The organism is Natronococcus pandeyae (genome assembly GCF_008122205.1).
In the GTDB taxonomy this organism is placed as follows: domain Archaea; phylum Halobacteriota; class Halobacteria; order Halobacteriales; family Natrialbaceae; genus Natronococcus; species Natronococcus pandeyae.
Genome location: NZ_PHNJ01000020.1, coordinates 1 through 54,719 on the forward strand (window position 1 = coordinate 1; position 54,719 = coordinate 54,719).

A 54,719-nucleotide genomic window follows, 5' to 3' on the forward strand; every position below is an offset into this window, starting at 1 on the left:
AAGCGACCGACGAGATCGCCGAGTACGTCTGCCGGCCCCACGAGGGGACGATGCGCGGCACGATCGAGATCGAAGAAGACGACGAAGAGGAAGATGACGAGGAGGAGGTGGATGATGAAGAGGAAGAGCCGGACGAGGAAGACGACGAAGAGAACGACGAAGAAGAACCGGACGAAGAGGAAGACGACGAAGAAAACGACGAGTAGGCGAACCGCGCAGCGGTATCGAGAGTCGAACGAGCGATTGGGGGGTCGATACGCGCGGCCGTGCCCTCGGTCGTGCTATTCTGCCCGGACCTTCGGCCGGTCGGCCTCGCCGACGGCCACCGTCGCGACGAGACGCCTCCGCAAGAGCCGTGCGGACGGGTGATCAGGGGTGAGCGTAGTATACGACGAGTTCGTCGTCGCTCGAGTCGTCCGCAACTCCGGATGGGACGTGATCGATTCGTGCGAAGCCGACGCGCACGAACTGGACCATCTCGTCGGTCGCGAGTTCGGCGACGCCGGGTTCGGCGCGTCCGGTGACGTCACCCTCCATCGTCCGCATCCGGACGGGGACGCTCTCGCGGGCCGGGGCCCAGTGGACGACGTCGACGTCGCCCTCGCGAACGACCTCGATATCCTCGCCGGTGTACTGGAGGGTGTCGCGGGTGTACTGGAAACAGCCCAGACCCTTGAGCCAGACACGCTCCTCGCGCTGGGGGAGGTCGTCGGACTCGAGGAGGACGGCGTCGCCGACGGGGATCTTTCGGACGCCGCGGTCCTCGTGGTTGGGGTGCAGTTGCGGGTTCGCCTCGTCCGGCGGACTGCCGCCGAGCGGGACCTCGTTCCCGTCGCGGACGAGGAATCGACGGTCGGTCTCCTCGTCGATCAGTTCGCGGTTGTTGGCGTAGATCGTACTCATCGCGAGGTCGACGTCGCTGGTCGAGGTACCGAGGCCGATCATCGCGTCGACGATCGCCTCGCCGCGGATGCCGCGTCGGCGGAGGCTCTTGAGCGTCGGCGCTCGCGGGTCGTCCCAGCCGTCGAGTTCGCCGTCCTCGATCAGTTCGCTCAGCGTCGAGGTACTCATCTTCACGTCGTAGGCGTCGATCTGGACGTGCCCCCAGTGGACGACCTCGGGGTACTCCCAGCCGAAGTAGTCGTAGAGAAAGCCCTGACGCTTCGCCGAGTCCTGGAGGTCGATCCCCCGGATGATGTGTGTGATACCGATGATGTGGTCGTCGATCGCCGACTGAAAGTCGAGCATCGGCCAGCAGCGGTACTCTTCGGCCTCCTCGCGGGGGTGGGGCGTATCGATCATCCGGAACGCGACCCAGTCTCGGAGTGCGGGGTTCTTGTGCTCGATGTCGGTCTTGATCCGCAACACCATCTCACCGCTGTCGTAGACGCCGCCGATCATGTCCTCGAACTCGCTGAGAACCGTCTCGGCGTCTTTGTCCCGGTGCGGGCAGGCCTCCCCGCTGTTCTTGAGTTCGGAGAACTCCTCGCCGGAGCACGAGCAGGTGTAGGCCCCGCCCATGTCGATCAGCTTCCGGGCGTGGTCGTAGTAGATGTCGAGGCGATCGCTCGCTTTGAACGTCGCGTCGGGCTCGAAGCCGAGGTAGTCCAGGTCCTCGAGGATCGCGTCGTACGCCTCGAGGTCGGGCCGTTTCGTCTCGGGATCGGTGTCGTCGAACCGGACGCAGAACCAGCCATCGTACCGTTGCTTGTAGGTGCCGATGACCGCCGGCATCCGGGCGTGACCGACGTGCCACGGGCCGTTCGGGTTCGGCGCACAGCGCATCCGGATCTCGTCGTGGTCGTCGGCGCGCGGGAGATCCGGCAGGTCGTGTTCGTCCGCCTCGTCCTCCGCTTCGATCTCGGCGAGCTCCTCGGGTGCGAGTTCCTCGAGTCGGGCGCGCTTCTCGTCGTATTCGAGGTCGTTGACCCGACCGATGACGCCGCCGATGAGGCCCGGCACCGCGTCGGCGTGCTCGCGGAACTCGGGGTTATCACCCATTAGCGGCCCCATCACGGCGCCGACGTCGGCGTCGCTCTCGTGTTTCACTGCGTTCAGCAGGGCGTGTTTCTCCGCCTCGCGTTCGACGCGCTCGCGTAGATCGTCGTCCATTACCGTGAGGTATTCGCCGCCGTCTCAAAACCGCAGCGGTGTCAGTCGGCCGCCGACGTCGCTCTCGCCGCAGCCGTCCTCGTTTCGGACCCGCGCCGAGACGATTTCCCTTTCAACTGCGCGATATACGCTCTTTGCGGAGTGCGTAATACTGATGCGCTATGGCCGAACCAACCCGGGGGCTTACCGAACAGTCCGCGCTCGGAATCGTCGCGATGGCGAGTGGGATTCTCGCCGTGTTGCTCGTACTACCGTACCTGCAGTACGTCCTGCTCGCCGTGGTGCTGGCGTACGTACTCGGCCCGCTCCAGACCGCACTCGAGCGGGTTCTAAGTCCGACCGCATCGGCGCTATCGCTCATCGCAGGCTCGTTTCTCGTGCTCGTTCTCCCGGTGATCTACGTCCTCGTCGTCGCGCTCCGACAGGCATCGGAGCTTACGACGATCGTTCAACAGCAGGGGTTGAGTCCGACGGCGATCCAGCAACAGCTCCAGGGCTTCGGCTATCAGATCGACCCTGGCGACGCGCTCGCGGCGTACGAGGCGAACCAGGCCCAGGTCGACAACGGGCTTCACGGCGTGGTTACCGGAACGCTCGAGTTCGTCAGCGGCATCCCCGCAATCGCGTTCGGCCTTACGGTGACGATGTTCGTCCTCTTCGGTCTGCTTCGCGACGGCGATCGCCTGGTCTCCTGGCTCCAGACCGTGGTTCCCATCAGCGACGACGCAAAGACCGAACTGTTCGCCGAACTCGACCGGCTCATGTGGGCGTCGGTTGTCGGGAACGTGATCGTCTCGGCCATCCAGGCGGTACTGCTCGGGATCGGCCTCTGGATACTCGAGGTGCCGGGTGTCGTCTTGCTCACGGTCGTGACGTTCGTGCTCGCGTTGCTTCCGCTGGTCGGCGCGTTCGGGGTCTGGGTTCCGGTCTCGATCTACCTCGTCGCCGTCGGCCGACCGCTGGCGGCCCTGGGACTGGTCGGGTACGGCACGCTCGTCAGCGCCTCGGACATGTACCTCCGGCCGGCCGTTATCGGGAAGAGCGGTGCACTCAGTGCCGCAGTAATCGTCGTCGGTATCTTCGGCGGCGTCGCGATGTTCGGTGCCGTCGGACTGTTCGTCGGGCCCGTAATCCTCGGTGCAGCCAAGATCGCGTTCGATCTCTTCAGCCGGGAGTGGCACGGATCGGCGGCGACGTGAGGTGCGTCGGTACACGAACTGATCCGTGAGAGCCGGTCCCTCTCTCGAGGAGCCGCTTTTTCCCCTCCTGAACGGCCGTCGCAGAACCGGGTGACCGACGGGCTGGAAACGAGAGCGAGGTGATCTGGCTCTCGCTCGACGCTCTCGAGATTCACCTCGAAAACCGACCGTCGCGGGCGGTCAGTAGCCGCGCTCGATCAGGTAGTCCGCGATGTCACACAGCAACTCGCGAGCCTCGTTGTCCGGCAGCACCTCGAGTCGACCTTTCCCCTGGTCGACGAGGTCGCGGGCCGTCTCGTTCGCGTAGGAGATCGATCCGACCGCCTCGAGTTCGGCGACGGCGGCGTCGATCTCGGCCTCCGTCACGGCGTCGACGTCTTCCGTGTCGACCAGGTCTTCGATCTCGAGGCCCTGATCGCGGGCGTGGACCGTGATCAGCGTCTGCTTGTTCTCGACGAGGTCGCTCCCGCGCTGTTTGCCGAGTTCCTCGCTCGGAACGGTCAGATCGAGCACGTCGTCGTGGATCTGAAACGCCCGTCCGATGTCGAGGCCGTAGCCGTACAGCGCGTCGATCGTTTCCTTGTCGGCGCCCTGCAAGATCGCTGGCAGGCACGCCGACGCGGCGTAGAGAACGGCCGTCTTCTGTTCGACCATCTCGAGATACTCCTCGGGAGTGACGTCGTTCCGTTCTTCGAAGTCGACGTCGAGCGACTGCCCCTCGCAGATCTTCGTACACGTCGTCGCGAGGATCTCGAGCGCGTCGACCGTCCGATCCGGCTTCGCGCCCGTCTCGAGCATGATCTCGAACGCCTTCGAGTAGAGCGTGTCGCCGGCCAGAATGGCTGTCTCGAGGTCGTACTCCATGTGGACGGCCGGGACGCCGCGACGGAGGTCGTCGTCGTCCATGATGTCGTCGTGGATCAGCGTGAACGACTGGATGACCTCGACGCTGACGGCGGCGGCCATCGCGTCGATCGTCTCTGGCGCTCGCGGCTGGCCGCTCGCGTCGACCGTCGGGAACTCCCGATACCCCTGCGAGAGTGGGTCGACGTCGGCGAGGGCCTCCGCGGTCGTCAGCAGGACAGTCGGGCGGAGTCGCTTGCCGCCTGCGTCGAGCAGGTATCGCGATGCCTCGTAGAGTCGTTCGGGGCGCTGGATCGGAAGCTCCTCCGGAAGCGCCTCGTTGACTAATTCGCGGCGCTTTCCGACTGCCTCGAGTACCGCCTCCTCACGTGCCTCGGGGCTCGTCATATCACTCGACAAGCTGGATGAGATTACCGTTGCGCGTTACGTGCAGGTCGCGTCCCATCTTGTACCCCTCGCTCTCACAGAGGTCGACGTAGCTGGAGAAGCCCTTCAGGTTCTGGTGTGCAGGGATGATGTTCTGGGGCTGGAGCGCGTCGAGCATCTCGTAGTGGCCCTCCTGGTTCAGGTGGCCCGAAACGTGGATGTCGTCGTAGATGCGGGCGCCCTGCATGCCCAGCAGCTTCTCGGCCTGGTAGCGCTGGCCCTCGTTGGTCGGCTCCGGAATGACTCGCGCAGAGAAGACGACCTTGTCACCGTCGTCGAGTTCGTACGGCGTCTCGCCGCGAGCCATCCGGGTGAGCATCGCGCGCGGTTCGCCCTGGTGGCCCGTCACGACGGGCAGGAAGTTCTCCTTGCCCTCGTTCATGATCCGTTTGAACGTGCGGTCGACGGACTTGCGGTGGCCGAACATCCCCAGATCGGTGGGAAAGTCGACGAAGTCGAGGCGCTCGGCGGTGCCGGAGTACTTCTCCATCGAGCGGCCGAGCAGAACCGGCTGACGGCCGATGTCGTCGGCGAACTCGACGAGACTCTTTACGCGGGCGATGTGTGAGGAGAAAGTGGTGGCGACGATGCCGCCGTCGTAGTCCTCCATGCTGTAGAGGACGTCCCGGAGGTGTTCGCGGGCGACGTTCTCGCTCGGCGTCCGCCCCTTCTTGTTCGCGTTCGTACAGTCCTCGATGTAACAGAGGACGCCGTTGCCCTCACGGCCGATCTCGCGGAATCGCTCCATGTCGATCGGGTCGCCGATGACTGGCGTGTGGTCCATGCGCTTGTCCAGCCCGTAGACGACCGCACCCTCGGGCGTGTGAAGCACCGGGTTGATGGCGTCGATGATCGAGTGGGTGACGTTGACGAACTCGAGTTCGACCTCGCCGGAGTCGCCGATCGACATCGTCTCGCCGGCGTCCATCTTGATCAGGTCGTTCTCGACGCCGAACTTCTGTTCGCCCTCGATCTGCTGTTTGACGAGTTCGATCGTGAACGGCGTCGCGACGACCGGCGCGTTGTACCGGTGGGCCAGCTTCGAGATGGCGCCGATGTGATCCAGGTGACCGTGGGTCGGCACGATGGCCTTCACGTCGCCCTCGAGGTCGGACATGACTCGGTCGTCCGGAATCGCGCCCATGTCGATCAGATCGAGACTGTGCATCCGCTCGGTTTCGACGTTGTCGTGGATGAGAACCTGTGAGAGGTTCAGCCCCATGTCGAAGATAACGACGTCGTCTCCGGCGCGAACGGCAGTCATCTGCCGTCCGACTTCCTCGTAACCGCCAATCGTTGCAATTTCTATTTCCATGATTGCTAGCACTGAAAGCCGCGTTGTGGACTCTCACTGAAACGGTCCGCGGACTCCCGGTTGTGCGGCCCCGGCGTCTTACAGCGCGTCGGCCATCCCGCTATGCGTTCGCGGTGGAGTACACCATCGAACGGGCCACAGCGATGCTGTGGCCCGCGAACGCACTTGCCCGCGGGTTCGTTGATCCTCCCTACACGCTCAGGTGTTAAAAACGCAGTGGGTTGATTTCCCCCCACACGTCGCGAAAGATCGCTCCGATTGGAAACTACACATTTACTCCCTTTATGCCGAAATTATTGCCTGATTTTTAATTTAGACGGAGTAAACAGCACACTCGAGTCCGGAATAACAAGACTTCTTACCCTTCACTGGAAACGGCCAGCTAATGGCGAAGGATCTCGAGCGCGACCTTGGGCTGTTTGCCGTGATCGCGATCAGTATGGGTGCGATGATCGGCAGCGGCATCTTCATTCTACCGGGGATCGCGATGGCCGAGGCGGGCCCCGCAGTTATTCTCGCGTTCGTCATCGCGGCGATTCTGGTCGTCCCCGCCGCACTCAGCATCGCCGAACTGGGGACGGCGATGCCGGAAGCCGGCGGGGACTACGTCTTCATCGAACGGGGACTCGGGCCGTCGTTCGGGACGATTGCGGGCCTCGGGACCTGGCTCATGCTCATGCTGAAGGGGTCGCTAGCGCTGTACGGCGGAATGTTCTACATCAACTTCATCTACGAACTGCCGACCTGGAGTCTCGCGCTTCCCGGAGTCGGAATGGCGCTTCCAATTCCCGGCGTTCGGGCGCTGGGGATCACCTTCGCGCTCGTCCTCATCGCCGTCAACCTGGTCGGGGTCAAACAGACCGGTGGGCTCCAGTTGATCATGGTCATCGTCATGCTCGTGATCCTCTCCGGGTTCGTCGCCGGTTCGATCGTCCAGGTCGAGGGGGCGAACTTCGACGGCTTCTTCGACGAAGGGCTGGACGGCATCCTCACCGCGACCGCGCTCGTGCTGGTCTCCTACGCGGGGGTCACCAAGGTCGCCGCCGTCGCCGAGGAGATCGAGAATCCGGGCCGGAACCTTCCGCTCGGGCTCTTGCTCTCGCTCGTCGTCACGGCATTTCTCTACGCGCTGCTCGTCTTCGTGCTCGTCGGCGTGATGGAGGGCGACCAGTTGGCAGACTCGGAGGAGCCGATGGCGCTCGCGACGGACCTGCTCTTCGGCGGTCTGACGCTCGGCGGCCTCCCCGTCGGATTCCTGGCGGTCGCCACGATCATCCTCGCGGCCCTGCTGGCGCTGGTCAGCACCGCCAACGCGGGGATCCTGACCGCGTCGCGGTATCCGCTCGCGCTCAGCCGGGACGACCTCTTCCTGGACAAGTTCGAGTACATCCATCCGCGGTTCAACACCCCGTTCGTCGCCATCCTCTCGACCGGTGCGATCATCATCTTCATCGTCGCGACCCAGAACGTCGACGAGATCGCGAAGATGGCCGGCGCGTTCCAGATCCTCGTCTACATCCTCGTCTGCGGTGCCCTGATCGCCTTCCGCGAGCGCGACCTCGAGTGGTACGATCCCGACTTCCTGACGCCGGGCTACCCCTGGGTGCAGCTGTTCGGGATCGTCTCGGGGATCTTCATCATCACCCAGATGGATCCCCAGGAGATCGTCGGCTCGGTCGGCCTCGTGATCCTCGGCTTCATCTGGTTCAAGCTCTACGCCGAGAAGCGGGTCGAACGCGAGGGCGTCGCGAAAGGACTCGCCCGCCGGGAGGCCGGCCGGCAGTTCGTCCGCGATACGGAAGAGCAACTCGAGCAGGAGGACCGCTACGAGGTTCTCATCCCGATTCGCCAGGACGTCACCCGCGAACAGGAGGACGCGTTGATCCAGATGGCCGCACCGATCGTCCGCCGCCGGGGCGGGCGCATCCGGGTCGTCAGGTTCGACGAGGTGCCCGATCAGGTGCCCCTCGACACCGCGGCCGAAGAGCTCTCCGAGGCCGAGGTCGAGTTCGAGGAGCGAACCGACGAACTCGTCCGCTATCTCGAGGTTCCCGTCGAGGTCGGCGAGATCGTCAGCCACGACACGCGCCACGCGGTCGTCAACTTCGCCGAGCGCACCGGTTCGGACCTCGTGTTGGCTCGACAGGAGGCGACGAGCCGACTCGGGACCCTGTTCGGACGGGACACCGACTGGATCATGGAGCACGCGCCCTGTGACGTCGTCTTCGTCCAGCACGAACAGCGCGGAAACGTCGACGAGATCGCCGTCGTCACCGACCGCAGTCCGTTCAACGACCCGCTCAAGGTCGAACTCGCGGACGCGATGGCGGATACCCTCGGCGCGTCCGTCCGGTTCCTCTTCGCCGTCTCCGAAGACGCGCCCGACGAACTGCTCGAGACGATCGAGGAGTACCACGACGATCTCGACGACCTCTGTACCGTCCCCGTCGAGTCGACGATCGTCCGCACGAACGACGAGATCGAGGATCTCTCGCGGGAACTCGAGTCGTCCGATCTGGTCATGCTGAGCACGGTCACGCACCGTCGGCTGCCCGACCTGGTCATCGAGCAGCGCTCCGATCGACTCGCCGCGGCGATCGAACAGCCCGTGTTGCTGGTCCACTCGAAGGAGACGCGTCGGGGGTCGTTCCTGCGGCCGATCCTCGACCGCCTGCTGTTCGACTGACGAATCTCGCGTCGCAGCGACTCACCACAGCGCTCACGTTCGGTTCTCGAGTTGTCCGTCGCTCCCGATCGAAACGCCACGTCTGTCGAAATTCGCTCCGAACGGCTCGGTTAAAGAGCACGTACTGCTGCTAGCGATTAGCCGGTCGCGTTCCGTCCCAACAAGCAAGAGAACGAGTACAGGGCCGCAACTACGCTCGGGCAGCGTTCTCAGTGGGTTCGTTCAGTCCGCTGGCTCCACGTTGTCCAGAATATCCGAATCCTCGTTCATGATACGAAGGTCAGCGTCCTCGCACGTACAACACTCTCCCGTTCCGCTTCCGATCGGCCGTATCTCTCCGTCAGGATCGACACGCACTGCGGTAGCAGCCCCGCACTGTTCACAGATTGCTGCTGCCCGCGTCGTGTCACTTTCGTTGGCCATTCCAACTATATGTGTTGTAACAATCCGAGTTAAAACCCTCCCCCGGACAAATCAAGGCTTACCGCTCTACCTGACAGTCGTTTGTGCGTCCGAGCAGTACGCTCCCTGAACCGGTCGTCGGGTACGGTCCGTTCTTCAGAGAGAGCGTTCCGCGACTACTCGATCGTCGATCCCGGCTCCGTCCCATCGAGGAACGATGCGAGCCCGTCGAGTCCGAAGATCGACGCGTCGGCCTCGAGTGCGAGCAGCGCCTGTACCTTCGCGGCCATTCCGCCGGTGACGTCGGTCGCCTCGCTCTCGCCGAGGACGTCCTCGACGGCCTCGTAGGACTCGATACGATCGATAACCCCGTCGTCGTCGAGAACTCCGGGGACGGTCGAACAGAGACCGATCCGGTCGGCCTCGAGCGACGTCGCCAGTTCGACGACGAGTTCGTCGCCGCTGACGATGGTCGCACCTTGACCCGCGTGGCCGATCACGTCGCCGTGGAGGACGGGGACGAACCCCTCCTCGAGCAGCGTCGTGACCTGTCCGGTCGGCAGTTGTAGCTCTCCCTCCTCGTCGCGGTGGCCTGCGGAGAACGGATGCACCGGGACTGCCGGCACCTCGCGCTCGAGCAATCGCGAGAGCACGAACGCGTTCAGCGTCTTCATCGCCCCGTGGATGTCGTGGATCGCCGTCGGGTCGTGGGTCCCCGCCGTCGTGCTGACGCCGTGCTCGCTCGCGTTGTAGTGACCGAAGCTGCCGCCGCCGTGGACGACGACGAGGCCGTCCGCGAGCGACTCCGAGGGGGTCTCGAGCGCGGCAGCGACGGCGTCGGCTGCCCGGTCGAGGGCGTCGCCGTCGAGCGTCTCCGCGCGTTCCTTGTCCGTGATGACGCTCCCGCCGAGTTTCAGGACGATCATTCGATCCGCCTCACCCCCTCTTCGGCGAGTTCAGCGCGGAAGGTCTCCTCACAGCCGGGCGTGTACGAGAGTGCGGTCTCGGTCTCGTCGGAGGGGTCGAGCGCGACGATACAGCCGCCCCCGCCGGCGCCGGTCAACTTCGCGCCGTAGGCGCCAGCGTCTCGCGCCGCCCAGACCATCGAGTCGAGCGAACGCGAGGAGACGCCGAGCGCAGAGAGCAGCCCGTGGTTGAAGTTCATCAGTCGGCCGAGTTCCTCGAAATCGCCCGCTGCGAGCGCATCCTCGCCGTTCCTGACGACGTCGCCGATCGCCTCGACGGTGTCGCTCGCGAACGTGTACTCCTCGCGAAGGCTCCGGACGCCGGAGACCAGTTCGCCCGTATCGCCGGCGCCGCCGTCGAATCCGATCACCAGCGGGAGGTCGGGTGCCTCGGTCGATCTGCAGTCGTCGCCCTCGACCCTGACCGCGCCGCCGGTGGCCGAGCAGAACGTGTCCGCGCGGGAGGCCTGACCGTCCTGGACCTCGTACTCCGTCTGGAACGCGCGCTCTGCGATCTCGGTCGGCTCGAGCGTGACGCCGAGTTCGCGGGTCGCGGCGTCGATGGCGGCGACGACCACCGCCGCCGAGGAGCCGAGGCCGGCGCCCAGCGGAATGTCGCTCTCGATCGTCACGTCGAAGCCGGCGTCCTCGCCGGTCACGTCGCGAACCTGCTCGATCGCACCGTCGACGTACCCCATCGCCGCCGAGACAAGCGATTCGGAGACGTCGACGTCCGGCTGCTGGTCCGCGCCGCCGCCGTACTCGACCGTGAACCCGTCCAGACTGAGATCCTCGGCGTGGACGCGAAGCTTCTCGTCGTCCCGTCGCTGTACACCGACGCGGGCCCGCCGTTCGATCGCACACGGCACCGCGGGTTCGCCGTAGACAACCGCGTGCTCCCCGAAGAGATACACCTTTCCGGGAGCGCTCGAGCGTGTCATGGCCAACCGTTCGAACGATCGGGAGTAAAACCTGTCTGTGTCGCCCCACCGGCTTTGGAACCTCGACTCTCGTCACAACCCACGGTGAGGTCGACACTGTGGCCGGGACGACGACGCAACTCGAGGGAAAAATTCGCTCACTCGGGCCGACACGACGGAGATCCAACTCCGGCCGATCGTCAGAAGACGAGGAAGGTAATCAGGCGGTAGACGATTCCGAGCGCGAAGATCGTTATCAGGCCGGCCGCCGACAGGAAGACGGGCAACGGCATCTTTTGTTCCTCGAACTCGAATACTCGGTCGAGCATACTGTTCCGTTCGTCCTCAGCGACCTAATTCTATCGCTCCGGCAGCGGTCGCTCGACCGTGCGTGAAACGCGGATGAAAACGGTGATACTCGAACGCGCGGGTTAGACCATGCTCTCGAAGTCCTCGAGCGAGTAGGACGGCTCGGCGCCGCGGCGGTCGAGGACTTCGTTGGCGAGCAGCCAGTAGACGACCGAGAGGGCCTTGCGACCCTTGTTGTTCGTCGGGACGACGAGGTCGACGTTGCTGACCTGGTTGTTCGAGTCACACATTGCGATGACTGGGATCCCGACCGTGATGGCCTCCTTGACGGCCTGGGCGTCGCCGATCGGGTCAGTGACGACGACTACGTCGGGTTCGATGTAGCCGTCGTACTTGGGGTTGGTCAGCGTACCGGGGATGAAGCGGCCGGTGCGGGCGCGAGCGCCCACGGCCTCGGCGAACTTCTCGGCCGGGAACCGACCGTACTGGCGGCTCGAGGTGACCAGGATCTGCTCCGGGTCGTAGTTCGCGAGGAAGTTCGCGGCCGTCCGAATGCGGTTGTCCGTCTTCGAGACGTCGAGGACGTACAGCCCGTCGGTTCGGACGCGGTGGATGAACCGCTCCATGTCCTTGGTCTTCTGCTGGGTGCCGATGTGGACACCGGCGCCGAGGTAGTCCTCGACGGGGATCAGCAGGTCCGCTTCCTCGTCGGACATTACGTCGTCGTCGAGGGTGGGCCCCTCGTCTTCTGCTTCGGCCTCGGCCTCGAGTTCGGCCTCGGCGTCCTGTTCCTCCGCAGGCTCGACGTCCTCGTTGGGTTCGGCGGCGGGGCCGGGCCCTTCGCCCGGCTCCTCGTCGATCTCCTCGTCAGCGGCGTCGAGCCCTTCCTGGGTTGCGTCGTTGTCTGTCATGTCGCGTCGTCTGCGATTCTGATGAGCTCGTTGAGCTTGGCGGTTCGCTCGCCGCCGACGGCGCCCGTCTTGATGAAGGGTGCGTCGGTCGCGACGGCGAGGTGTGCGATCGTCGTGTCCTCGGTCTCGCCCGAGCGGTGGGAGATGACCGATTCGTAGCCGTTTGCGGTCGCGAGTTCGATCGCGTCGAAGGCGTCGGTCAGCGTCCCGATCTGGTTCGGCTTGATCAGGATGCTGTTTGCCGCACCGCGGTCGATGCCCTCGGTCAGACGGTCGGTGTTCGTGACGAACAGGTCGTCACCACAGACGAGCGTCTGATCGCCAACCTCGTCGGTGAGGTCGGCGAACGCGTCGTAATCGTTCTCGTCGAGCGGATCCTCGACGTAGACCAGATCGTACTCGTCGACCAGTTCGGCGATGTACGCGATCTGCTCGTCGGTGTCGCGGCTGACGCCGGCGGACTCGTACTCGTAGGTTCCCGACTCGGCGTCGTACATCTCTGCGGCCGCGACGTCGAGACCGAAACCGATGTTGAAACCGACCTCGTCTTCGACCTGCGAGACGGCCTCGTCGACGATCTCGAAGGCCTCCTCGTCGTCGACCGACGGCGCCCACGCGCCCTCGTCGCCCTTCCCGGACGGGAGGTCGCGCTCCTCGAGCAGGTCCGCAACGGCGCCGTGGACGGCGGCGTTGGCGAAGACGGCGTCCTCGACGCTCGGTGCGCCGACGGGTGCGGAGAGGAACTCCTGGATATCCGTCGCGTCGGCGGCGTGTTCGCCGCCGCCGACGACGTTGCCGAGCGGAGTCGGGAAGTTCTCGCCGCGGAACGCGCCCCCGAGGTGCTGGAACAGCGGCGCGCCGAGCACGTCGGCACCCGCTTTCGCAGCGGCCATCGAGATCGCGACCGCGCTGTTGGCACCGATCTCGGAGAAGTCGTCGGTGCCGTCCGCGGCGCGCAGGATCGTATCGATCTCACGCTGGTTTCCGGCGTAGGCTTCGCCGACGAGGCGCGGAACGGCGTGTTCGCGGGCCGCCGCGATCGCCTCGTCAGCGGGGAGTTCGATCGCTTCGTACTCGCCCGTACTCGCCCCGCTCGGTGCTGCAGCGCGTCCGAATCCGCCGCTTTCGGTTACGACGTCCGCCTCGACCGTCGGATTTCCGCGGGAGTCGAGAATTCGTCGGAGCCGGATCTCTGTAATAAGCGTCATTAGTTGGTTCCTCGTTTGACGGTGAACGGCAACACACCGGCATCGTACTCCTCCGCGGCGATCAGGATGGGCTCGGTCTGGTCAGTCTCGACCAGCACCGGCGCCCCGTAGGAGACCTGCAACGCTCGCGCGCCGAGGATACGTGCTTTCTCGTATCGGTTGTGGCGTTCCTGTTGCATGGACATCACTGATAGGGGGAGACCACGTCGACGAGATCGGTGTGACTGACGAGCATGCGTCGACAGCAGTAGCGATCGACGCCGAGTTCGTCGAGCACTGCTTCCGGATCCTCGTCGCCCTCGTTGGATCGTTCGTCGAACTCCTCCCAGTGTTCGCCGACGACGTTGCCACAGGTGAAACACCGGACCGGTACCATCATGATTGAATCACCTTAGCGGTAGGACTTCTGGTAGCGCGCCCGAGCGCCCGGGCCGCCCCACTTCTTCGGTTCGGACTGGCGAACGTCGTTGACCAGCAGCGAGCGATCGAACTCCATGTAGGCGTCGCGGAGTTCGGCGTCGTTCGTGTGCTGGACGATTCCGCGCGCGATGGCGGTGCGGACGGCATCCGACTGACCGCTGATGCCGCCACCCTCGACGCGGACGTCGATATCCATCTCGCTGCGGAGTTCGTCGCCAGCGATGCGGAACGGCTCGAGCATCTTGAGACGCGACATCTCGGGCTCGACCAGTTCGACCGGCTTCGAGTTGATTCGGACGCGGCCCTCGCCCTCGCTAACGGTTGCGCGGGCGACGGCGGTCTTTTTCTTGCCACTCGTGTTCGTTACCATGTGACGTTAGCACCTAACTGTTCGCTGACCTCGTGCAGGTGCACGAAGCGAATGTTCGAGAGTCGATCCAGGGACGTGTCCTCGAGGACTTCGGCCTCGCGGTCGTCGTCGTCCTCGTAGGGGTTGCCGACGTAGACGCGGACGCTGTCGAGCGCCTCGCGGCCACGCTGCTTCTTGTACGGCAGCATCCCGCGAACGGACCGCTTGAAGATCGTGTCCGGTCGGCGGGGGTAGTACGGTCCGTTGTCGGAGCCGAGCTGCAGCCGCTTCTCGTAGGTTCCGAAGATGTCGTCCCTGTCGCCGGTGATGACTGCGTCTTCGGCGTTGACGATCGCGACGCGCTCGCCGTCGAGGGCGCGCTGTGCGGCCTGACTGGCGACGCGGCCGAGAATACAGTCAGCGGCGTCGACGACGACGTCGGCGTCGAATTCTACGATACTCATCGAATCACCCGTACGTCGGATCCGTCTGGGTTCTCTTCGAGCACTTGCTCGAGCGGTACTGTGTCGCCAACCTGGTCGATCTTCGTCTCTGCGGACGACGAGAAGTTGACGGCGGCGACGGTGACATTCTTCTGTAGTGCGCCGGATCCCAGCACCTTGCCGGGAACGACGACGGTCTCTTCTTCACGTGCGTATCGCTCGATGCGGCCCAGGTTCACCTCAGCGTGGGTGCGACGGGGCTTCTCGAGTCGATCCGCAACGTCTCGCCAAACGTCGGCGTCCGTCTCGCGGGACGTCGACTTCAGCTCGGCGATGAGATCGTTGAGCCTCGGGTTCGTTTTGCTACTCATTGATATCCTCCAAGTACTGCAAAATCGGCGAGGCGTGGAATCGTCTCGCCGATCGTTGAATCGGTCTGATAGAAGTGATGCAGGGAGCAGGATTTGAACCTGCGGACTCCTACGAGACAGCGCCCTGAACGCTGCGCCGTTGGCCTGACTTGGCTATCCCTGCTCGCACTTCTGTCTACCCGTCGCCCCTTCAAACCCCTTTCGATTCCAACTGCCGAAGCCTCGCCAGTCTCGTTGTACACGGCGCTGGCGACGGCGGCTTCGGCGACATGGGATCGGGGGCGTCGGTTCATGTTAGTTTATAGCTGTACTGCGTCTTCGAGCTCGGTCGCACGCGCCTCGATCGTGTCGGCGGCTCGCGTGACCAGTTCCTCGATCGTGAACGAGCCGTCGGTCTCCACGTGGAAGACGAAGGCGTTCGGAACGTCCTCGAGCCGGACCTCTTTGCCCGGATAGCGCTTCGAGAGGTCGTGGTCGAACTCGGTCGTCGACACGAGTTCGCCGTCCTCCTCGATCACGCCACGGACGATCTGGGACTCCTGCTCTTCGAACTCCGGCAGGTCGTCGACGACCTCCACGCGCTGGAGGTGTCGGTAGCCGACCCCGACGCCGCCCTGATGTTTCGCGTGGTTCTTTCCGCGCTCGATCACGGCGTCCGCCTCGGCCTCGAGGCGCTGTCCGTCCTTGAGGTCGATGATCGGGACGTTCTCGTCCGCAGGCTGGACGAGTTCGTCGTTCGAGACGAGATCGCCGGAGTATGCGGTGTCTGGTCCTTCGACGTCGATCGAGAGCGTAACGGTATCGTCCTCGACGAACTCGCCTTCGGGAGGCGTCGTCAGCGGGACGAGCCCGAGCCGGAGTGCGATCTGCTCGTCGAACATAACCGACGAGTTCTCGATGAACCGGACGGTATCGATCGCCATCGTCGGCACGTCGGCGACCATCGCGCGACGGATGCCGTTGGCGAACGCGGGCGTCACCCCACGGACGAGGAACCGCGCCTCGCGATCCTCGCGTTCGACGAACTCGACGTCGTACTCTTCACTCATGGGTCAGTAGCCGCCCTTCCCTTTCGGTGCGCGCGATCCGTCGTGCGGGATCGGCGTGACGTCTTCGATGCGACCGATCTCGATGCCCGAGCGGGCGAGCGCGCGGATCGTCGCCTGTGCGCCGGGTCCGGGGGACTTCTGAAGGTTGCCGCCGGGGCCACGCACGCGAACGTGCAGACCCGTGATGCCGGCAGCCTTGACCTCCTCGGCGACGGACTCGGCCATCTGCATGGCCGCGTACGGCGACGCCTCGTCGCGGTTCTGCTTGACCGCCGTCCCACCGGAGGACTTGGCGATCGTCTCCGCGCCCGTGAGGTCGGTCACGGTCATGACCGTGTTGTTGAACGATGCGTGCACGTGGGCGACTCCCCACTTATCGTCGTCCTGACTCATGTTATTGACCCTCCGCTCGCTCCGGGTGGAGCTCGTCTGCAAGTGGACTGTTCTCCTCGAAGTCGACGAGATCCTCCTCGTCGACGTCGACGACGTACGACGGAATACAGTGTCGCTGGCCGTCGACGATGATGTGCCCGTGCGTAATGAACTGCCGAGCCTGCTGGGTCGTGTTGGCGAGCCCCTTGCGGTAGACGACCGTCTGGAGACGGCGCTCGAGGACGTCCTCGACCTCGAGGCTGAGGACGTCGCCGAGTTCGTCCGCTTCGTCGAGAATGCCGACGCGCTTGAGTCGCCCGAGGAACTCCTCGGAGCGACGAATGACGATCTCGTCGTCCTGGGGCTGGCCGAGCAGGTCACGGGCCTCGCGCCGGTAGGAGCGAAGCTCGGACTGTGCTCGCCAGAGCTCTTCTTTGTTACTGAGGCCGTAGCGATCGAGCAGCGAGTGCTCGTTCGAGATGCGCTCTCCCTGGTAGGGGTGGTTCGGCGTCTCGTACTGTTTGGTGTCAGTTCCGAGCGGCATTATTCGTCATCCTCCTCGGCGGCAGCTTCCTCTGCCTGTTCTTCGCGGATCTCTTCGACGTTGACTCCGATGGTGCCCTCGGTACGACCCGTGGACTTGGTTCGCTGACCGCGAACCTTCTGGCCGCGCTTGTGGCGCGATCCCTTGTAGGAGTCGATCATCTTCATCCGGTTGATATCGTGCTGCCGGGTCAACTGGAGATCGTTCCCGATCTCGTGAGTCGTCTCGCCGGAGTAGAAGTCGTGCTGGCGGTTGTTGAGCCAGTCCGGGACTTCGTCAGCGTAGCTCTCTACGACTTCGACGACCTCGTCGATGACGTCGTCGTCGAGTCGGCCGAACGTCGCCGTTCGGTCGACGCCCGCTTCGTTGGCGATGATTCGGGCGGTCCGTCGACCGATCCCGTTCATCTCCGAGAGCGAGCGCTCGACGGACTTCGTCCCGTCGAGGTCGGTTTGACCGATGCGGACGAAGTACTGAAGGTCTTCGTCCTCTTGTTCTTGAGGTTCTTCCTCGCTCATGTGTTGTGTATGTGTGTCTGGTGTTCGCGCGTTGCAAAGACGACCGGCTGAAGTGCCGGTCGAGTGAAACCGACGTCGTGGCGGGGATTCGAACCCCGGAGGCTTGACGCCACATGGTTAGCAACCATGCGCCTTGGGCCGCTTGGCTACCACGACACCGTTATCTATCATCGCCCGTCCGGACTCGGGGACTGCGTCCCCTGCACGTATTGCATACAAACCTATCGCCGATGGGTACTTAAGGGCAACGAATGGCAACGGCGACCGCCCTCCGTGAGAGAGCCGTCGGCGTCCCGTTAGAAGCGAAGGACCCCCGCTTATTACCATCGCGTTCGTACCGACCGTAACGAGTGTCACGAAAGGAACCTTTCGTCCGACTCGTCGCCGCCGTCGCGGCAATCGTCGCGATTGCGCTGGCAGCAGCGACCGTCCGCTCTCCGCTCGAGACCAGCGGCTCCGGCGGGGCCGGCGGTGGCGACGGCGACGGCTCCGGTGCCGGCCAGCCGCCGCCCGCGGATCCCCCGGTGAGCGGCGAGATCCCGCCCTTCCTCGAGTACCTCGTCTACGTCGTGGTCGCCCTCCTCGCGGTCGTCGTCGTCTGGTATCTCCTCGCGAACCGGCGGGAGGCGGTGAAACTGATCGCGATCGGATTACTCGTCGCCCTCGTCACCGTCGTCCTGGCGTACGGAATCATGAACGCGAGCGATCTCTTGCTCTCTTCGAACGCCACTCCTCAGGAACCGGCCAACGAGTCACCCGGACTCCCCGGCGACGGTGGCGAACCGGGAAGCGGTGACGACGGCAGTTCGATGCCGACCAGTCCGTTGCTCGTCGTCCTGGCGCTGCTCGCCGCCGTCTTCGTCGGCGGGGTGTTGCTCTCCCGCGATTCCGGTGGGACCGACGAGCTATCCGAACCGAACGCCGTCGCGCCGACGGCGGAGGATGCAGACGCCGCTGCGGTCGGCTCCGCCGCCGGCCGCGCGGCCGACCGAATCGACGAGGGGACCGCCGTCGACAACGAGGTGTACCGTGCCTGGCGGGAAATGACGACCCTGCTCGAGGTCGAGCGTCCCGAGTCGAGTACGCCGCGCGAGTTCGCCGACGCGGCCGTCGACGCCGGACTCGAGCGCGATCACGTCGAGGAACTCACCCGGCTGTTCGAGGACGTCAGGTACGGCGACGTCGAAACCACGGCAGCGATGGAAGAACGTGCGGTCTCGGTCCTTCGCCGGATCGAGACCGAGTACGCTCGAGACGAATCGGAGTCGGCCGATACCGGAGACGACCGCACGCTCACCGACGGCGGTGGTTCGACGTGAACGTCCGCCCGACGCTGCTCGTGTTGGGACTGGCCGCGTTCGCCGGCGGCGTCGCGGCCCTGTTCGGCGTGCTCGAGATCGCCCTCTCCCAATCGATCGCTGTCATCGTCGGTCTGCTCGCGGTCGTGATCGGGATCAGGTCGCTGCTCAACCGCGGTGACGCGAACCGCACACCGACGCCGGATCCCGAGCGCCGAACCGCCGTTCCCGTTCCCGGCGAGACGCTGGCCGAAGCGATCGGCGCGTTTCGAACGGCCAAGACCAGCTATACGCCCACCAGCCGACGAACGACCGACGGACTGCGGGCGGCAGCGATCGCCGCCCTCACCCGCTTCGACGGCCGCACGGAGGACGAAGCTGCCCAGCAACTCGAGGACGGCACCTGGACCGACGATCCGGTGGCGGCCGCGTTCCTCTCCACCTCACTCGATCCTCCATCGCGATCGGTTCGCGACCGACTGGCGGCCATCACCGGGCGCAAGAGCCGTTTCTACACCCAGGTTCGACACGCAGTCGCCGCTATCGCCGTGATCGGGTACGAGAGCGGCGACGCCGCAGCGCGGTCCCTGCCGCGGTACGATCGAACTGACGACGAACGCGCCGACACCGATCGTGCGGCGCGAACCACCACGAAGGCCGTCGATGGGATCAGTCGCACGCGGGAGCGCTCGACCGACTACTGGTACGGTATCGGCGTCGTCGCGCTGTTCGCCGTCGGTATCGGCGTCGTCTCCGAATCCCCCGCCGTCGTGCTCGCCGGCGTCGTCGGCGTCGGTTACGCCGCCTTCGCCCGCGCGCTCGAACCACCCGAACTCGAGCTATCGGTCGACCGCCAGTTGAGCGACGCCGAACCGGTGCCCGGCGACGATATCGACGTCACCGTGACGATCACCAACGAGCGCGACGCGTTCGTTCCCGACCTCCGGTTCGTCGACGGCGTCCCCTCTGGACTGGCGGTCACCGACGGCTCGAGCCGCCTCGGCACCGCGTTGCGCCCCGGCGAGTCGGTTACGCTCGAGTACACGGCCGCCGTCCGGCGCGGCAGTCACGAGTTCGATCCCGCCCTCGCGGTCGTCCGCGACCTCTCGCGGTCGACGGAGCGCGAGTATCTGGTCGGCAGCGAGACGACGGTCGTCTGCGAACCGGAACTGCGACCGGTCGCGGCGCCCGTCCCGCTCCGGGCGACGGCGGCCTCGTTCTCGGGCCGACTCGAGACGGCCGAGGGAGGGGCGGGAACGACCTTCCACTCCGTCCGGGAGTATCGCAAGAGCGATCCGCTCTCCCGGGTCGACTGGAACCGCCACGCCAAGACCGGCGACCTCGCGACGCTCGAGTTCCACGAGGAACGAGCGGCACGCGTCGTCGTGCTCGTCGACGCACGGAAGGCGGCCCACCTCGCTCCGGAACCCGACGCGACCAACGCCGTCGATCGATCGGTTACCGCTGCGGGGCGGATCGCCGCCTCGCTGCTCGCAGAGGGCGACACCGTCGGCCTCGCCGGACTCGGTCCGGTCGACCGGGACGGCGGTACCGAAGCGGGCAGGGAGTCGTGTTGGCTCGCGCCCGCATCGGGCCGCCACCACGAGGTTCAGTTCGCGGAGTTGCTCGCGACGCATCCGCAGTTCTCGGCGGTACCACCGGCCGACGAGGGGCGGTGGCTCTGGCAACTGCGAACGATCAGGCGGCGGCTCTCCGCAGAGACCCAGATCGTCTTCCTCACGCCGCTCTGTGACTACGTGTCGGCGGACGTCGCTCGCCGACTCGACGCCCACGGCCACCCGGTCACCGTCGTCAGTCCGGATCCGACGGCCGACGAGACGGTCGGCGAACGGCTGGCCCGCGTCGCCCGCCGCGTTCGACGATTCGACCTGCAGCGCGCGGGAATCCCGGTCGTCGACTGGCCCGCCGACGAGTCGATCGACGAGGTGTTTGCTCGCCACTCCGCGGGTGGTCGCCGATGACCGAAATCACCCGCCGGCCGACGGCCCGCTCGAGCGTCGTCGCGGCTGGGGCCGCGCTCGTCGCCGTCTTCGCCGCCGGAACCGGCGGGACCAGCGCACTCGCGTTCGCCGCGTTCGGTCTCGTCGTCTTCGCCGTCGGTCTGGGTATCGGCCACGGCCGGGCGGTCGACGCCGGCGCACTCGTGCTCTTCTTCGGGGTCGTCGTCGGCGGACTCGAGACGACTACGGTCGAACCGACCGTCGTCGGAACGATCGCGACGGTAGTCGCCTGGGACGTCGCCCACGGCGCCATCGACCTCGGCGATCAGCTCGGTCGGGAGGCCGAGACGGGTCGGCTCGAGGCGGTACAGGTCGTCTCGAGTCTCCTCGTCGGCCTGCTGTCGGGGACGGCCGGCTACGCGGTCTACGTCGTCGGCGGCGAGGGACAGCCGATCGGTGCGGTGGTGTTGCTGGTGGTCGCGGCGGTGCTCATCGTCGTCGGATTCGGCAGCCGAAACGCCGGAAAGTCGGCTCGGCGGCGGCGAAACCGGACGCGAAGCCCCTGAAACGATCGCTTCCCGTTCCGCTTCGGTCGAGACGACCGATCTGACTCGAATTTTCGCCACGGCCTCGACGTTCGATCGTTGTCGGATCGCTCACAGTTACAAAAAACTCATGGTAATCGGCACTGGACTCGAGCATCGTGCCCTCCAGACGCGCCGTCGTCTCGCTACTCGCCGCCGGACTCGCGGGGTGTACCGCGCTCCGCGCCGATCCCGACCCCGAACCGCCCGGTTCGACGTCGTATGCGTGGCCGTCGGTCAACGCGACGCCGGCAAACACGCGGACCGTGCCGGACGGAACGATCCGAAATCCCGGGTCCGACTCGCCGATAGAATACGGGGTGGACGCGATCGACATCGCCGGCTCGTACGCCAGAGCACCGGTCGTCGACGACGGGAAGACCGTTCTGGTCGCTCCCGCTGAGGAAGACGACGCCTGCGTCGTGACCTGTCTCGACACCGGGGAGGAGCAGGGCTGGCCTGCGGTCCGCTGGCAGCGGCGACTCGAGCGAGAATTTCCGGACGGCGCACCGGCGATCGCGGACGACCGCGTCGTCCTCACCGTCAGCGACGAGACGGGCGTCTCCGCGGGCGGCGACGGACTGCTGGCGGCGCTGTCGATGGCCGACGGCGAACTCGAGTGGTCCCGTCCGCTCGAGCGCGGATCAGGGTTTACGCCGACGGTCGCCGACGGCACCGTCTACCTGCGGACCACGAACGGGATCGTCGCGGTCGACGCGGCGACCGGCGAGGAGGAGTGGAGCGACGCGCTGCCGACGCTGGAACACCCTCACCAGCGTCACACGCACACCGAACAGTTGGCTCCGGCCGTCGACTCGAATCGGGTGTACGTTCCCGGCGAGGACGAACTCGTGGTCTACGACCGAGACGGGGATCGGCAGTGGAACGTCTCGCTCGCCCCTCCCGTCGGTGCGCCCGCAGTCGCCGACGGAACGGTGTACTGCTGCGCCGGGGGCGAGTTACGCGCGCTCGAGGCGGCCGACGGCAGCCGGCGATGGACCGAATCGGACGTGGTGTCGATCGCACCGGCGGTCGCCGAGGACGCGGTCGTCGTCGTGGGACCACGGCGTGGGAAAGCCGGGGGGACGGTACGTGCCCTCGAGCCGGAGACGGGGACGAAAACGTGGGACGCGGACGTCCACTTTCAGGGATGGGGGGGCTTCGCCCCGTTGATCGTCGGTGAAACCGTCGTCGTCAACGCCAATCGACGGATGGTCGGGCTGGCGACCGATACCGGCGCCACGCGCTGGGAAACGGAGAAGGACGATTCGCGGTGGCACCTCGCGGCGGCGGACGGCCGCGTGTACAACTACGGGGACGATAGCGACGGCGACTCGAGTCGCACCTACCGGTTACAGGTGTTCGGGGAGCGAGGTAACTCGTGAGAAGTGGGTGGGTGTTTCAGACCTCGGCGTACTCCTCGATGTACTTGTCGTTGACCTCCCACTCGCCCGCGTCGTTCTTGACCATGTACTCGCCGTAGTAGGGAACCCGGTTCGCGACGACCTCGCGGAACGCCTCGCGGATCTCGTCTTTGGTCATCTCGCCCATCGGCCGGAGGTCGTCGTTGCGGTTGAGACAGCCTTTCAGGAAGCCCTGGTGGGTGACCCGAACGCGGTGGCAGTTCGCACAGAAGGTGGGGTTCTCGACGGGGTCGACGATTTCGACCATCCCCCGTCCGTCGCCGTCGTCGCTACTGACCCAGTACCGTTTCCGGTCGTGCATCTCGCGGCGTTCGACCTCGTCGGCCTGTTCGGCGAGCCAGTCGTGGACCCGCTGGATGTCGATGTTCCACTCGGGCTTGCCCGTGAGTTCGGGCATGTACTCGATCAGCTGGAGCTGCAGTCCCTCGTTTTCCGCGACGTGGTCGACCATCTCCGGGACGTAGCCGGCCGTGTGCTCGAAGACGACCATGTTGAGTTTGACCGGATCCAGGCCCGCCTCGAGCGCGGCGTCGACGCCCTCGAGCACCTTCTCGTACGCGCCGCTTTTGGTCACGGCGGCGAAGTCCTCTGGATCGAGCGCGTCTTGGGAGACGTTGACCCGCTCTAAGCCGGCGTCGACGAGGTCCTCGGCCCGGCCGGGGAGGAACGTGCCGTTCGTCGTGAGTGAGACCTCCATCTGGTCGGGCGTGCGTTCGATGATCTCCTCCAAGTCCTGTCGGAGCATGGGTTCGCCGCCGGTGAACTTGACCGAGTCGACGTCGAACTCGGCGGCGACCTCGAGGAATCGAACGACCTCGTCGGCAGTCATCTCGTCGTCCTGTGGATCCATCGGACCGCGAGTGTCTCCGAGTCCCTCGTTGTGGCAGTAGATGCAGTCGAAGTTGCACCGATCGGTGAGCGAGACCCGAACCCCCGTCACCTCGCGCCCGAACTCGTCGGTGAGCATACTCACCCTTTGCAGGCGAAACTGCTTAAATACGCTGGAGGATTCGAGGCGATGTAACTAGTTTTGGTTTCGCAATCGGCGGATCGGAGTCGTCCCGTGCGGTTGTCACATCGGCACTGCCCGTCCGGGAGTACGAGCGCCGCGTCGGAGTGGGGATGGGACGGAGTGACGGTGAGGGGTGTATGACTCTTGGGGACGGAGGTTGTGAGCACTGCTATGAGTACTATCGCCGAACTCACCGTTCCCGCCGAGGAGTTCGCACTGGGGCAGACGCTCGATGTCACGACCGGTCTCGTCGTCGAGATCGAGCGTGTCGTCGCTTACGATCCCGACCGCATCATGCCCTACGTCTGGTTTCTCGCCGACGAGGCGACGCTCGCGGAGGCCGACGACGCGCTTGCAACGGACTCGACGGTCGTAGAGGCCGAACTCCTCTCCGATCTCGGTGACGAGCGCCTGTATGCGGTGGACTGGACCGACGACGTCACCGACGTTCTCGGGCTGCTGACCGGAGAACATTCGACGGTGCTCGAGGCCACGGTCGAGAACGCGCAGTGGCGTTTTCGGGTGCTCTTCCCGGAGCGGGACGTGCTGTCCCGGACCTACGAGTTTGCGACCGACCAAGGAGTGTCGATCGACCTCCAGAAGATCCACCGACTCGACGAGACCCGTCACAGCCGATTCGACCTGACCGACGCCCAGCACGAGACGCTGGTCGCGGCGCTGGATCGCGGCTACTACGATATCCCGCGAACGATCGACATGGAGGAACTGTCGGACGAACTCGAAATCTCACATCAGGCGCTGTCCGAGCGGTTGCGACGGGCTCATCGATCCCTCGTCGAAGAGGCGGTCGGCGTCGACGACTCCGAGGACGACGACTGAACGTATCGTCGGCCGTCTCCGGCAGAACACCTACCACCATCGATGTCGAAGCCCTGCTATGGATCAGGAGATGCTCGCCGACCAGCGTCGCCTCGTCGAACTCGTCGAAGCCGAGGGCTGGGACGTCACCGACCTCGAGATCTCGGCCTACGACAGCCCGTGGGCCGACGAAGACGATCCGGAGGCAACCGTGACGATCACCGCCCGGAAACCGTACGAGAGCGACGATGGGGACGAGGGAGACGATCGCGAAGACGGCGACAACCCGTTCCGAGTGAACTGAGCGCTATCCTTTGATGTTGCAGACGGGGAACGTCCGCGCGACTTTGTCACCGATGCCCAGTTCGTCGGAGACGCGGACGACCTCGTCGACGTCCTTGTAGACGCCTGGTGCCTCCTCGGCGACCGTCGCGCCCGACTGGGCCTTCACGTAGATCTGCTGTTGGTCCTCGAGTTCCTGCTGGACGTCGCCGCCCCAGTACTCGTTTTTCGCCTGCGTGCGGCTCATCAGCCGCCCCGCCCCGTGGGCGGTCGAGCCGAAGGTGAGATCCATCGAGTTCTCGCCGCCGCGCAGCACGTAGCTCCCCGCGCCCATGCTGCCGGGAATGATCACTGGTTGGCCGACGTCCCGATAGGCCTTCGGCACCTCGGGGTGGCCCGCCGGGAACGCCCGCGTCGCGCCCTTCCGGTGGACGTAGAGTTCGCGTTCTGCTCCGTTCACGGTGTGCATCTCTTTTTTGGCGATGTTGTGTGCCACGTCGTACAGGAGATCCATCTCCATCGACTCCCAGGAGCGGTCGAAGACGCGCTCGAACACCTTCCGGGTGCGGTGCATGATCAGCTGGCGGTTGACCCACGCGAAGTTGATCGCCGCGTTCATCGCACCGTAGTAGTCCTCGGCGAGCTGGGATCCCGCAGGTGCCGCGGCCAGTTCTTTGTCCGGGAGCCGGTCCAGCAGCCCCTTGTGCTGTTGCTCGATCTTGCGCAGGTAGTCGTTGCAGGTCTGGTGGCCCAGTCCGCGGGAGCCACAGTGGATCAGGACGACGATCTGGTCCTCTTCGAGCCCGAACGCGGCGCCCACCTCGTCGTCGAAGACGTCCGTGACGCGCTGGACCTCGAGGAAGTGGTTCCCCGAGCCCAGCGAGCCGATCTGGTTCTTCCCGCGGTCTTTGGCTTTCTGACTCACCTTGTCGGGGTCCGCGCCCTCGCGCATCCCCTCGTCCTCGCAGTGGAGCAGGTCCTCCTCGACGGCGTGACCGTGCTCGAGCGCCCAGTCGACCCCTCGAGCCAGAATCTCGTCGACGGTGTCGACGCCGGCCTCAACGATGCCGCCGCCGCCGAGTCCCGAGGGGACGTTGGCGAACAGCGAGTCGACGAGTTCCTCCTCGTGACCCTGCACCTCGTCGTAGGTGAGGTTCGTCCGCATCATCCGGACGCCGCAGTTGATGTCGTAGCCGACCGCACCCGGCGAAATACAGCCGTCTTCGGCGTCGAGTGCGCCGACGCCGCCGACCGGGAAGCCGTAGCCCTGGTGGCCGTCGGGCATACAGATGGCGTGGTTCGTGATCCCCGGCAGGTGGGTGGTGTTCTTGATCTGTTCGATCGTCTTGTCCTCGGAAATCTCCTCGAGTAGCGCCTCGCTGGCGAGGATTCGGGCGGGGACGCGCATCCCCTCCTCCTGGGGGATCTCCCAGACGTACTCGCGAACGCGCTCGAGCGTGACGCCGTCTGCGTCGAAGGTGGTCATACGTGAACGTCGGTCCGCGACGCTCAAAGAACGTTCGCCTCTCTCGGACGGCGAGGGGAGGGCACACGTCACACGACCGAACGTTACTGTCAGCTTCCCGCTCTTCCCGTCCAGTTTCAGCCGGTAGCACCGGTGCAGTTCACTTCGACGCCGTCAGCCGTCCGTCGAGACCGAGCGGTCCGCTGCCGGTGATCAACAGCACTGAGGCCATCCCGAAGAGCCCGACGTGAGCGAGAACCGGGTCGTCGGGGAGCGCAAAGAGCGTGAGCGTGAACATCGCGATCGCCGTCGCGGCCGTCGCGCGGGTGAACAGGCCGACGATCAGCGCCACACCCAGCGCGATCTCCGCCAGTCCCGCACCCAGCACCCACAGCTCCGGCGTGACGGGGGCGACGGCGGCCAGATCGTACTGATCGACCACCGCGAGCGCGATACCCGGCCGCAGGATCTTCTGGGTCAGGCCGAGATAGACGAACGTGACGCCGAGTCCGAGGCGGGTTACCGTCGGCAGATACCGCTCGTGGGCCGCGTTCCAGTCCTGAAAACGGCGCGCGTAGTCGTAGACGACGTCGAACCGCCCGTAGAGGGTTCCGGGCGTGCCGGCCATCCGCTGGAGCACGTGATCGGCGCTCGGCTTGCCGCTGCCCACGAGTGCGATCGCGAGCAGGCCGCCCACGAACTCGAGTTGCAACAGGAGCGTCGGCCAGATCAGGACCCCGACGAGATACGTTCCGAGGGTCAGGAGGGCGACGATCCGGGTTCCGAGCCCGAACAGCAACAGAAAGCCGAGTCCGACCTGCAGGAGACGAAGATCGACCTCGAGGGCGGGACTGATGAAGTAGCCGCCGAACCCGGCTCCGATCAACGGAATGCCAAACGAGATCCGCAACAGCCACGGCACGTACTCGGTGTACTCACCCATCGCGTCCCTGAAGGCCGCGACGTCTCGAGGAACGGGGCGGATTCGGCGGTAGGCCGCTACGGCGACGAGAGCGGCCAATCCGCCCGCGAACAGCGGTCCAACGACCAGCGGATCGGTCAGCGCGTCCGCGAGAAACTCGCTAACCGAAACGTCGTACTCGTCGTCGACGACGTACTCCTCGTGGGCGGTCACAGAGCCGACGCCGGCACCGGCCAGAAAGAGAACCGAGAGGGTGACGGAGAGAACGATTTCGAGCGGTCGCGAGCGGCGAGCGAACGTCATCATCTAGTCCCAGACGAATGCGACGGAAAAGCGCACGCCTTCCCGGCCCCGCGGACCGAGGCGGTTGCACTCGTCGTTCAGACGTCGAAGACGACGTAGGACTCCCAGCCCTCGTCGGTCTGCTCGAGTCGCATCTCCGAGTAGGTGACGGCCTTTACCTCGCGGGCGTCGACCTCGTCCAGCGGGACCTCGCGGGCGCTGGCCTCGAGCCGCCACCCCTCTGATCCGAGTTCGTCGATCGTCTCGACGCGGTGGTCGACGGGCAACGCCTCCCGAACGTCCCGCAGGTAGATCAGTTCGTCCAGAAAGTCGAACAGCAGGGCCTCGCGGCTCTCCGCCGTGACCGAGACGGTGAACCGATCGCCGACGTCGACCGGGACGTCATCACACGACGCGGCTGCGAGCCCGTCGGCCACCGCCGCGAAGACCGCCTCGAGCGTGTCGCCGGTCGCCGCGACCGCAACGTCGGCGGTGTGGTCCCGAAGTTCGTATTCCATGCGTGTTCGTTCTCGAGCCTGCGACGTATGTTCGTCGCTTCCGGCGCGCGGGGAGTCCGGCGGGCGGACACTCGCTCCGGAGCCGCGCGACGCCTCACGTTCGGTCGATCCGTCGGTGCGCTCTTCCCGTCGGAACGGCGGTGCTCCCGGTGGAATTATATTGGCGACGCTGTTACAGTGTGGTAGTGAGCGTCAACATCGACAGTCGCGTCGTCACCCCGGGGAGTGACGATCACGTCGACGAAGCCTGGCAGCTCAAGGAAGCGATAAACCGCCAGGAGGGGGTTCTCAAACAGCGGTACGACTTCTTCACCAGTGCGTACCGCCGCTCGACGGTCTACTGCTATCTGCAGGAGGACGAACTCGTGGGGTTCGCGGCCGTTCGACGGGACGGCTACATTCTCTTTCTCGCGGTCTCTCCGGACTGTCGAGGGCGGGGCCTCGGGAAACGGCTCGTCGCCCGCGTCGCGGACGAACACGATACGATCACCTGCCACGCCCGGACGAGCAACGAGAACGCGCTACAGTTTTACGAACACCTCGGCTTCGAGATCAAGCGCCGGATCGACAACTACTACGAGGACGGCGGCGACGCCTACTACCTGAAACTGGGTTCGGACGCCGGTCTCGCCGACCGAATCTCCGAACTCATGCGGCGCTGACCCGCGGCGTTCGCTCACCTGTACCGCGGTTCTCTCGCCGGCTCGATACTTCTCGCCGCCACTTCAATACAATTATACCTGACCCACGACGAGTACGCGAAGCGTATGGAAGAGCGAACGCGGGCCTACCTTCGCGGCCGATTTCGTGATCACTACCGGCGGACAGAGATCACGCCGCCGCCCGAGGCCAACGAGCGAGAGTGGGGGTTCATTCCCTGGACTGAGGGACCAGGGACGACGATGGTCCGGCACCGTTCGCTGCTCGAGTTAGGCGATCTCTCGGAGTTTCTCGTCCGGAAGCGGCCGCGCCACGTCTACTTCTCCGCCGGGCGCTACCGCGACCCGGGCGCGAGTTCGATGAGCGAGAAGGAGTGGCGCTCGTCGGATCTGGTCTTCGACCTGGACGCCGATCATCTGCCGCGAGTCACGCTCGGCGAGGACTCCTACGGCGAGATGCTCTCGAAGTGTAAGGCCGCCCTCTTCCGCCTCCTCGACTTTCTCGAGGACGACTTCGGCTTCGAGGACCTGGAGATCGTCTTCTCCGGGGGGCGGGGCTACCACGTTCACGTTCGCGACGAGAGCGTGCTCCACCTCGACCGGGAGCACCGCCGCGAAATCGTCGACTACGTCCGCGGGATCGGCCTCGAGTTCGAGGAGTTGATCGAGACCGAGACCGTCGCGGGGCTCGGCCGGAAGACGCCGACGGAACGGCGGCGCCTCCGGACCGAGGGTGGATGGGGTGGGCGGACCCACGATCACTTCATGACGTTCGTCGACGAGTTGCTCGAACTCGAGGAGGATGCGGCCCTGGAACGGCTCCAGTCGTTCGACGGCATCGGCGAGGGGAAGGCGACGGCGACGCTGAACGCCGCCCGCAACAACCGCGAACAGCTCGAGGCGGGCAACGTCACCGTCCACACCGCGGTCTCTCAGTTGGCCGAGCGCTTCGCCCAGCAGGCTGTCGAACGGGACAACGCGCCGATCGACGAGCCGGTAACGACCGACACGAACCGACTCATCCGTCTACCGGGAAGCCTCCACGGCGGCAGCGGACTGAAGACGGTTCGCCTCGAGCGCGACGAGATCGACGACTTCGAACCGCTGGTCGACGCCGTCCCGGAGACGTTCACGGGCCACGAGATCACCGTCGACGTCAGCGACGGCGGCGAGGTCGAACTCGGAGGAGATAGCTTTACGGTCTCGGAGGGTGACCAGTCACTCCCGGAGTACGTTGCCGTGTTTCTCATGGCGCGCGGGAGAGCTGAAAAGGAGAAAGAATGAATTTAGACGAGTTACGCTCGGTCCAGAGCAAGGAGCGCCAGAAAGACAGCCTCCAGAATCTGCGACCCTCGTTCTATCAGGAGGTCGGCGAGTACATCGCCGAACTCGAGGACGAGCGCGAGCGCGTCGCCGAACAGGTCGACGATCCGTTCTCCTCGCCCGAGATCAGCCGACTCACCGACGAGATCGAGACTGCCAAGGACGTCGTCGAGGCGATCTACGAGCGGCGAATGGGCAAACTCGTCAAACAGGCCAGCCTCGCGGCGGCCGGAATGGCGGCCGACGACGACGGTCTCACCGCCGAAGAGGCGGATCTCTTCGACGACCTCGTCGACCGCATCCAGTCGAACAAGAGCCGCGTCCTCGACGTGCTCGAGGGGGTCGACGTCGAACCTGGCTCCGGCGCCGACGCCGGTGCCGGTACGGGAGAAACGGACTCGAGCGCAGTCGACACCGCCGCCGGTCCGACTGACGCGCCGACGGATCCGGCTCGAACGGACGACGGTCCGCCGACGCCGCCACCGGAGCCGGCGACAGACATCGACCCGACCGAGATCGATCCGGTCGACGACGATCAGCGGACCCCGGACGACTCGGGTGGCGTCACCCCCGCCGACGTCATGGGCGGAGACGCGCCGACGGTCGACGAGACCGGTTCCGGCTCCGACGACGAATCCGAACCGGATGGGTCGTCTTCGGCGTCGTCTGGCGACCCCGGCAGCGAGTCGCTCGAGCGCGGAGGTGCGAGCGACGGGTCCGATACGGGTGCGGGATCCGAACCTGACGACCGCACCACCGCGACCGCCGACGCTGGCGATGCCGACGCCGTCGACCGAGTGACGGTTCGGATCACCCGAGACGTCGGCTCGATCCTCGGCGTCGACGACCGCGAGTACACGCTGTCGTCCGACGACGTCGTCACCCTCCCCGAACAGAACGCGTCGCCGCTGGTCGAACGCGACGCCGCAGAACCGCTCGAGTAGGTTTCTACGGTTCCTCGTGCCGGATCACCGTCGGATAACACCGGCTAATCAGAAGCTATACAGGAGCTCTCTCGAAGCCACTACTATGCTCGACACCGGTGACGATGCACCCGAGTTTGCACTGCCCAACCAGCACGGAGAGACCGTCCGTCGCTCCGATTTCGAGGGCGAACGACTCGTCGTGTACTTCTATCCGCGAGCCAACACCGAGGGCTGTACGACCGAAGCCCTCGAGTTCGAGGCCGCCCGGTCCCGCTTCGACGAACTGGACGCGAGCGTCGTCGGGATCAGCGACGACCCCGTCGACGACCTCGAGTCGTTCGCCGACGAACACGACCTCGAGTTCGATCTGCTGTCCGATCCGGATGGTGAGGTCGCGACGCTCTACGAGTCCTACGGCGAGAAGCAGATGTTCGGCAACACGTTCGACGGCGTCTTCCGGAACACGTACCTCGTCGGACCGGACGGCTCGATCGAAGCCGTCTACGAGGGCGTCTCGCCTGGGGACCACGCTGAGGACGTACTCGCGGCTCTCGACGACGCGGAGTAACGACGTAGAGAGCGACGCTGGCTGCGGAACCTGCCGTCTGGGACGAACACGGGTTTATCTCCGGTGGATGCCAGCGTGTCCCATGAGCGTACTCGGAGAGTTTACGATCCATCCTGCGGACTTTGCGCTCCACCACGCGCTGTCAGCCGTGCCGGAGACGGTCGTCGAGATCGAGCGTCTCGTCGCCACGACGGAAGAACGGGTCATGCCCTACTTCTGGGCGGTCGGCGGCGATCAGGACCGATTCGAGGCGGCGCTCGCCGACGATCCGACCGTCACACAGACAGCACGGATCGACCGGATCGACGGTGCGGTTCTCTATCGGGCGGAGTGGACGTCGAATATCGAGACGATCGTCTACGCCTACGTCGAGATGGGTGCGACCATCCTCGAGGCGACGGGAAACAACGAGTCCTGGGAGATCGAGATGCGTTTCGACGACGAGGACAAGGTCACGAAGTTCCACAAGTACTGTCAGGAAAACGAGGTGTCCTTCGAACTCGACAGGCTACACGAGCAGGCACAGCCGATGGCGAGTTCCCAGTACGGGCTGACGCCGAAGCAACGAGAGACCCTGGTGACGGCGTACGAAGCGGGATTCTTCGACGTCCCGCAGCAAATCACCATGACGGAGTTGGCGGATCAACTCGGGATCACCCAGCAAGCGCTCTCGAAGCGACTCCATCACGCGCACAAGAACCTCGTCGGAAACGTCCTCACGATCGGTCAGGTCGGGGAGGGGGACGACGCCAGTACGTAGCGTGCATACTTAACGGAGCGATGTATACAACCCACTCGCTCTTTTTTTCGAACACAGTATGGTATCCCGTATGGTCGAGGAGCAGCAACGTCCGGTGAACACCGACGTCCCGTTCGAGGTGCTCGCAAACGAACATCGGCGACACGTGATCCGTTCCCTCTGCGAGCACGAAACGCCGATCTCGATCGCCGAGCTCGCACGTGAGGTCGCCGTCCGGAAATACGAGGCCAACAGCCCGGAGATTCCCGACGAGGAGATGAAGCGAGCCCGCGTGTTGCTGCACCACTCCCACCTCCCGAAACTCGCCGACGCGGGCCTCGTCACCTACGATCCGGAGCGGAACCTCGTGGACACGGCAGCCTCGACCGACCTGGAGTCGGTGCTCGAGCTGTATCCGATCTGAACAGTGTCGGTTCGTGACCCGCTATCGAATACCGCTGCAGACGGTGAAGAGATCGTTCAGAGAAATTATAGTGATAATTTACTTACAGCAGGACGGAGTATTCCGTTCTATGGATCTTCGGCGGCTGTGGAACGATCTGACGACCCTGCTCGAGGGAGACGAGATGACCGGGCGACAAGCAGCCATCATCGTCGGGGTCTGGCTGGTTCTCACTGCCGTTTTCGGCATTATCGTCTTTCTCGTCGTGTTCGTGATGATGGGGTTCTAGTACCGGCGTGAGCGTCGGGCAGCGTCCAGTTTCGGCTTCGCTCACGGAATGGTCGGCAAAAAACGAGAACGGAATCGTTCGGTACGCCGCGATACCGGCGTCAAAACGCCAGTTACTGGAAGGTCCGACCGACCTGTTCCTCGCCCTCGGGTTCGGCGGTCTGGAACTCCTCTTCGATCTCCTCGTAACGCTCGCGGGTCTCGGGCGTCACGCTCGGCTGGACCTCGTCGAGCGCGCGCTCGAAGTGCTCCCGACTGATGCGGACGTTTTCGATCGTGTCGGGCATGTCGTCGGGATCCACGGAGTTGATGAACTCGCGGCTGGCGGCCATCGAGGCCTCGCGGGTGACGGCCTCGATGTCGGCGCCGACGTAGCCCTCCGTTTCAGCGGCGAGCCACTCGAGGTCGACCGCGTCGGCCAGCGGCTTGTCGCGGGTGTGGACCTCGAAGATCCGCTTGCGGCCCTCCTCGTCGGGGACGGGCACGTGGACGTGGCGGTCGAGCCGTCCCGGACGGAGCAGGGCGCTGTCGATCAGGTCCGGCCGGTTGGTCGTGGCGATCACGACGACGTCCTCGAGTTCCTCGAGGCCGTCGAGTTCCGTCAGCAGCTGGCTGACCACGCGTTCGCCGACGCCGGAGTCACCCTGGCGCTGGCCGCGTTCGCCCGCGATCGAGTCGATCTCGTCGAAGAAGATCACGGTCGGGGCGTTCGAGCGGGCCTTCTCGAAGACCTCGCGGACGCCCTTCTCGGACTCGCCGACGTACTTGTTCAGCAGTTCGGGCCCCTTGATCGAGATGAAGTTCGACTGGGACTCATTGGCGACGGCCTTCGCGAGCAACGTCTTTCCGGTCCCGGGTGGGCCGAACATCAGGACGCCCTTGGCGGCCTCCATGTCCATAGCCTCGAACACCTCGGGGTAATCCAGTGGCCACTGGATCGTCTCGCGGAGCCGTTCCTTGGTGTCGCCGAGTCCGCCGACGTCCTCCCACGTGATGTCGGGAACCTCGACGAACACCTCTCGAAGCGCCGAGGGCTGGATGCCCTTCATCGCTTCCTTGATATCGCTCTCGGTGACCTCGAGCGACTCGAGGACGTCCGCGTCGATCTCTTCGGACTCGAGGTCGAGGTCGGGTCGGATGCGCCGGAGCGCGTTCATCGCGCCCTCGCGGGCGAGGCTCTCGAGGTCGGCGCCGACGAAGCCGTGGGTGTTCTCGGCGTACTGATCCAGGTCGATCCCCTCGGCGAGGGGCATCCCACGGGTGTGGACCTGCAGGATCTCCTTGCGACCCTTCTTGTCCGGAACGCCGATCTCGATCTCGCGGTCGAACCGACCGCCACGGCGGAGCGCGGGGTCGATCGCGTCGACGCGGTTCGTTGCGGCGATGACGGTGACGCGACCGCGCTCCTCGAGGCCGTCCATCAGCGAGAGCAGTTGCGCGACGACCCGACGCTCGACGTCGCCGCCGGCCTCTTCGCGCTTGGCGGCAATGGAGTCGAGTTCGTCGATGAAGATGATCGCGGGTGCGTTCTCCTCGGCCTCTTCGAAGACCTCGCGGAGTTGCTCCTCGCTCTCACCGTAGTACTTCGACATGATCTCGGGACCGGAGATCGTCTCGAAGTGGGCGTCGATCTCGTTTGCGACGGCCTTGGCCATCAGCGTCTTCCCGGTGCCCGGCGGGCCGTGCAGGAGCACGCCCTTCGGCGGCTCGATGCCCAGTTGCTGGAACAGCTCGGGGTGGCGCATCGGCAGCTCGATCATCTCGCGGACCTGGTCGAGTTCGTCGTCCAGACCGCCGATGTCCTCGTAGGTGATGTTCGGAACGCCCTCGGGCGACGTGTCGCCGCTGGAGCTGACCTGCTCTGCGGGTGTCTCGGAGATCTCGATGTTCGTCGAGTCCGTGATGACGACGGTGCCGGACGGGTTGGTGCTCGCGATCTTCAGCGGCACCGACTGTCCGGAGCTCGCCATCGGACCGAACGACAGCGAGAACGGGACCGTTTGTCCCCCGGTGACGGCCTGGCCGGAAAGCTTGTCGCGGACGAGCGGTCCGATGTCGCCACGGATCCGCAGGTTCTGCGGGAGCGCCACCGTCACCGAGTTGGCGGGCTTGACGTCCGCGGGTTCGATCGTCACGTTGTCGTCGATACCGACGTCGGCCTCCTGTCGGAGGCGGCCGTCGATCCGAACGATCCCGCGACCCTCGTCTTCGGGATAGCCGGGCCAGACGCGCGCGACGGCCTGGCTGTCGTCCTTGCCCTCGATGACGATGTAGTCCCCGTTCTCGAGGTCGAGTTCGCGCATCGAGACGCGGTCGATCGCGGCGAGTCCACGTCCGGCGTCCTTCTGTTTCAGGGGTTTGACGGTGAGTTTCATTGGTTGCCCTCCAGTTCGACAGTGAGGACCCCGTTTCTGATAAACGTGTGCGCGTCAGCTGCGCCCTCCGGGAGATCGAACTCGTACTGCTGGTCGTCGATGATGACGATAACCGTTCCGTCGGCGAGATCGGTGGTCGCGTCCGCGTTCACCGACCCGAAGTCGACGGCCAACACCGACTCGTCTTCGTAGTCGTAGCGACGGGCGATCTGCCCGTCCGACTGCGTAAATTGTTCGAGTGTCATTTTGGAACTAACTCAAGGTAAGCCCTATTCATATATAAATATTTCGCTCGTATACCCGGGTACGGCTTCGGGGTGACGTCGAAAGAGATTGTTCGTGGTCCACAGTATGGTGTCTCCACACGGGACGTGCCAGGCACCGCTCTTCGTCGGGAGCTATCGGCCGATCACCGGAAACGTGTGCTGCCGGCGATCTCGTGTCGCGTCTCGAGCCTTTATACTGGCGCCCCGCGTGGGACTAGGATATGGAAACGGTTCGCCACCACGGCCGCGAGACGGCCTACGAGATCGCAGACCGCGGGGGTTCGGGTCCGGGACTCTGCTGCGTTCACGGCAGCGGCGGCTCGCGGGACGTCTGGAAGTCACAGCACCGACTCGCCGACCGGCACCCGGTCGTCGCCCTCGACCTCAGCGGTCACGGCGACTCCGAGGACGTCGACGCGGATCCGGGGTACGGAACACTATCGGCCTACGCGGACGATCTCGTCGCCGTCGTCGAGGACACCGATAGTCGAGTGCTGGTCGGCAACTCGCTGGGTGGCGCCGTCGTCATGCACGTCCTGCTCGAGCGGGACGTCGATCTGGACGCGGCGGTTCTGACGGGAACCGGCGCTCGACTGGGCGTGCTCGAGGATCTCCTCGACTGGCTCGAGGAGGACTTCGATCGGGCCGTCGAGTTTCTCCACGGCCAGGATCGGCTCTTTCACGATCCGGATCCCGAACTTCGGGAGCACTCGCGCGACCAGATGTACGCGTGCGGGCAGGACGTCACCCGTCGGGATTTCCTGACCTGCCACGCCTTCGACATCCGCAATCAGGTCTCGCGGATCGCCGTTCCGACGCTCGTGGTCTACGGCAAACACGACCAGTTGACGCCGCCGTGGTTCCACGAGTACCTCGCCGACGAGATCGAGGAGAGCGAACTCGCCGAGATCGAAGACGCGGCACACATGACGATGCTCGAGCAACCGGCGGCGTTCAACGACCACGTTGCGACGTTTCTCGACGGTCTCGAGCAGTAGGCGTAGAACTGGCTTCGGTTCACTCCACTACTTTCGACGGGCGTCCAGCAGCGCGGAAGGTACGGCCGATAAGGCGCCAAGGCCAATAAGGCGCCAACTAGCGAAAGAAATCTATGATCTCTCCCCGTTCTTATCAAAAGGGAACTATGAAATACAGCGGATAAGTTTGGGGACGTGTCACATTCATTCGTCAATGAGTGTTGCCGCGTCTTCAGGTGTCGGTATTATGCTCCTCTCCGGCGAGAGATACTGTATGGGTGACGACAGCCCATCATTCCAATCAGATAGCTTTAATGTCCACAGACGCAGCCTCCTGGCGCTCGGTGCGGCGACGGCAGTCGGAACCGGCCTCGGAACGACCACCGTCGCCGCGTCGAATCTCGACGTTCAGGAGGACGAGCCCGCTGAAGCGGGGATATTTCTCGCGGCGTTGACCGGCGATCAGCAGCCCGAGTCGGTCGAGACCGACGCGACCGGCGGTGCGGTGTTCAGCCTAAGCGAGGACGGCGCCGAACTCGAGTACGCCCTGCTCGTCAACGGGATCGAGGACGCGGACCAGGCGCACATCCATCTCGGGGGAGCGCGCGAGGACGGCCCCGTGGCCGCGTGGCTGTATCCAGATCCCGGGGCCGACGAACCCGAACTGCAGGACGGCCGATTCGACGGCGTTCTCGCGACGGACACGATTGCCGACGAGCACGTCACCGACGCCGTCGAAGGAGAGACCATCGACGCGCTCGTCGAGGAGATCACGGACGGAAACGCGTACGTCAACGTCCACACGGAGGAACATCCCGACGGCGAGATCAGGGGGCAGCTCGTCTCGGTCGAAGACGCGGCCGCCGCACTGCTGGAGGGCGAACCGGCGATCGCCGACATCCCAGACGACGATCCAGACGAGGACGACCGCGACGACGAGCCCGATGACGAGGAGGTAATCCAGTTCGTCGACTGCCACACGGTTCGTATCGTCGGAGATTTCCCGGAGGTGGTGATCTACCCCCTCGAACTCATGGAACCGGGTGACCAACCCGGCGAACCCGACCAGTATCTCGTCGGCGCGATGGGGTCGTTCCCGGTCGGTCCGGTCGACGGAGAGCGGGTTATCGACATGCGAGAAGAGATCGGCCAGCGAGTCGTCATTTCCGCTGTCGACGTGTTAGACGACGAGTTCTCGGTGGGCGAAGCCGTCCACGAGCGAATTCATCCCGACAGGGACGAGTGCATCGAACAGCTGTTCGTCGATGCCGGAGTCGAACCGCCGGACGACCCGTTCGGCGAAGTGCCCGCCGCAGATCCGGACGACGACGTTCCGGACGACGAAGAGAACGACGAGGTACCGGCCGACGATCCGGAAGACGGCCCTGACACAGAGGAGGGCGCAGCCGACGGAGAACCCATCGAGAACGGCGAAGACGAGACCTGAGCCGACCAGCGCGGCCGAAGAACGGGTTCGATGTCGTCCTCGAGTCTCAGTACAGTTCGTCGAGGTCGCTCTCTTCGTGGCTGTGTTCTGCCGCAGGGAACTCGCCGGATTCGACCGCCGCGACGTACTGCTCGATGGCGGATTCCATCTCCTCGCGGACGTTCCCGAACTGTTTCGAGAAGGAGGGAGACCATCCGCTGAGGCCGACGGCGTCGTCGACGACCAGCACCTGGCCGTCGCAGTTCGGTCCGGCACCGATCCCGATCGTCGGGATATCGAGCGTTTCCGTGATCTCGGCCGCCAGGTTCGCGGGGACGTGCTCCAGAACGAGCGAGAACGCACCGGCCTCCTCGTGGGCGACGGCGAGCTCGAGGATGCGCTCTGCGGCCTCCTGGTCGGTCCCCTGGCGCGGATACCCGCCGTATCGGTTGACGTGCTGGGGCGTCAGCCCGAGGTGGGCCATCACCGGAATGCCGAGTTGGACCATCGTCTCCGTCAGCTCGACGGTGTGGGATCCGCACTCGAGTTTGACCGCGTGGGCGCCGCTCTCCTTGATCATCCGACCGGCGTTCTCGAGACTATCCGCCTCGTCGACGCCGAAGGAGAGAAACGGCATGTCGGCGACGATCAGCGCCTCCTCGGTCGCCCGCGAGACCGCCCCGACGTGTCTCGCCACGTCGTCGACCGTGACCGGTAGCGTCGTCTCGTAGCCGAGCGAGGTGTTCCCGACGCTGTCTCCGACGAGGATCACGTCGACGTCGGCCTCGTCGACGATCTCGGCCGTCGGCGAGTCGTACGCTGTCAGCATCGTGATCGGTTTCTCTCCGGCCTTCGCCCTGAGCTCCCGTACCGTTGGCATATCCCCTCGTTCGTCTCCCACGGGTAAACGTCATCGTTTGTCATCGCCGTGGCGGCGAGCCACAGTTGTGACGCCTCGATCACCGCCCCACTCGCTACGATCGTGACTCGGAGCTCGACGGCGGACTCAGCCTGTAAGAGTTAAGAGGAACGGGTTAGCACCTTCAGACGTGCCAGAACCCGTCGAAACGACCTCACCCGACGGCGTCGACTACGGGTGGGTGATGCAGGTCACCTTCGTCGTCACGATCGTCGTCGGCGCGCCGGTCGTCGCGTTCCTGTCGATCGGCGTCGACTTGCCGACCTGGAGCGCACGAGCCGAGTTCGCCGTCCGCGTCGGTGCCGTCATCTGGATGATCGTCGCGCTCTCGGTGTTCGCGTACGCGAAACGCAACCAAGAATAGCGTCGTCCGACCGGACTCCTCGCGATGGCGTCGTCCGGTTCACACGCCCGACGGACCGGAGCCGACGTACTCGAAGTCGACTCCGGCCCGATCCGCCGTCCGTTCGTCTCGAGCGGAGTCGCCGACGAACAGCGCCGTCTCCGGTTCCGCGTCGAGTCCGCGGACGGCCTCGAGCAGCGGTTCCGGATCCGGTTTCTGCGTCGCGACGGTGTCGCGGCCGACGACCGCCTCGACGGCGCCGTCGAGTCCGTGTTCCTCGAGCGCGATGCGACAGGCCGCCTCGCAGTTGAGCGAGCAGACCCCGACCGGTACCGACCGGTCGAGCAACTCGTCGGCGTGGGTCAGCCGGTGAGACGTTCGCGCCCCCTCGCGTTCGTGTTCGGCGATCGCCGACTCGACGTCGGTGGAGAGGCCGACCTCGGGCGCGGCCTCGAGCATGTCCCAGAGGCCGTCGCTGGGCGGAGTCACGCCCGCGTCGTCGTAGACGGTCCAGACGTCGGTCGAGACGGCCGCCCAATCGACGTCGAGGGCGGCGAGCGTCCCGTCGAGGTCGTAGACGATGGCGTCGTATTCGGTCACGGTCGTCGATACGGCCGGAAACGGAATAGCGACTTCGGTCCTCGAGCGGCGGCCTGGAGCCAGCCGCGGTGGACATCGGGTGCCCCTCGAAGCGGTGCTCTATCGTAACAACTGAAACGGTTTGTACACCGATCGCATCGCTGCGGTGCGATCGGGTGTGCACTGAGTTCAGCGACTACTATCGAATTCGATACCAAATACTGCCACCTAAATCGCTGTTATCTCGGTATCCTCGTGCGAACGACTCGATTCGGATCAAAAATATTAAATTAGTATACTTTCACAGATGCTGATGTAATGGTGGATATTTCGAGACGAGAATTCGTCCGCAACGGAGGGGGGAGCATGCTGGCAATCGGGATGGCGGGACTGGCTGGGTGTACTAGCAGTCTCCCGGGAATGAACGACGACGGGACCGGAAGCGACGAGGTCGAGAGCTGGCTCGTCGAGCCGACGCTCGCCGACCTCTTCGACGACGATCGACTGACGGAACAGTACGAAGCTGTCGACGATATCGAGCTCCGCGACCGCGAGTTCGAGTACACCGATGCCGAGGCGGTGTTCGACAACGAGGAGGAGCTGGTCGTCTACTGGCCGCTCGAGGACGAAACGGGAGTGCGCGACAGAACCGGTGTCCCCGCGATCGACCTCGACTGGCAACTCGACCAGCGGGTAACCTGGGAGTTCTCGGCCGAAAACGAGAGGGCTGGCGGCGCCGAACGGACCGGAACCGCTTCGACAGACCTCCAGATTAGCGTTCTCACTGGTTCGTTCGATCCCGACGAGATCGAGACGACGCTCGAAAACTGGGCCGACGACCGGTTCGAAGAGCAGACGGAAGACGAAGATGGGGACGAGGACGAAGACGGGTTCTCGAGTGAGGGCGACCGCAACGGATACGAGCTCTATGAAGCCGGCGAGTACGGATTCGCCGTCGGTACCGATCACGTCGTCGAGATCCAGACGGACCCGGTCGTCGAGACGATGGCTGCCCTCGAGGCAGTGCTGAACGGACACGAACGCGGTACGGACCGCTGGACCGACGACGAAGGGGTCCAGGACCTGCTGGATCAGGCCGGCGTCGGCCACCTCTCGGAGGCTGAGCTTCACGAAGCGCGCAACCGCGAGAACCTCGTCGCCGGTCGAGTCGAACAGCGGTTCGGCGTCGAAACCGCCGACGCCGACGAGCTGCTGGAACACCGTGTCGAGCAACGGTTCGGTGTCGCGACCACCGACACCGACGAACTGCTGGAGCAGCACGTCCAGGATCAGTACGGGGTCGACGACCCCGACGAGCTGTCCGAACGGGAACGCGATCGGCTCCGCGAGACCATCGAGCGCGAGTTCGCGTCGCTCGAAGAGGAGGTCGACCGGTCCCTCGAGTCGATCGAGGAGAGCATCGACGTCGAAGAGTGGGAAGACGGGCTCGAAGGATCGATTCGTTCGCTCGAGATCGACGGCGAGACGACCGAGTTGACTACTGCGTTCCTCTACGAGTCCGAAAGCGCCGCGGACGTCGATAGCCTCCACGAATACGTCGGTTCCAATCGTGACGTCAGCGATCGATGGGGAACTCTCAACGACTACGAGGTCGACGCGTCCGGCCGGGTTCTCGTCGTCAGTGGAACCATCAGAACGCGATCGCTCCTGTTCTGATCGGCGGACCGCGGAAATCGACGCTCTCTCTTCGGGACTCGTACTCGAACGGCCAGCGACGGCTGCCATCGAGCGCGGCGGTGGGCGCGAGTCGGAACTCGTGTCGACGCCGGACGGCGTCGCGCGCGGCTACTCGAGCAGGTGTCGCGCGATCACCTTCTTCTGGATCTCGGTGGTCCCCTCGTAGATCTCGGTGATCTTGGCGTCGCGGTAGAGCCGCTCGACCTCGCCCTCGGTGACGTAGCCGTAGCCGCCGTGGATCTGGACGGCCTCGTTCGTGACGTGCATGGCGGTGTCGCTGGCGAAGTACTTCGCCATGCTCGCGGCGAGCGCGGCGTCGCCCGTCGCGCGCTGGCGGGCGGCGTCTCGCGTCAGGAGGCGGGACGCTCTGGTCCGGGTGGCCATCTCGGCGAGTTTGTGCCGGATCGTCTGGAAGTCGCCGATCGGCTGGTCGAACTGCTCGCGCTCCTGACTGTACTCGAGTGCCTCGTCGAGCGCACACTGCGCGAGGCCGACCGACTGGGCGGCGATGGCGATCCGGCCGCCGGTGAGGATATGGAACGCGGCCGAGAGTCCGCGGCCCTCCTCGGTCAGCCGGTTCTCGGCTGGGATCCGGACGTCGTCGAACGTGAGACTCGTCGTATCGCTCGCGCGGAGCCCGAGCTTGTCCTCCTTCTCGCCGACGGTGAGCCCGTCGACGTCGGCTGGCACGAGGAACTGGGTCACCGTCGAGGGGTCGTCTCGATCGGTCTTCGCGAACAGGACGTAGACACCGGCTCGCTTCCCGTTCGTGATCCACTGCTTCTCGCCGTTGATGACGTACTCGTCTCCATCCGTTCTGGCCTCGGTCGACATCTCCGCCGGGTTCGAGCCGGCGTGTGGCTCCGAGAGCGCGAACGCGCCGACCGGCCGCCCCTCGGCCATGTCGGGGAGCCACTGCTCTTTCAGGTCCTCGCTACCGAACTCGGCGAGACACGACGTGGCGAGCGAGTGGACCGAGAGGGCCGTCGCGACGGCGAGCATCCCGTAGGCGACCTCCTCGTTGACGATGGCCGCCGTGACCGGATCGGCGTCGTAGCCGCCGTACTCCTCGGGAACTGTCAAACTCGTCAGATCGAGTTCCGCGAGACCGTCCCAGACGTCCTCCGGGAACGCCTGGGTTTCGTCGGCCTCGAGCGCGGTCGGTCGAATCTCCTCGCGTGCGAACTCTCGGACGACGTCTCGGACCGCCGCCTGTTCCTCGGTGAGTTCCATAGGAGGCCATTCGAGCGCGGTGGCAAAAATCACCACCACATGCGTCGGCCGCTGTTCGTGCCGTAACGACGGCCGGAACCTGCGTTCCCTAGTTGATACGCATCTCGTCGACCGGTCCGCCGCCCTCGAGTTGCTCGCTCGCGAGCACGCGGTTCGCGCGACGGAGTCGCTCGGACAGCGCCTGGTGGGAGATTTCGAGTTCTCGCGCCAGTTCCTCGAGCGAGATTTCGCGGGGAACGTCGTAGTACCCATGTCGGTAGGCCTCGGCGATCGCCTCCTGCTGTGGGTCGGTCAGCGTCGCCGTCATCTCGAGGTTGCCGTCCTGATCGGCCTCGACCATCCGCCTGACGTCGACTCGAGCGTCGGACTCCTCGATGTCGTCGACAGCGACCGAGAGCCCCTCACGGTGGGGAAACAACAGCCGGAGCGTCCACTGACTGTCGTTCAGCCCCACCTCGAGAACCGTGCCATCGTTCGCGTGGATCGCATTACACACCGATCCAGCTTCCTCGGCATACTGAATCCGGTACAGCCACTCGTCGTCTTCGGGTTGCTCGAGAAGTTCGTCGAACTCCTCGACGGTTCGATCCGCCGCGAGCGCCTCCTCGATGGCGTCTCGATCGGCACCCGAGAACCAGACGAGCGGCGCCGTTCGCGTCGAGTCCTCGACGACGACGCTCTCGACGCGCAACTCGAGGTCGGGAAGCGACCGGACCGTCTCTCCGAGCGCGAAGTCGTCGGGGGACAGCGTGACCTCTGCGATCGTCGTCACGGTGGACTCACCTGGGTTAGCGCGCTCGAGTCCGGTTGCTGATCGATACTGTCGTCGAAAATGTACTGGGACTCGATACCTGTCATAGTGCCACCGATCCGGCCGTCGTTGTCACACGTTTCGTGCGTGGTGTTGACGGGGCGCTCGGATCGTGTTGGACGGAGAGAACGCTCGGATACGGTTGATGAGCAGGCCTATATATTCCAGTGATTTAAGAGAGGATCGAGTCGCGACTAGCCGAGTCTCGCCAGCCGATTGAGGGCGTACACCGTCTGTAACACGTCCACGCTCCGTCCGCGGTCGAAGACAAGTTCGTCGGTCTCGAGGACGTGCTCCAGGGTGTCCTGTGAGGCGTGTTCCGGGGCGGCCGCGATCCCGGCGTCGTTCTCGTCGACCCACTGCATCACGCGTCGGTCGCTCTTCGAGTCGCCCATCACGAGCGCGAACGGATCGTCCACGCCGAGCACCTCCAGCGCGCGCTCGACGCCGACCACTTTGTTCAGTTCGAGGCTCCCGATCTCGGCGGCGTCGGCCTCGTAGTAGGCGACGTCGATGCGCTCGAGAACGTCCGCGAGCACGTCGGGGACGCGGTCGGCGTCGAGGTCGGGGTAGGCGCCGCTCTCCTCCAGGACGGTGCGAATCTCGGGGTCCTGGGCGGCGTAGAACGCGCGCGTCCAGTCGACGACGGTCTCACCGTTCGCGTCGTACTCGACGGCATCACCGACGGCGTCCGCGAGGAGGTCGATCTGGTAGACCAGCGCCTCGTCGATGATCTCTCTGGCGTCGGCCGAGCCAGTCTCGTAGTTGGGCTTCATCGTGATGTTGAACTCGTTGCCCTGCAGGTGACAGCCGCGTCGGAGCGAGTCGGGCGCCTCCGGGAGGATCCGCGTTCGAACGTCGTCGAAGACGTCGCGGATCTCGTCGTCCAGTTCCTCGTAGAGCAACTGCTTCGTCTCCGCACCGTGGCCCGGCGTGAACACGCCGGTGCCCGCCTCGTAGACGATCGAAAGCTCCCCCGAGTGGACGATCTCGCTGCCCAGTCCCTGGATGGCGAACCCCTTGACGTTCTCCAGGGTTTGCCCGGTGCAGATCACGATCGGCACGCCGGCCTCGTGAAACTCCGTCAGGATGTGCAGCGTATCCCGGGGAATCTCGTTGTCGGTCCCGCCGGCGGAGCGCAGCGTCTCGTCGACGTCCAGTACGAGCACGTTCACCGGACGACCGTACTTGGCCTCGAGATCCAGCGCGGTGAAGGCCTGGTCGCGGGTCGCCCGCGAGGCAACTTCCGCGAACGTCTCGCCGGCGGCGAACGACGACCGAATCTCGTCCTTTCGGTCCTCGAGTTCCTCGTTCGCCTCCTGCCAGTGCTCGAGGGCGACCCGCGAGTCGATCGCGGGAAAGACGTCGACGAACTCCTGGTACTCCCGCAGCGTCTTCGTATCGTACTCGTCGTAGAGCTGATAGACGAGGTCGTACCGTTCCATACCAAATATACGGGTGAGGCAGGGGATAACGATTGTCGATACTGACAGTTTTTCGAGGGGGTCTATCCGTCGGGGGCGATCCGGGATCGGAAGACGAAGCCGTCCGGACAGAAATCGAACGAAGCGCTGACGAACCGGTCTCGGCGACGTCGCCGGGATCCCGACGGCGGAAGGAGACGTGCCGCGTCTCGATCTCGGCTGACTCGAGACTCTCGACGGACGCTCGTTCACCCTGGGCGATTCCCGCCGCTCGAGTCCCGAGGGGTAGCCGGTAGACCTCCGACGGAGACGGCGCCGAGAGACTCGCCTCGTCCCGGGGAACCGTAATCGAACGCGCGAGGCGGATAGCGGCGTGCGAAACGGTGCAATTCGACCTTTCGACCCAACGAGGCGTTCCGAACGTCACGTCTCCCGCCCGTTTGTTACCGATTTCGAGGCGACGTTCGTCAACTGCGACACGACTATAAAAACGGCGTGCAAACTTCGAGGTATGAAAAACGTTGACGATCTCATCGAGAGTGCCGCCGAACTCGCAGACCAGGGGCTCTCGAAGGGTGAAATCGCGGACGAACTGAACGTGTCTCGAGAGACCGCCAGCTGGCTGGTCGAGCGCAGCGGCGTGACGGCCGAGCCGACGAGCCAGACGAGTGAGACGGCGACCGGTGCCGGCGGCCCGCAGGACATCCACGTCGACTGGTCCGCAGTCGGCCGCGACAGCAAACGCATGGGGGCGATCGCCGAGGCGATGGCCGACCTGCTCGCTAAACACGGCGAGGACGTCGATCTGACGGTCGGCATCGAGAAGGCGGGCGGCCCCATCGCCACGCTCATCGCGCGGGAACTCGAGACCGATCTCTCGACGTACACGCCGGCCAAACACCAGTGGGAGGAAGGTGACATCGAGGACCTCGGCGGAACGTTCTCGCGTAACTTCGCCGGAATCCGCAATCGCGAGTGTTACATCGTCGACGACACCATCACCAGCGGCACGACGATGCGTGAAACGATCAAGGCGATCCGCGCGCAGGGAGGCGAGCCACTCGCATGTGTCGTCCTGGCGGACAAACAGGGTCTCGAGGAACTCGAGGGCGTCCCCGTTTACTCGCTGTTGCAGGTCATCAGCGTCGGCAAAGAAGACTAAGCAGATCACCCGATTCGAGCCTCGAATCCCTCACTCGAGGGGACCTTGGTTTCGTTTCCGATCGAATCGAGAGGGTAATTGCAGGTTTTCCTCCAGCAAGCGGACCGTCGAAATCGTTCGATCGATGATTGCCCCTCACGGACGTTACATCTCGAGGTGGCAATGACTCTTCTCGAGTGATACAGTTCGTTTCGCTCGAAATCGAGTAGTACGTAACTGTACTTTGTTTCCGCGACAATGGCAATAGGCAGTGCATTCTCTTTGTGTTCGGCGTCCCCCAACGTAGTGCTGAGTGATAAACTATGGATGACTACGTCACACGCCGACGAATGCTTGCACTGAGCGGTGCGGTTAGCGCTGCCGTGCTCGCAGGATGTAACGGAGATCCCGAAGAGGAAGAGGATCCGGAGGAAGAGCCGGAAGAGGATCCAGAAGAAGAGGATCCTGAAGAGGAAGATCCAGAAGAAGAAGAAGAAGAGGATCCTGAAGAGGAGGACCCTGAAGAGGAAGAGGACGATCCGATGGAGGACGACGAAGAAGAGGAAGAGGACGACCCGATGGATGACGACGAAGAAGAGGAAGACGAAGAAGACGACGATCCGATGGACGACGACGAGGAAGAGGAGGACGAATAATCCATTTCGACCACCTCGAGCACCCATCCAGACGGGTCGACATTTCTTCGCGGTCGACAGTCGGGTCTACCGAACAGCGATCGGCCTGGAGAGCGTCGCGTTTCTCGGTCCGAGGCTGGCCTCGAGACTCGTCAGGGAGTACGGCCACTGTCTGCAGGCCCGCGACGAAATCACGCCGCTTCCGCTCTGACCGACGAGAGTGTTATCGAAGTCGTCGGCAGAGGCGATACCGACGATGCGAACGCAGACGGGATCGGCGGCCAGTAGCTGCGCCGATTTCGATCCATCGCCGGTTGCTGCGGCTCGGCGGGCGACGCGGCTGCGATAAAAGAGGACGTGACGGAGTTAGCCGTGGATCCCCATCGCTTCGATCTGTTCCTGGTACCGGTTTCGGATCGTAACTTCGGTCACCTGCGCGACGTCTGCGACCTCTCGCTGAGTCTTTTTCTCGTTACACAGCAGGGATGCGGCGTAGATCGCAGCCGCGGCGTAGCCGGTCGGTGACTTACCCGACAGCAGTCCTTCCTCGGCCGTTTTCTCGATGATTTCGTTGGCCTTGGTCTGGACCTCTTCGGACAACTCGAGTTCAGAACAGAAGCGCGGGACGTATTTTTTCGGGTCGACGGGGCGCATCTCGAGGCCGAGTTCCTGCGAGATGTACCGATACGTGCGACCGATCTCCTTTCGTTCGACGCGTGAGACTTCCGAGATTTCTTCTAAGCTGCGCGGAATGCCTTCCTTCCGACAGGCAGCGTACAGTGCGGACGTGGCGACGCCCTCGATCGAGCGTCCACGGATGAGGTCCTCTTTGAGCGCGCGTCGATAGATGACCGACGCGACCTCACGAACCGACCGCGGCACACCCAGTGCCGAGGCCATCCGGTCGATTTCGGAGAGCGCGAACTGCAGGTTGCGCTCGCCAGCGTCCTTCGTTCGGATTCGCTCCTGCCACTTGCGCAGTCGGTGCATCTGACTGCGCTTTTTCGAGGAAATCGAACGACCGTAGGCGTCCTTGTCCTTCCAGTCGATCGTGGTCGTCAGCCCCTTGTCGTGCATCGTCTGAGTCGTCGGCGCACCGACGCGGGACTTCTCCTGACGTTCCTGGTGATTGAACGCCCGCCACTCTGGACCAGGATCAATTTTCTCCTCCTCCACGACGAGCCCACAGTCTTCACAGATGAGCTCACCCCTGTCGGAGTCTTTCACGAGGTTATCCGATTCACACTCGGGGCAGGCACGTACCCCCTCCTGATCCTCGGTCTCGTCCGTCTCACGCATTCGCTCCCGCTGGCGGGTGGACCGTGTCATCGCGCTTTTATAGTAGTACTACTATGGTATATAAGTTCTGGGTTTTCGTTTTCGACCACTGATCCGTATTTGCCGAAAAAGGCACTCACAGGCGTTCAAGCGGGGGGTTTACGCATAGAAACCGGAAAACATTTATTCGGTTCTGATCGACCACAGGCACGAATGCCGGTCATCGAGTGTGACGTCGACGTAGCCCGCGACCGTCTCGAGGAAGTAGGCGTGACCGTCGAACCCGGAAACACCGATCACGAGCGCTGGCGAGCCACTCGCGACGATGCGACGGCGGTGGCCTACGACGACAAGGTCGTGATCCAGGGCGAAAATCCGCGAAAACTCGAGGCGCTGCTCCGCGACGGCGGCGGTCGGGCGCACGTCTACTTCGACGGGGCGTGCCGCGGCAATCCTGGCCCCGCGGCTATCGGCTGGCTGATCGTCACCGGCGACGGTATCGTCGCCGAGGGGAACGAACGGATCGGTCGCGCGACGAACAACCAGGCGGAGTACGCCGCGCTGATCACGGCCCTCGAGGCGGCCCGCGAGTACGGCTACGACGAGGTACACGCCCGTGGCGACTCCGAACTCATCGTCAAACAGGTCCGAGGCGAGTACGACACGAACAACCCAGAACTGCGCGAAAAGCGGGTGACCGCGCTCGAACTGCTCTCTTCGTTCGACGAGTGGACGCTCGAGCACGTCCCGCGCGAGGTCAACAACCGGGCGGACGGACTCGCGAACGAGGCCCTGGACCAGGGGTAAGCGACGCGGCTGATCCGACATCGGCAAGCGAAAAAGCCCGCAGTGCGAAGCGTTCCTATGAGCGATCGATTCGCAGGCGACCACGGCGGTGAGGACGACGTCACCGACCCGGCGGACGACGCCGACGAACCGGAGGCTACCGGAAACGAACTCCCCGACGAGGTCGTGGACGAAGCCGAACGTCGGACCCGCCTCGCACGCACCGCGACCGACGAGAACGAGCGCGCCGTCCACCTCGACCGACGTAGTCAACTGCTCGAGGAGTACGAGTTCACCGCTCGCGTTCGGGAGGACGACGACGCGACCCTCGTGCTCCACCCGGCGGAGTGGAACGCGGACGGCGTCATCAGGACGGATCGCATCGAGGACATCTCGCGCGCGGTCGAAATCCCGCTCGAGGGGGCCGAAGATCCCGACGACTGGAACGCAGTAGACGAGCACAACCGCGAACTCGCCGCCGAGGTCAGAGCAGCCCACGGCGACGTCCACGGCGACAACGCGCTCGCGCTCGCGGACTTCTTCGGGAATCACTACGCGAAGCCGATCGAATCCGCGACGGCCGCGGAGCTCGAGGAGTTCTGTCGTGACTACTTCGTACGGAACGCGTGGCCATCGGCAAAACAACGGGACGTGATCGAGGAATCGATCCGTCTCGTTTTCCAGACGGCTGCGGAACCGGTGCCCGAATTTCGGAAACAGCCGTCGTAGCGATTCAGTAGCTCTCGTCGACGATCTCGCTGATCTCGTCCGCGCGGTCGTCGCCGGTAACGACCTTCGAGAGCGTCCACTGGATCCCGTCGAGAACGGCCTCGTAGCCCTCGTCGGTCAGGGAGTACTGGTTGGTTCGTTTGTCGAGTTCGCTCTTCTCGACCAGTCCGAGCTCGACGAGTTCGTCGAGGTTCGGGTAGAGTCGGCCGTGGTTGACCTCCGTCCCGTAGTACTCCTCGAGTTCCCGCTTGATCGCCAGGCCGTACATCGGCTCCTTGGCGAGGATGGTGAGGATGTTGTTCTGGAACGCGGTAAGTTCGCGTGCGATACTCTGGTCGCCGGTGATTGATTGTGCCTCTGACATAGCTGCGCAAATGTCACCAAACTATTTAAGACTTGTCAACTATTCGTTCGAATCGACCGGTCAGCTGTCGTCTAACCGACCGTGTCGACACAGATACAGCGGCGTATCTGGACCAGTCTCTGCCGGCTGGCCGCCAGCCGTCACCTGTGATCTCCAACACGATTACGAAAGTACTTTTTGATCCACCGTGGAGTTTCGGGTACATGGTCAATCTCTGGGAAGACCTCGAAACAGGACCGAATGCACCCGAAGAAATCTATGCTGTCGTCGAGTGTCTCAAAGGCGAGCGTAACAAGTACGAGTACGACAAGGACGTTCCCGGCGTCGTTCTCGATCGCGTACTCCACTCGAACGTTCACTACCCTTCGGATTACGGCTTCATCCCGCAGTCGTACTACGACGACGAGGATCCCTTCGACGTGCTCGTCCTCGTCGAGGACCAGACGTTCCCCGGCTGCGTCATCGAGGCTCGTCCCGTCGCACTCATGAAGATGGACGACGACGGCGAGCAGGACGACAAGGTCATCGCCGTTCCGAGCGAGGATCCGCGCTACGATCACATCGAGGACCTCGAGGACATTCCCCAGCAGCAACTCGACGAGATCGACGAGTTCTTCACAACCTACAAGAACTTAGAGGAGGGCAAGGAAGTCGAGACGCTGGGCTGGGAGGACAGGCAGGCCGCCTACGACGCGATCGAGCACGCACAGGATCTCTACGAAGAGCACTTCGAATAGCGAGGCATCGCCTCTTCTCTCGGTATTGGTTCCCTCGGATTCACCAGAGTTATCTTCGCCCCGAGGACGCATGCATTATGAGCATGGGTAATTTTATTGAGTGGGCTGCCGTAGTGACGTCCGTCATGGCAGCAACCAACCCGTCCCCACGAGAGTCCGTGTCGGCCGACGAGCCGGCCGACTCCGGTACCGGAATGGCCCATCTGACGGTCGTTCCGACGAACTTCGACTCCGACCGACGGACGACGGACGATCCGAACGCGTAATCTCCTTACTGGCGGTAGCTGTTCGTTGCCCACACTCTGGTAGTCGCTGTGAGAACTCCGGGAGACGTCGCCACCCGTTCTCGAAAACAGTGTCTCGAAACGAACCTTCTTGTATGCGGTCGGACTACGGGCCCTTATGGGTCTGTTCGACCGGCTACGGGGCGACGGCAACCCCCGAGTCGCGTTTATCGGAGTCGACGGCGTGCCGTACAGTCTCCTCTCAGAGAACGAGGATCTGTTCCCCAACTTCGCCTCACTTGCAGCGGACGGGACGGCCAGCGAAATCTCGAGTATCGTCCCGCCCGAGTCGAGCGCGTGCTGGCCGTCACTGACGACCGGCGTCAATCCCGGTGAGACGGGCGTTTACGGTTTCCAGGACCGGGAAGTCGGGACCTACGACACCTACGTTCCGATGGGTCGCGAGGTCCAGGCCGATCGGGTCTGGGACCACGTCCAGAACGAGGGTCTCAAGGCGACGGTGATGAACGTGCCCGTGACGTTCCCACCGCAGCGCAACGTCCAGCGGATGGTCTCCGGCTTTCTCTCTCCAGATCTCGAGAAGGCCGCCCATCCCGACGACGTTCGTGACTATCTCGAGACGCTCGACTACCGGATCGACGTCAACCCGAAACTCGGCCACGAGGAGAACAAGGAGGCGTTCATCGAGGACGCTCACGAGACGATCGACGCCCGCTTCGAGGCGTTCGAACACTACATCGAGGAGGACGACTGGGATCTCTTCTTCGGCGTCTTCATGACGACCGACCGGGTCAATCACTTCCTCTTTAAGGACTACGAGCGCGACGGCCAGTACCACGACGAGTTTATCGAGTTCTATCAGAAGGTCGACAACTACATCGGTCGCCTCCGCGAGGCGGTTCCCGACGACGTCACCCTCATCGTCGCCTCCGACCACGGCTTTACCAGCCTCGACTACGAGGTCCACTTCAACGAGTGGCTCCAGGAGGAGGGCTGGCTTTCCTTCGGCACGGACGAACCCGAGGAACTGAGCGACATCGCCGACGAAACGAAAGCGTACTCGTTCATCCCCGGCCGCTTCTACATCAACCTCGAGGGCCGCGAGCCCCGCGGCTCGGTCCCCGAGGAGGAGTACGACGAGGTCCGGGACGAACTCAAGGCCGATCTCGAGGCGCTCGAGGGGCCCGACGGGAAGAAGGTCGTCGACCGCGTCGTCGAGAAGGAACAGGCGTTCCGCGGCGACCACGACGACATCGCGCCGGATCTGGTCGCGATTCCGAACAACGGCTTCGACCTCAAGTCCGGGTTCAAAGCGGACTCCGAGGTGTTCACGACCGGGCCACGCAACGGGATGCACAGCTTCGACGACACGTCGCTGTACATCGACGATCCCGACGCCTCGATCGGCGACGCCGACCTCTTCGACATCACGCCGACGATCCTCGACCTGCTCGACGTCGAGTACAGCCGCGGCGATTTCGACGGCGCGAGTCTAGTCTAGCGCCCTACGGCATTTCGTCCCGTCCGACGTCTTCGCAGTTCCCGTTCGTATTCTCTCGCACACTCGCGGTTTCTTTTCCTGACGATAGGAGTTGCGGTAACCATCTGCCATGGCAGTAATTATTTTTATCGGCGGATAATACAGTCTTACCGGAGTTCAATCAATGAGAAGACGAACATTCATCAAGTCGACAGGTGCGTCGGCGGCGATCCTCGGTCTCGCCGGAATCGGCAGCGCGGACGACGATCATTACCGACCGCGCGGGCCGTGGCCGCCGAACGAGAACGCGATCAACTACGAGTCGTACCTCGACAACGAGGAACTGGCCGACCGGCTCCACGGGATCGACCAGCGGAGCGACCGCGTCGAACTTCGGGAGATCGGCCAATCGGCCGGCCGAAACGATCCGATCTGGGAGGTAACCCTCGGCGACGGCGACGAGAACGTCCACATGATCAACGGGATCCACGGCGACGAGCCGGCCGGCGTCGAGGCCACCCTTCGGGTTCTCGAGCGACTCGCGGAGGGCTCCTCGCCGGAGGTCGAGGCGATCCTCGACACCCTCTCGCTGACGATCGTTCCGGACGCGAACCCCGACGGGAACGAGTTCCGGGGCGACAGCGGGGTCGAAGACGAGGGGGACCGCATCCAGCGTCGCGTCAACACGACCGAGTGGGAAGAGGGTGACTCCCTTCGGCGACCTCAGTACTTCTACGAGTTCCTCGACGTCGGTGGCTACGATCTCAACCGCGACTTCAGCGTCGTCACCGACTTCACGCCGGTCGAGGACGAACGCGAGGAGTTGTGGCGCGAGTCGGACGATCTCTGGTTTTACGATCTGCCGACCGACGAGATTCCGCTCGAGCCGACGATCGACGATCCGCCGGAAGTCATCGAGAACCACGGCCTGCGGATCAACCCCGAAACCCGCGCGGTAACGGAGTCGTACCTCGAGGCCGACCCCGACTGGGCGCTGACCCATCATCACCAGGGCGGGGTCGTCGACCCCGACTCCACGGACGAGTCGGGACCGGACTGGCAGACGATGATGAGCGTGATGGCGCCGCAGGGGCCGGCCTACGCCGACATCTCCGACGACATCGAGGAGGGTGGCGGCAACATTTTCATGAGCGAGGACGCACAGAAGCGCTCCCTCCAGCTCGGGATCCTGGCAAAGGACGCGATGCAGGCCCGCGGCGGCGGTCGACTCGACAAGATCAACCGCTTCCCGTACGGGCCGCTCTGGGGCTCCTACGAGGAGGCGCTCCCCCCTCAGACCGACGCCGCGGCGCTGCTCTACGAGGTCGCCCACCAGAGCGAGGATCGCGGTCAGATGGCGGTCGGCACGACGATCAACGTGACCGTCAAGGTCTACATGGAGACCTTCCGACGCATCGCCGACGGTTCGATCGACGAAATCGACGAGACGCGGTACTTCGACGAGATGTCCGTGGCGTCGCCTCCCCTCGAGAACCCCCACGGACGATAACTCTCGCGTCGGTCACTCTCGCTCGCCCTCCGTTTTTCCCTGATGGCGACCCTCGGCCTGCCCCAGGCCGGGGATGGCGACCTCTCGTTCGACACGGCTCATCAGCACCGTCGCCGTCAGCACGATCGCGAGATAGACGATCGCAATAGAGGCGTAGATCGCGGTGTGTTCGAACGTTCGCGAGGCGATCCGGGACGCCCGGTAGTAGAGCTCCGGCACCGTGATGAACGCCGCCAGCGACGAGTACTTGATCAGGTAGACGAGTTCGTTCGTCCAGGCGGGGATGGCGTACCGGAGCGTCTGCGGCATCACGACGAACCGGAGTCCCTCGAGCTGGGAGAGCCCGACCGACCGCGCGGCGGTGAGCTGGCCGCGGTCGACGCTCTCGAGTGCGCCGCGGATGTACTCTGCCTGGTAGGCGGAGCTGTTGATCGTAAACCCCACGACCGCGATGATGAACGCCTGGTCGGGAATCGGCCCCTGGCCGATCGTTTCGACGCCGTGGAGCCAGACGGCGAACGGGAGCCCGAAGTAGAGCACGAATAGCTGGGCGAGCAGCGGCGTCCCCCTGATGAGTTCGATGTATCCCAGCGCGAGCCACCGGAACGGGCCGCCGTAGACCCGGACGAGACTCAGCGGGACGGCGATGAGCAACCCGAGAACGATGCTCACGACGGTCAGGACGATCGTGTACCACGCACCGACTGCCAGCACGGGCGCAATGTCGACCGCCACGCCGACGGCGCCGACGACCGATCCGACCCAGTCGACGACGCCCGCGAACGGGCCGTAGGCGTCGGCCGACGCCGCAAGTCGCTCGGCGGTCGTCTCGAACGGCTCGGCCTCGAGGAAGTGTACTCCGGCACCGGGCCCGATCCCGATGCGAGCGAGCACCCAGTCGTTGATC

Annotated in this window: 58 protein-coding genes, 2 tRNA genes and 1 pseudogene (1 of these 61 running past the window's edge); 28 read left to right on the forward strand and 33 right to left on the reverse strand. The window is 64.5% G+C overall.

Annotated elements, in window-relative coordinates; translation table 11 throughout:
* Nucleotides 1-206, forward strand: a pseudogene (locus CV102_RS26265) (copper-binding protein); the annotation flags it as partial.
* A gap of 163 nt (nt 207-369) precedes the next feature.
* Here the strand turns inward: CV102_RS26265 and CV102_RS23085 are convergent.
* On the reverse strand, nt 370-2,112 hold the full coding sequence (locus tag CV102_RS23085) for a glutamate--tRNA ligase (RefSeq protein WP_148860371.1): 1,743 nt from the start codon (nt 2,110-2,112) through the stop codon (nt 370-372).
* Between the two features lie 161 nt (nt 2,113-2,273).
* Here CV102_RS23085 and CV102_RS23090 point away from each other — a divergent pair, with 161 nt between their 5' ends.
* A complete protein-coding gene (locus CV102_RS23090) occupies nt 2,274-3,311 on the forward strand; it encodes an AI-2E family transporter (RefSeq protein WP_148860372.1) in 1,038 nt (345 codons plus the stop codon).
* A 180-nt stretch (nt 3,312-3,491) separates the two neighbouring features.
* Here the strand turns inward: CV102_RS23090 and idsA3 are convergent, their stop codons facing one another.
* Together idsA3 and CV102_RS23100 are read right to left on the reverse strand one after the other, a co-directional pair.
* Entirely contained in the window at nt 3,492-4,562 is a 1,071-nt protein-coding gene (idsA3, locus tag CV102_RS23095) for a geranylfarnesyl diphosphate synthase (protein WP_148860373.1), read from the reverse strand.
* A 1-nt stretch (nt 4,563) separates the two neighbouring features.
* On the reverse strand, nt 4,564-5,916 hold the full coding sequence (locus tag CV102_RS23100) for a ribonuclease J (RefSeq protein WP_148860374.1): 1,353 nt from the start codon (nt 5,914-5,916) through the stop codon (nt 4,564-4,566).
* Nucleotides 5,917-6,301: 385 nt separating this feature from the next.
* On the opposite strand from CV102_RS23100, the gene CV102_RS23105 reads away from it, so the two are divergent.
* On the forward strand, nt 6,302-8,602 hold the full coding sequence (locus CV102_RS23105; protein ID WP_148860375.1) for an amino acid permease: 2,301 nt from the start codon (nt 6,302-6,304) through the stop codon (nt 8,600-8,602).
* 578 nt (nt 8,603-9,180) lie between these two features.
* Here the strand turns inward: CV102_RS23105 and CV102_RS23115 are convergent.
* The 16 genes from CV102_RS23115 to CV102_RS23185 all read right to left on the reverse strand — a co-directional run bounded on the left by CV102_RS23115 (nt 9,181) and on the right by CV102_RS23185 (nt 17,539).
* Nucleotides 9,181-9,930 carry an isopentenyl phosphate kinase gene (locus CV102_RS23115; RefSeq protein ID WP_148860377.1) on the reverse strand — a complete coding sequence of 250 codons (750 nt, stop codon included), beginning with the start codon at nt 9,928-9,930 and terminating at the stop codon, nt 9,181-9,183.
* A complete protein-coding gene (gene mvk / locus CV102_RS23120; protein WP_148860378.1) occupies nt 9,927-10,910 on the reverse strand; it encodes a mevalonate kinase in 984 nt (327 codons plus the stop codon). The genes CV102_RS23115 and mvk overlap by 4 nt, the downstream gene beginning before the upstream one ends.
* Nucleotides 10,911-11,089: 179 nt before the next feature.
* Complete coding sequence (locus tag CV102_RS27100; RefSeq protein ID WP_267903142.1) at nt 11,090-11,218, reverse strand: hypothetical protein; 129 nt, start codon at nt 11,216-11,218, stop codon at nt 11,090-11,092.
* A gap of 102 nt (nt 11,219-11,320) precedes the next feature.
* Nucleotides 11,321-12,109, reverse strand: a complete 789-nt coding sequence (gene rpsB / locus CV102_RS23125; RefSeq protein WP_148860379.1) for a 30S ribosomal protein S2 — start codon at nt 12,107-12,109, stop codon at nt 11,321-11,323.
* Nucleotides 12,106-13,317, reverse strand: coding sequence for a phosphopyruvate hydratase (gene eno / locus CV102_RS23130; RefSeq protein WP_148860380.1), 1,212 nt, complete (start codon nt 13,315-13,317; stop codon nt 12,106-12,108). Before eno ends, rpsB begins: the two co-directional genes overlap by 4 nt.
* Nucleotides 13,317-13,496, reverse strand: coding sequence for a DNA-directed RNA polymerase subunit K (locus CV102_RS23135; protein WP_148860456.1), 180 nt, complete (start codon nt 13,494-13,496; stop codon nt 13,317-13,319). Before CV102_RS23135 ends, eno begins: the two co-directional genes overlap by 1 nt.
* 5 nt (nt 13,497-13,501) lie before the next feature.
* Nucleotides 13,502-13,696 carry a DNA-directed RNA polymerase subunit N gene (locus CV102_RS23140; RefSeq protein ID WP_148860381.1) on the reverse strand — a complete coding sequence of 65 codons (195 nt, stop codon included), beginning with the start codon at nt 13,694-13,696 and terminating at the stop codon, nt 13,502-13,504.
* A 12-nt stretch (nt 13,697-13,708) separates the two neighbouring features.
* Nucleotides 13,709-14,107, reverse strand: a complete 399-nt coding sequence (locus CV102_RS23145; protein ID WP_148860382.1) for a 30S ribosomal protein S9 — start codon at nt 14,105-14,107, stop codon at nt 13,709-13,711.
* Entirely contained in the window at nt 14,101-14,550 is a 450-nt protein-coding gene (locus CV102_RS23150; protein WP_148860383.1) for a 50S ribosomal protein L13, read from the reverse strand. The genes CV102_RS23145 and CV102_RS23150 overlap by 7 nt, the downstream gene beginning before the upstream one ends.
* Nucleotides 14,547-14,900 carry a 50S ribosomal protein L18e gene (locus CV102_RS23155; RefSeq protein WP_148860384.1) on the reverse strand — a complete coding sequence of 118 codons (354 nt, stop codon included), beginning with the start codon at nt 14,898-14,900 and terminating at the stop codon, nt 14,547-14,549. Before CV102_RS23155 ends, CV102_RS23150 begins: the two co-directional genes overlap by 4 nt.
* Nucleotides 14,901-14,978: 78 nt before the next feature.
* A tRNA-Leu gene (locus CV102_RS23160) sits at nt 14,979-15,063 on the reverse strand.
* A gap of 136 nt (nt 15,064-15,199) precedes the next feature.
* Complete coding sequence (locus CV102_RS23165; RefSeq protein ID WP_148860385.1) at nt 15,200-15,949, reverse strand: DNA-directed RNA polymerase subunit D; 750 nt, start codon at nt 15,947-15,949, stop codon at nt 15,200-15,202.
* A gap of 3 nt (nt 15,950-15,952) precedes the next feature.
* Nucleotides 15,953-16,342 carry a 30S ribosomal protein S11 gene (locus CV102_RS23170; RefSeq protein WP_148860386.1) on the reverse strand — a complete coding sequence of 130 codons (390 nt, stop codon included), beginning with the start codon at nt 16,340-16,342 and terminating at the stop codon, nt 15,953-15,955.
* A gap of 1 nt (nt 16,343) precedes the next feature.
* Complete coding sequence (locus CV102_RS23175; protein WP_148860387.1) at nt 16,344-16,865, reverse strand: 30S ribosomal protein S4; 522 nt, start codon at nt 16,863-16,865, stop codon at nt 16,344-16,346.
* A complete protein-coding gene (locus tag CV102_RS23180) occupies nt 16,865-17,383 on the reverse strand; it encodes a 30S ribosomal protein S13 (protein ID WP_148860388.1) in 519 nt (172 codons plus the stop codon). Before CV102_RS23180 ends, CV102_RS23175 begins: the two co-directional genes overlap by 1 nt.
* Before the next feature lie 73 nt (nt 17,384-17,456).
* A tRNA-Ser gene (locus CV102_RS23185) sits at nt 17,457-17,539 on the reverse strand.
* Between the two features lie 194 nt (nt 17,540-17,733).
* Between CV102_RS23185 and CV102_RS23190 the strand changes: the two genes are divergently transcribed.
* From CV102_RS23190 to CV102_RS23205, 4 genes are all read left to right on the forward strand, one after another.
* A complete protein-coding gene (locus tag CV102_RS23190) occupies nt 17,734-18,702 on the forward strand; it encodes a DUF4129 domain-containing protein (protein ID WP_148860389.1) in 969 nt (322 codons plus the stop codon).
* Complete coding sequence (locus tag CV102_RS23195; protein WP_148860390.1) at nt 18,699-20,663, forward strand: DUF58 domain-containing protein; 1,965 nt, start codon at nt 18,699-18,701, stop codon at nt 20,661-20,663. The genes CV102_RS23190 and CV102_RS23195 overlap by 4 nt, the downstream gene beginning before the upstream one ends.
* Nucleotides 20,660-21,208 (forward strand): DUF7519 family protein, encoded by a 549-nt coding sequence (locus CV102_RS23200; protein ID WP_148860391.1) that lies wholly within the window; start codon nt 20,660-20,662, stop codon nt 21,206-21,208. The genes CV102_RS23195 and CV102_RS23200 overlap by 4 nt, the downstream gene beginning before the upstream one ends.
* A 137-nt stretch (nt 21,209-21,345) precedes the next feature.
* Entirely contained in the window at nt 21,346-22,611 is a 1,266-nt protein-coding gene (locus CV102_RS23205) for an outer membrane protein assembly factor BamB family protein (protein ID WP_187433091.1), read from the forward strand.
* A 16-nt stretch (nt 22,612-22,627) separates the two neighbouring features.
* Here the strand turns inward: CV102_RS23205 and moaA are convergent, their stop codons facing one another.
* A complete protein-coding gene (gene moaA / locus CV102_RS23210; protein WP_148860393.1) occupies nt 22,628-23,617 on the reverse strand; it encodes a GTP 3',8-cyclase MoaA in 990 nt (329 codons plus the stop codon).
* Between the two features lie 216 nt (nt 23,618-23,833).
* Here moaA and CV102_RS23215 point away from each other — a divergent pair, with 216 nt between their 5' ends.
* The gene (locus CV102_RS23215) at nt 23,834-24,502 is read left to right on the forward strand and encodes a helix-turn-helix domain-containing protein (RefSeq protein ID WP_148860394.1); all 669 of its coding nucleotides are present in this window, start codon (nt 23,834-23,836) and stop codon (nt 24,500-24,502) included.
* 58 nt (nt 24,503-24,560) lie between these two features.
* A complete protein-coding gene (locus tag CV102_RS23220) occupies nt 24,561-24,785 on the forward strand; it encodes a hypothetical protein (protein WP_148860395.1) in 225 nt (74 codons plus the stop codon).
* Between the two features lie 3 nt (nt 24,786-24,788).
* Here the strand turns inward: CV102_RS23220 and CV102_RS23225 are convergent, their stop codons facing one another.
* The 3 genes from CV102_RS23225 to CV102_RS23235 form a co-directional block, all read right to left on the reverse strand.
* Nucleotides 24,789-26,249 carry an RtcB family protein gene (locus CV102_RS23225; RefSeq protein WP_148860396.1) on the reverse strand — a complete coding sequence of 487 codons (1,461 nt, stop codon included), beginning with the start codon at nt 26,247-26,249 and terminating at the stop codon, nt 24,789-24,791.
* Between the two features lie 139 nt (nt 26,250-26,388).
* The gene (locus CV102_RS23230) at nt 26,389-27,453 is read right to left on the reverse strand and encodes a DoxX family protein (protein ID WP_148860397.1); all 1,065 of its coding nucleotides are present in this window, start codon (nt 27,451-27,453) and stop codon (nt 26,389-26,391) included.
* Between the two features lie 77 nt (nt 27,454-27,530).
* A complete protein-coding gene (locus CV102_RS23235) occupies nt 27,531-27,950 on the reverse strand; it encodes an archease (RefSeq protein ID WP_148860398.1) in 420 nt (139 codons plus the stop codon).
* 185 nt (nt 27,951-28,135) lie between these two features.
* Between CV102_RS23235 and CV102_RS23240 the strand changes: the two genes are divergently transcribed.
* From CV102_RS23240 to CV102_RS26270, 7 genes are all read left to right on the forward strand, one after another.
* On the forward strand, nt 28,136-28,612 hold the full coding sequence (locus tag CV102_RS23240) for a GNAT family N-acetyltransferase (RefSeq protein ID WP_148860399.1): 477 nt from the start codon (nt 28,136-28,138) through the stop codon (nt 28,610-28,612).
* 105 nt (nt 28,613-28,717) lie between these two features.
* Nucleotides 28,718-29,893, forward strand: a complete 1,176-nt coding sequence (gene priS, locus CV102_RS23245; RefSeq protein WP_148860400.1) for a DNA primase small subunit PriS — start codon at nt 28,718-28,720, stop codon at nt 29,891-29,893.
* Nucleotides 29,890-30,876, forward strand: coding sequence for a DNA replication complex subunit Gins51 (locus tag CV102_RS23250; protein ID WP_148860401.1), 987 nt, complete (start codon nt 29,890-29,892; stop codon nt 30,874-30,876). Before priS ends, CV102_RS23250 begins: the two co-directional genes overlap by 4 nt.
* Nucleotides 30,877-30,961: 85 nt before the next feature.
* On the forward strand, nt 30,962-31,426 hold the full coding sequence (bcp, locus tag CV102_RS23255; protein WP_148860402.1) for a thioredoxin-dependent thiol peroxidase: 465 nt from the start codon (nt 30,962-30,964) through the stop codon (nt 31,424-31,426).
* An 82-nt stretch (nt 31,427-31,508) separates the two neighbouring features.
* Nucleotides 31,509-32,186: a helix-turn-helix domain-containing protein gene (locus CV102_RS23260; RefSeq protein WP_148860403.1), complete on the forward strand. Its 678-nt coding sequence runs from the start codon at nt 31,509-31,511 to the stop codon at nt 32,184-32,186.
* A gap of 70 nt (nt 32,187-32,256) precedes the next feature.
* A complete protein-coding gene (locus CV102_RS23265) occupies nt 32,257-32,589 on the forward strand; it encodes a DUF7344 domain-containing protein (protein WP_148860404.1) in 333 nt (110 codons plus the stop codon).
* Between the two features lie 109 nt (nt 32,590-32,698).
* A complete protein-coding gene (locus CV102_RS26270; RefSeq protein ID WP_187433092.1) occupies nt 32,699-32,857 on the forward strand; it encodes a hypothetical protein in 159 nt (52 codons plus the stop codon).
* Between the two features lie 112 nt (nt 32,858-32,969).
* Here CV102_RS26270 and CV102_RS23270 read toward each other — a convergent pair whose 3' ends face one another.
* Nucleotides 32,970-35,231 (reverse strand): CDC48 family AAA ATPase, encoded by a 2,262-nt coding sequence (locus tag CV102_RS23270; RefSeq protein ID WP_148860405.1) that lies wholly within the window; start codon nt 35,229-35,231, stop codon nt 32,970-32,972.
* Complete coding sequence (locus tag CV102_RS23275) at nt 35,228-35,476, reverse strand: DUF7127 family protein (RefSeq protein ID WP_148860406.1); 249 nt, start codon at nt 35,474-35,476, stop codon at nt 35,228-35,230. The genes CV102_RS23270 and CV102_RS23275 overlap by 4 nt, the downstream gene beginning before the upstream one ends.
* Before the next feature lie 242 nt (nt 35,477-35,718).
* Between CV102_RS23275 and CV102_RS23280 the strand changes: the two genes are divergently transcribed.
* Complete coding sequence (locus CV102_RS23280) at nt 35,719-36,495, forward strand: alpha/beta fold hydrolase (protein WP_148860407.1); 777 nt, start codon at nt 35,719-35,721, stop codon at nt 36,493-36,495.
* Nucleotides 36,496-36,748: 253 nt separating this feature from the next.
* Nucleotides 36,749-37,921 carry a CHRD domain-containing protein gene (locus tag CV102_RS23285; RefSeq protein WP_187433093.1) on the forward strand — a complete coding sequence of 391 codons (1,173 nt, stop codon included), beginning with the start codon at nt 36,749-36,751 and terminating at the stop codon, nt 37,919-37,921.
* A gap of 46 nt (nt 37,922-37,967) precedes the next feature.
* Here CV102_RS23285 and panB read toward each other — a convergent pair whose 3' ends face one another.
* A complete protein-coding gene (gene panB / locus CV102_RS23290) occupies nt 37,968-38,780 on the reverse strand; it encodes a 3-methyl-2-oxobutanoate hydroxymethyltransferase (protein WP_148860409.1) in 813 nt (270 codons plus the stop codon).
* Nucleotides 38,781-38,949: 169 nt separating this feature from the next.
* On the opposite strand from panB, the gene CV102_RS23295 reads away from it, so the two are divergent.
* Complete coding sequence (locus CV102_RS23295) at nt 38,950-39,183, forward strand: DUF5822 domain-containing protein (protein WP_148860410.1); 234 nt, start codon at nt 38,950-38,952, stop codon at nt 39,181-39,183.
* 39 nt (nt 39,184-39,222) lie between these two features.
* Here CV102_RS23295 and CV102_RS23300 read toward each other — a convergent pair whose 3' ends face one another.
* Nucleotides 39,223-39,762 (reverse strand): HAD family hydrolase, encoded by a 540-nt coding sequence (locus tag CV102_RS23300; protein ID WP_148860411.1) that lies wholly within the window; start codon nt 39,760-39,762, stop codon nt 39,223-39,225.
* Nucleotides 39,763-40,107: 345 nt separating this feature from the next.
* Here CV102_RS23300 and CV102_RS23305 point away from each other — a divergent pair, with 345 nt between their 5' ends.
* Nucleotides 40,108-41,418, forward strand: a complete 1,311-nt coding sequence (locus CV102_RS23305; protein ID WP_148860412.1) for a hypothetical protein — start codon at nt 40,108-40,110, stop codon at nt 41,416-41,418.
* Nucleotides 41,419-41,547: 129 nt separating this feature from the next.
* Here the strand turns inward: CV102_RS23305 and CV102_RS23310 are convergent, their stop codons facing one another.
* The 3 genes from CV102_RS23310 to CV102_RS23320 form a co-directional block, all read right to left on the reverse strand.
* Nucleotides 41,548-42,672, reverse strand: coding sequence for an acyl-CoA dehydrogenase family protein (locus tag CV102_RS23310; protein WP_148860413.1), 1,125 nt, complete (start codon nt 42,670-42,672; stop codon nt 41,548-41,550).
* 88 nt (nt 42,673-42,760) lie between these two features.
* Nucleotides 42,761-43,444 (reverse strand): helix-turn-helix domain-containing protein, encoded by a 684-nt coding sequence (locus CV102_RS23315; RefSeq protein ID WP_148860414.1) that lies wholly within the window; start codon nt 43,442-43,444, stop codon nt 42,761-42,763.
* Nucleotides 43,445-43,677: 233 nt separating this feature from the next.
* A complete protein-coding gene (locus CV102_RS23320) occupies nt 43,678-44,928 on the reverse strand; it encodes an HAD family hydrolase (protein WP_148860415.1) in 1,251 nt (416 codons plus the stop codon).
* 490 nt (nt 44,929-45,418) lie between these two features.
* Here CV102_RS23320 and gfcR point away from each other — a divergent pair, with 490 nt between their 5' ends.
* Nucleotides 45,419-46,069, forward strand: coding sequence for a transcriptional regulator GfcR (gene gfcR, locus CV102_RS23325; RefSeq protein ID WP_148860416.1), 651 nt, complete (start codon nt 45,419-45,421; stop codon nt 46,067-46,069).
* A 302-nt stretch (nt 46,070-46,371) separates the two neighbouring features.
* Entirely contained in the window at nt 46,372-46,704 is a 333-nt protein-coding gene (locus CV102_RS26275) for a hypothetical protein (RefSeq protein WP_187433094.1), read from the forward strand.
* Between the two features lie 345 nt (nt 46,705-47,049).
* Here the strand turns inward: CV102_RS26275 and CV102_RS23335 are convergent, their stop codons facing one another.
* A complete protein-coding gene (locus CV102_RS23335) occupies nt 47,050-48,012 on the reverse strand; it encodes a transcription initiation factor IIB (RefSeq protein ID WP_076582376.1) in 963 nt (320 codons plus the stop codon).
* 162 nt (nt 48,013-48,174) lie between these two features.
* Here CV102_RS23335 and rnhA point away from each other — a divergent pair, with 162 nt between their 5' ends.
* Both rnhA and CV102_RS23345 read left to right on the forward strand, forming a co-directional pair.
* On the forward strand, nt 48,175-48,768 hold the full coding sequence (rnhA, locus tag CV102_RS23340; protein ID WP_148860417.1) for a ribonuclease HI: 594 nt from the start codon (nt 48,175-48,177) through the stop codon (nt 48,766-48,768).
* A 57-nt stretch (nt 48,769-48,825) separates the two neighbouring features.
* On the forward strand, nt 48,826-49,476 hold the full coding sequence (locus CV102_RS23345) for a DUF7108 family protein (protein ID WP_148860418.1): 651 nt from the start codon (nt 48,826-48,828) through the stop codon (nt 49,474-49,476).
* A 4-nt stretch (nt 49,477-49,480) separates the two neighbouring features.
* Here the strand turns inward: CV102_RS23345 and CV102_RS23350 are convergent, their stop codons facing one another.
* Nucleotides 49,481-49,840: a PadR family transcriptional regulator gene (locus CV102_RS23350; protein ID WP_148860419.1), complete on the reverse strand. Its 360-nt coding sequence runs from the start codon at nt 49,838-49,840 to the stop codon at nt 49,481-49,483.
* A 203-nt stretch (nt 49,841-50,043) separates the two neighbouring features.
* On the opposite strand from CV102_RS23350, the gene CV102_RS23355 reads away from it, so the two are divergent.
* The 4 genes from CV102_RS23355 to CV102_RS23365 all read left to right on the forward strand — a co-directional run bounded on the left by CV102_RS23355 (nt 50,044) and on the right by CV102_RS23365 (nt 53,812).
* On the forward strand, nt 50,044-50,577 hold the full coding sequence (locus tag CV102_RS23355; protein WP_148860420.1) for an inorganic diphosphatase: 534 nt from the start codon (nt 50,044-50,046) through the stop codon (nt 50,575-50,577).
* 125 nt (nt 50,578-50,702) lie between these two features.
* Nucleotides 50,703-50,843, forward strand: coding sequence for a hypothetical protein (locus CV102_RS26280; RefSeq protein WP_187433095.1), 141 nt, complete (start codon nt 50,703-50,705; stop codon nt 50,841-50,843).
* 136 nt (nt 50,844-50,979) lie between these two features.
* Nucleotides 50,980-52,323 (forward strand): alkaline phosphatase family protein, encoded by a 1,344-nt coding sequence (locus tag CV102_RS23360; RefSeq protein WP_148860421.1) that lies wholly within the window; start codon nt 50,980-50,982, stop codon nt 52,321-52,323.
* 163 nt (nt 52,324-52,486) lie between these two features.
* A complete protein-coding gene (locus CV102_RS23365) occupies nt 52,487-53,812 on the forward strand; it encodes a M14 family metallopeptidase (protein WP_148860422.1) in 1,326 nt (441 codons plus the stop codon).
* 12 nt (nt 53,813-53,824) lie between these two features.
* Here CV102_RS23365 and CV102_RS23370 read toward each other — a convergent pair whose 3' ends face one another.
* Nucleotides 53,825-54,719, reverse strand: the 3' portion of a protein-coding gene (locus CV102_RS23370) for an amino acid ABC transporter permease (RefSeq protein ID WP_148860423.1). Its footprint extends 110 nt past the window's final position; only the last 895 of its 1,005 coding nucleotides appear in the window; its start codon lies off the right edge, out of view; it ends in the stop codon at nt 53,825-53,827.

Excerpts from the sequence above, each read along its gene's own strand:
- CV102_RS23165 (WP_148860385.1), bottom strand. The coding sequence starts at position 15,949 with ATGAGTGAAGAGTACGACGTCGAGTTCGTCGAACGCGAGGATCGCGAG.
- gfcR (WP_148860416.1), top strand. The coding sequence starts at position 45,419 with ATGAAAAACGTTGACGATCTCATCGAGAGTGCCGCCGAACTCGCAGAC.
- CV102_RS23275 (WP_148860406.1), bottom strand. The coding sequence starts at position 35,476 with ATGACACTCGAACAATTTACGCAGTCGGACGGGCAGATCGCCCGTCGC.
- bcp (WP_148860402.1), top strand. The coding sequence starts at position 30,962 with ATGCTCGACACCGGTGACGATGCACCCGAGTTTGCACTGCCCAACCAG.
- CV102_RS23365 (WP_148860422.1), top strand. The coding sequence starts at position 52,487 with ATGAGAAGACGAACATTCATCAAGTCGACAGGTGCGTCGGCGGCGATC.
- CV102_RS23250 (WP_148860401.1), top strand. The coding sequence starts at position 29,890 with ATGAATTTAGACGAGTTACGCTCGGTCCAGAGCAAGGAGCGCCAGAAA.
- CV102_RS23090 (WP_148860372.1), top strand. The coding sequence starts at position 2,274 with ATGGCCGAACCAACCCGGGGGCTTACCGAACAGTCCGCGCTCGGAATC.
- CV102_RS23305 (WP_148860412.1), top strand. The coding sequence starts at position 40,108 with ATGCTGGCAATCGGGATGGCGGGACTGGCTGGGTGTACTAGCAGTCTC.
- CV102_RS23145 (WP_148860382.1), bottom strand. The coding sequence starts at position 14,107 with ATGGTAACGAACACGAGTGGCAAGAAAAAGACCGCCGTCGCCCGCGCA.
- CV102_RS23180 (WP_148860388.1), bottom strand. The coding sequence starts at position 17,383 with ATGAGCGAGGAAGAACCTCAAGAACAAGAGGACGAAGACCTTCAGTAC.
- moaA (WP_148860393.1), bottom strand. The coding sequence starts at position 23,617 with ATGCTCACCGACGAGTTCGGGCGCGAGGTGACGGGGGTTCGGGTCTCG.
- panB (WP_148860409.1), bottom strand. The coding sequence starts at position 38,780 with ATGCCAACGGTACGGGAGCTCAGGGCGAAGGCCGGAGAGAAACCGATC.
- CV102_RS23355 (WP_148860420.1), top strand. The coding sequence starts at position 50,044 with ATGGTCAATCTCTGGGAAGACCTCGAAACAGGACCGAATGCACCCGAA.
- rpsB (WP_148860379.1), bottom strand. The coding sequence starts at position 12,109 with ATGACAGACAACGACGCAACCCAGGAAGGGCTCGACGCCGCTGACGAG.
- CV102_RS23335 (WP_076582376.1), bottom strand. The coding sequence starts at position 48,012 with ATGACACGGTCCACCCGCCAGCGGGAGCGAATGCGTGAGACGGACGAG.
- CV102_RS23280 (WP_148860407.1), top strand. The coding sequence starts at position 35,719 with ATGGAAACGGTTCGCCACCACGGCCGCGAGACGGCCTACGAGATCGCA.
- CV102_RS23360 (WP_148860421.1), top strand. The coding sequence starts at position 50,980 with ATGGGTCTGTTCGACCGGCTACGGGGCGACGGCAACCCCCGAGTCGCG.
- idsA3 (WP_148860373.1), bottom strand. The coding sequence starts at position 4,562 with ATGACGAGCCCCGAGGCACGTGAGGAGGCGGTACTCGAGGCAGTCGGA.
- priS (WP_148860400.1), top strand. The coding sequence starts at position 28,718 with ATGGAAGAGCGAACGCGGGCCTACCTTCGCGGCCGATTTCGTGATCAC.
- CV102_RS23220 (WP_148860395.1), top strand. The coding sequence starts at position 24,561 with ATGGATCAGGAGATGCTCGCCGACCAGCGTCGCCTCGTCGAACTCGTC.
- CV102_RS23260 (WP_148860403.1), top strand. The coding sequence starts at position 31,509 with ATGAGCGTACTCGGAGAGTTTACGATCCATCCTGCGGACTTTGCGCTC.
- CV102_RS23225 (WP_148860396.1), bottom strand. The coding sequence starts at position 26,249 with ATGACCACCTTCGACGCAGACGGCGTCACGCTCGAGCGCGTTCGCGAG.
- mvk (WP_148860378.1), bottom strand. The coding sequence starts at position 10,910 with ATGACACGCTCGAGCGCTCCCGGAAAGGTGTATCTCTTCGGGGAGCAC.
- CV102_RS23345 (WP_148860418.1), top strand. The coding sequence starts at position 48,826 with ATGAGCGATCGATTCGCAGGCGACCACGGCGGTGAGGACGACGTCACC.
- CV102_RS23320 (WP_148860415.1), bottom strand. The coding sequence starts at position 44,928 with ATGGAACGGTACGACCTCGTCTATCAGCTCTACGACGAGTACGATACG.
- CV102_RS26275 (WP_187433094.1), top strand. The coding sequence starts at position 46,372 with ATGGATGACTACGTCACACGCCGACGAATGCTTGCACTGAGCGGTGCG.
- CV102_RS23135 (WP_148860456.1), bottom strand. The coding sequence starts at position 13,496 with ATGCAACAGGAACGCCACAACCGATACGAGAAAGCACGTATCCTCGGC.
- CV102_RS23230 (WP_148860397.1), bottom strand. The coding sequence starts at position 27,453 with ATGACGTTCGCTCGCCGCTCGCGACCGCTCGAAATCGTTCTCTCCGTC.
- CV102_RS23115 (WP_148860377.1), bottom strand. The coding sequence starts at position 9,930 with ATGATCGTCCTGAAACTCGGCGGGAGCGTCATCACGGACAAGGAACGC.
- CV102_RS23200 (WP_148860391.1), top strand. The coding sequence starts at position 20,660 with ATGACCGAAATCACCCGCCGGCCGACGGCCCGCTCGAGCGTCGTCGCG.
- CV102_RS23150 (WP_148860383.1), bottom strand. The coding sequence starts at position 14,550 with ATGAGTATCGTAGAATTCGACGCCGACGTCGTCGTCGACGCCGCTGAC.
- rnhA (WP_148860417.1), top strand. The coding sequence starts at position 48,175 with ATGCCGGTCATCGAGTGTGACGTCGACGTAGCCCGCGACCGTCTCGAG.
- CV102_RS26280 (WP_187433095.1), top strand. The coding sequence starts at position 50,703 with ATGGCAGCAACCAACCCGTCCCCACGAGAGTCCGTGTCGGCCGACGAG.
- CV102_RS23175 (WP_148860387.1), bottom strand. The coding sequence starts at position 16,865 with ATGCCGCTCGGAACTGACACCAAACAGTACGAGACGCCGAACCACCCC.
- CV102_RS23215 (WP_148860394.1), top strand. The coding sequence starts at position 23,834 with ATGAGTACTATCGCCGAACTCACCGTTCCCGCCGAGGAGTTCGCACTG.
- CV102_RS23270 (WP_148860405.1), bottom strand. The coding sequence starts at position 35,231 with ATGAAACTCACCGTCAAACCCCTGAAACAGAAGGACGCCGGACGTGGA.
- CV102_RS23285 (WP_187433093.1), top strand. The coding sequence starts at position 36,749 with ATGGGTGACGACAGCCCATCATTCCAATCAGATAGCTTTAATGTCCAC.
- CV102_RS26270 (WP_187433092.1), top strand. The coding sequence starts at position 32,699 with ATGGATCTTCGGCGGCTGTGGAACGATCTGACGACCCTGCTCGAGGGA.
- CV102_RS23350 (WP_148860419.1), bottom strand. The coding sequence starts at position 49,840 with ATGTCAGAGGCACAATCAATCACCGGCGACCAGAGTATCGCACGCGAA.
- CV102_RS23310 (WP_148860413.1), bottom strand. The coding sequence starts at position 42,672 with ATGGAACTCACCGAGGAACAGGCGGCGGTCCGAGACGTCGTCCGAGAG.
- CV102_RS27100 (WP_267903142.1), bottom strand. The coding sequence starts at position 11,218 with ATGCTCGACCGAGTATTCGAGTTCGAGGAACAAAAGATGCCGTTGCCC.
- CV102_RS23100 (WP_148860374.1), bottom strand. The coding sequence starts at position 5,916 with ATGGAAATAGAAATTGCAACGATTGGCGGTTACGAGGAAGTCGGACGG.
- CV102_RS23265 (WP_148860404.1), top strand. The coding sequence starts at position 32,257 with ATGGTCGAGGAGCAGCAACGTCCGGTGAACACCGACGTCCCGTTCGAG.
- CV102_RS23235 (WP_148860398.1), bottom strand. The coding sequence starts at position 27,950 with ATGGAATACGAACTTCGGGACCACACCGCCGACGTTGCGGTCGCGGCG.
- CV102_RS23085 (WP_148860371.1), bottom strand. The coding sequence starts at position 2,112 with ATGGACGACGATCTACGCGAGCGCGTCGAACGCGAGGCGGAGAAACAC.
- CV102_RS23155 (WP_148860384.1), bottom strand. The coding sequence starts at position 14,900 with ATGAGTAGCAAAACGAACCCGAGGCTCAACGATCTCATCGCCGAGCTG.
- CV102_RS23140 (WP_148860381.1), bottom strand. The coding sequence starts at position 13,696 with ATGATGGTACCGGTCCGGTGTTTCACCTGTGGCAACGTCGTCGGCGAA.
- eno (WP_148860380.1), bottom strand. The coding sequence starts at position 13,317 with ATGACGCTTATTACAGAGATCCGGCTCCGACGAATTCTCGACTCCCGC.
- CV102_RS23170 (WP_148860386.1), bottom strand. The coding sequence starts at position 16,342 with ATGAGTCAGGACGACGATAAGTGGGGAGTCGCCCACGTGCACGCATCG.
- CV102_RS23105 (WP_148860375.1), top strand. The coding sequence starts at position 6,302 with ATGGCGAAGGATCTCGAGCGCGACCTTGGGCTGTTTGCCGTGATCGCG.